This is a genomic window from Aquamicrobium zhengzhouense (assembly GCF_016124105.1).
GTDB classification, from domain to species: Bacteria; Pseudomonadota; Alphaproteobacteria; order Rhizobiales; family Rhizobiaceae; genus Aerobium; species Aerobium zhengzhouense.
The window spans coordinates 56,547-113,586 of sequence record NZ_JADGMQ010000011.1 but is presented as its reverse complement, the minus strand read 5'-3'; the positions used below and the strand labels follow the sequence as shown (position 1 = coordinate 113,586).

General features: G+C 60.6%; 53 protein-coding genes (2 of these 53 only partly in view). 21 read left to right on the top strand and 32 right to left on the bottom strand.

Translation table 11 applies throughout. The annotated features are described in order from the left end of the window. The 5 genes from IOD40_RS14725 to IOD40_RS14705 form a co-directional block, all read left to right on the top strand. Window positions 1-1,358, top strand: partial view of a GMC family oxidoreductase gene (locus IOD40_RS14725; RefSeq protein WP_198477443.1) — the 3' portion only. 268 nt of this gene lie to the left of the window's left edge; the window shows 1,358 of its 1,626 coding nt (coding positions 269-1,626); its start codon lies beyond the left edge, outside the window; its stop codon occupies window positions 1,356-1,358. Window positions 1,359-1,418: 60 nt separating this feature from the next. Then, a complete protein-coding gene (locus IOD40_RS14720) occupies window positions 1,419-2,471 on the top strand; it encodes an amidohydrolase family protein (RefSeq protein ID WP_233714008.1) in 1,053 nt (350 codons plus the stop codon). Between the two features lie 2 nt (window positions 2,472-2,473). Then, complete coding sequence (locus IOD40_RS14715; RefSeq protein ID WP_198477441.1) at window positions 2,474-3,580, top strand: amidohydrolase family protein; 1,107 nt, start codon at window positions 2,474-2,476, stop codon at window positions 3,578-3,580. Then, the gene (locus IOD40_RS14710; RefSeq protein WP_233714007.1) at window positions 3,577-4,035 is read left to right on the top strand and encodes a Rieske (2Fe-2S) protein; all 459 of its coding nucleotides are present in this window, start codon (window positions 3,577-3,579) and stop codon (window positions 4,033-4,035) included. Before IOD40_RS14715 ends, IOD40_RS14710 begins: the two co-directional genes overlap by 4 nt. A gap of 195 nt (window positions 4,036-4,230) precedes the next feature. Then, window positions 4,231-4,431: a hypothetical protein gene (locus IOD40_RS14705; RefSeq protein WP_233714006.1), complete on the top strand. Its 201-nt coding sequence runs from the start codon at window positions 4,231-4,233 to the stop codon at window positions 4,429-4,431. Window positions 4,432-4,490: 59 nt separating this feature from the next. Here the strand turns inward: IOD40_RS14705 and rpsU are convergent, their stop codons facing one another. From rpsU to cysG, 6 genes are all read right to left on the bottom strand, one after another. Beyond that, window positions 4,491-4,772 (bottom strand): 30S ribosomal protein S21, encoded by a 282-nt coding sequence (gene rpsU / locus IOD40_RS14700; RefSeq protein WP_198477440.1) that lies wholly within the window; start codon window positions 4,770-4,772, stop codon window positions 4,491-4,493. A 207-nt stretch (window positions 4,773-4,979) separates the two neighbouring features. Then, window positions 4,980-5,513: a DUF934 domain-containing protein gene (locus tag IOD40_RS14695; protein ID WP_198477439.1), complete on the bottom strand. Its 534-nt coding sequence runs from the start codon at window positions 5,511-5,513 to the stop codon at window positions 4,980-4,982. Next, the gene (locus IOD40_RS14690) at window positions 5,510-6,265 is read right to left on the bottom strand and encodes a phosphoadenylyl-sulfate reductase (RefSeq protein WP_198477438.1); all 756 of its coding nucleotides are present in this window, start codon (window positions 6,263-6,265) and stop codon (window positions 5,510-5,512) included. The genes IOD40_RS14695 and IOD40_RS14690 overlap by 4 nt, the downstream gene beginning before the upstream one ends. Continuing rightward, on the bottom strand, window positions 6,240-7,910 hold the full coding sequence (locus IOD40_RS14685; protein ID WP_198477437.1) for a nitrite/sulfite reductase: 1,671 nt from the start codon (window positions 7,908-7,910) through the stop codon (window positions 6,240-6,242). Before IOD40_RS14685 ends, IOD40_RS14690 begins: the two co-directional genes overlap by 26 nt. 18 nt (window positions 7,911-7,928) lie before the next feature. Continuing rightward, on the bottom strand, window positions 7,929-8,237 hold the full coding sequence (locus IOD40_RS14680) for a DUF2849 domain-containing protein (protein ID WP_198477436.1): 309 nt from the start codon (window positions 8,235-8,237) through the stop codon (window positions 7,929-7,931). Then, window positions 8,234-9,694 carry a siroheme synthase CysG gene (cysG, locus tag IOD40_RS14675; RefSeq protein ID WP_233714005.1) on the bottom strand — a complete coding sequence of 487 codons (1,461 nt, stop codon included), beginning with the start codon at window positions 9,692-9,694 and terminating at the stop codon, window positions 8,234-8,236. Before cysG ends, IOD40_RS14680 begins: the two co-directional genes overlap by 4 nt. A gap of 195 nt (window positions 9,695-9,889) precedes the next feature. Between cysG and IOD40_RS14670 the strand changes: the two genes are divergently transcribed. Continuing rightward, window positions 9,890-10,339, top strand: a complete 450-nt coding sequence (locus tag IOD40_RS14670; protein ID WP_198477435.1) for a host attachment family protein — start codon at window positions 9,890-9,892, stop codon at window positions 10,337-10,339. A 3-nt stretch (window positions 10,340-10,342) separates the two neighbouring features. Here IOD40_RS14670 and IOD40_RS14665 read toward each other — a convergent pair whose 3' ends face one another. The 5 genes from IOD40_RS14665 to IOD40_RS14645 all read right to left on the bottom strand — a co-directional run bounded on the left by IOD40_RS14665 (window position 10,343) and on the right by IOD40_RS14645 (window position 16,725). Then, the gene (locus IOD40_RS14665; RefSeq protein WP_198477434.1) at window positions 10,343-11,092 is read right to left on the bottom strand and encodes an SDR family NAD(P)-dependent oxidoreductase; all 750 of its coding nucleotides are present in this window, start codon (window positions 11,090-11,092) and stop codon (window positions 10,343-10,345) included. A 63-nt stretch (window positions 11,093-11,155) separates the two neighbouring features. Continuing rightward, the gene (locus tag IOD40_RS14660; RefSeq protein ID WP_198477433.1) at window positions 11,156-13,333 is read right to left on the bottom strand and encodes a transglycosylase domain-containing protein; all 2,178 of its coding nucleotides are present in this window, start codon (window positions 13,331-13,333) and stop codon (window positions 11,156-11,158) included. A 219-nt stretch (window positions 13,334-13,552) separates the two neighbouring features. Beyond that, window positions 13,553-14,698 (bottom strand): PQQ-dependent sugar dehydrogenase, encoded by a 1,146-nt coding sequence (locus tag IOD40_RS14655; RefSeq protein ID WP_198477432.1) that lies wholly within the window; start codon window positions 14,696-14,698, stop codon window positions 13,553-13,555. A 78-nt stretch (window positions 14,699-14,776) separates the two neighbouring features. Beyond that, entirely contained in the window at window positions 14,777-16,471 is a 1,695-nt protein-coding gene (locus IOD40_RS14650; RefSeq protein WP_198477431.1) for a SulP family inorganic anion transporter, read from the bottom strand. Continuing rightward, window positions 16,468-16,725, bottom strand: a complete 258-nt coding sequence (locus IOD40_RS14645; protein WP_198477430.1) for a helix-turn-helix domain-containing protein — start codon at window positions 16,723-16,725, stop codon at window positions 16,468-16,470. Before IOD40_RS14645 ends, IOD40_RS14650 begins: the two co-directional genes overlap by 4 nt. Window positions 16,726-16,853: 128 nt before the next feature. Between IOD40_RS14645 and IOD40_RS14640 the strand changes: the two genes are divergently transcribed. After that, entirely contained in the window at window positions 16,854-17,204 is a 351-nt protein-coding gene (locus tag IOD40_RS14640) for a MarR family transcriptional regulator (RefSeq protein ID WP_198477471.1), read from the top strand. A 5-nt stretch (window positions 17,205-17,209) separates the two neighbouring features. Beyond that, window positions 17,210-18,061: a C40 family peptidase gene (locus IOD40_RS14635; protein ID WP_198477472.1), complete on the top strand. Its 852-nt coding sequence runs from the start codon at window positions 17,210-17,212 to the stop codon at window positions 18,059-18,061. A gap of 220 nt (window positions 18,062-18,281) precedes the next feature. Here the strand turns inward: IOD40_RS14635 and acnA are convergent, their stop codons facing one another. Next, window positions 18,282-20,972: an aconitate hydratase AcnA gene (gene acnA, locus IOD40_RS14630; protein ID WP_198477429.1), complete on the bottom strand. Its 2,691-nt coding sequence runs from the start codon at window positions 20,970-20,972 to the stop codon at window positions 18,282-18,284. A gap of 280 nt (window positions 20,973-21,252) precedes the next feature. Here acnA and ccmA point away from each other — a divergent pair, with 280 nt between their 5' ends. The 9 genes from ccmA to rpsP all read left to right on the top strand — a co-directional run bounded on the left by ccmA (window position 21,253) and on the right by rpsP (window position 27,519). Then, the gene (ccmA, locus tag IOD40_RS14625) at window positions 21,253-21,864 is read left to right on the top strand and encodes a heme ABC exporter ATP-binding protein CcmA (protein ID WP_198477428.1); all 612 of its coding nucleotides are present in this window, start codon (window positions 21,253-21,255) and stop codon (window positions 21,862-21,864) included. Window positions 21,865-21,953: 89 nt separating this feature from the next. Next, window positions 21,954-22,619 (top strand): heme exporter protein CcmB, encoded by a 666-nt coding sequence (ccmB, locus tag IOD40_RS14620; protein WP_198477427.1) that lies wholly within the window; start codon window positions 21,954-21,956, stop codon window positions 22,617-22,619. Between the two features lie 79 nt (window positions 22,620-22,698). Beyond that, window positions 22,699-23,454, top strand: a complete 756-nt coding sequence (locus tag IOD40_RS14615; RefSeq protein WP_198477426.1) for a heme ABC transporter permease — start codon at window positions 22,699-22,701, stop codon at window positions 23,452-23,454. After that, window positions 23,451-23,615, top strand: coding sequence for a heme exporter protein CcmD (gene ccmD / locus IOD40_RS14610; RefSeq protein ID WP_198477425.1), 165 nt, complete (start codon window positions 23,451-23,453; stop codon window positions 23,613-23,615). The genes IOD40_RS14615 and ccmD overlap by 4 nt, the downstream gene beginning before the upstream one ends. Beyond that, entirely contained in the window at window positions 23,612-24,193 is a 582-nt protein-coding gene (locus IOD40_RS14605; protein ID WP_198477424.1) for a DsbE family thiol:disulfide interchange protein, read from the top strand. Before ccmD ends, IOD40_RS14605 begins: the two co-directional genes overlap by 4 nt. Window positions 24,194-24,332: 139 nt before the next feature. Next, window positions 24,333-24,869 carry a DUF1236 domain-containing protein gene (locus IOD40_RS14600; protein ID WP_198477423.1) on the top strand — a complete coding sequence of 179 codons (537 nt, stop codon included), beginning with the start codon at window positions 24,333-24,335 and terminating at the stop codon, window positions 24,867-24,869. Between the two features lie 292 nt (window positions 24,870-25,161). Beyond that, window positions 25,162-26,733 (top strand): signal recognition particle protein, encoded by a 1,572-nt coding sequence (ffh, locus tag IOD40_RS14595; RefSeq protein WP_198477422.1) that lies wholly within the window; start codon window positions 25,162-25,164, stop codon window positions 26,731-26,733. A 7-nt stretch (window positions 26,734-26,740) separates the two neighbouring features. After that, complete coding sequence (locus tag IOD40_RS14590; RefSeq protein ID WP_198477421.1) at window positions 26,741-27,058, top strand: chorismate mutase; 318 nt, start codon at window positions 26,741-26,743, stop codon at window positions 27,056-27,058. A gap of 44 nt (window positions 27,059-27,102) precedes the next feature. Next, entirely contained in the window at window positions 27,103-27,519 is a 417-nt protein-coding gene (gene rpsP, locus IOD40_RS14585) for a 30S ribosomal protein S16 (RefSeq protein ID WP_198477420.1), read from the top strand. A 522-nt stretch (window positions 27,520-28,041) separates the two neighbouring features. Here the strand turns inward: rpsP and IOD40_RS14580 are convergent. Further along, window positions 28,042-28,746 (bottom strand): pyrimidine 5'-nucleotidase, encoded by a 705-nt coding sequence (locus IOD40_RS14580; protein WP_198477419.1) that lies wholly within the window; start codon window positions 28,744-28,746, stop codon window positions 28,042-28,044. Window positions 28,747-28,876: 130 nt separating this feature from the next. Here IOD40_RS14580 and IOD40_RS14575 point away from each other — a divergent pair, with 130 nt between their 5' ends. Next, the gene (locus tag IOD40_RS14575) at window positions 28,877-29,782 is read left to right on the top strand and encodes a DMT family transporter (protein ID WP_198477418.1); all 906 of its coding nucleotides are present in this window, start codon (window positions 28,877-28,879) and stop codon (window positions 29,780-29,782) included. A 38-nt stretch (window positions 29,783-29,820) separates the two neighbouring features. Here the strand turns inward: IOD40_RS14575 and IOD40_RS14570 are convergent, their stop codons facing one another. Then, entirely contained in the window at window positions 29,821-30,702 is an 882-nt protein-coding gene (locus IOD40_RS14570; RefSeq protein WP_198477417.1) for an SDR family NAD(P)-dependent oxidoreductase, read from the bottom strand. Window positions 30,703-30,721: 19 nt separating this feature from the next. After that, window positions 30,722-31,618: an acetylglutamate kinase gene (argB, locus tag IOD40_RS14565; RefSeq protein WP_198477416.1), complete on the bottom strand. Its 897-nt coding sequence runs from the start codon at window positions 31,616-31,618 to the stop codon at window positions 30,722-30,724. A gap of 202 nt (window positions 31,619-31,820) precedes the next feature. Between argB and IOD40_RS14560 the strand changes: the two genes are divergently transcribed. Then, window positions 31,821-33,143, top strand: coding sequence for an MATE family efflux transporter (locus IOD40_RS14560; protein ID WP_198477470.1), 1,323 nt, complete (start codon window positions 31,821-31,823; stop codon window positions 33,141-33,143). Window positions 33,144-33,530: 387 nt separating this feature from the next. Here IOD40_RS14560 and IOD40_RS14555 read toward each other — a convergent pair whose 3' ends face one another. From IOD40_RS14555 to IOD40_RS14535, 5 genes are all read right to left on the bottom strand, one after another. Further along, a complete protein-coding gene (locus IOD40_RS14555; RefSeq protein WP_198477469.1) occupies window positions 33,531-34,454 on the bottom strand; it encodes a branched-chain amino acid ABC transporter permease in 924 nt (307 codons plus the stop codon). A gap of 59 nt (window positions 34,455-34,513) precedes the next feature. Then, on the bottom strand, window positions 34,514-35,401 hold the full coding sequence (locus tag IOD40_RS14550) for a branched-chain amino acid ABC transporter permease (protein WP_198477415.1): 888 nt from the start codon (window positions 35,399-35,401) through the stop codon (window positions 34,514-34,516). Window positions 35,402-35,474: 73 nt separating this feature from the next. Then, window positions 35,475-36,674 (bottom strand): ABC transporter substrate-binding protein, encoded by a 1,200-nt coding sequence (locus tag IOD40_RS14545; RefSeq protein ID WP_198477414.1) that lies wholly within the window; start codon window positions 36,672-36,674, stop codon window positions 35,475-35,477. 43 nt (window positions 36,675-36,717) lie between these two features. Next, window positions 36,718-37,461 carry an ABC transporter ATP-binding protein gene (locus IOD40_RS14540; protein ID WP_198477413.1) on the bottom strand — a complete coding sequence of 248 codons (744 nt, stop codon included), beginning with the start codon at window positions 37,459-37,461 and terminating at the stop codon, window positions 36,718-36,720. Then, window positions 37,454-38,209: an ABC transporter ATP-binding protein gene (locus IOD40_RS14535; RefSeq protein ID WP_198477412.1), complete on the bottom strand. Its 756-nt coding sequence runs from the start codon at window positions 38,207-38,209 to the stop codon at window positions 37,454-37,456. The genes IOD40_RS14540 and IOD40_RS14535 overlap by 8 nt, the downstream gene beginning before the upstream one ends. A gap of 350 nt (window positions 38,210-38,559) precedes the next feature. On the opposite strand from IOD40_RS14535, the gene IOD40_RS14530 reads away from it, so the two are divergent. Next, complete coding sequence (locus IOD40_RS14530) at window positions 38,560-39,930, top strand: cytochrome P450 (RefSeq protein WP_198477468.1); 1,371 nt, start codon at window positions 38,560-38,562, stop codon at window positions 39,928-39,930. An 831-nt stretch (window positions 39,931-40,761) separates the two neighbouring features. Here IOD40_RS14530 and mutS read toward each other — a convergent pair. After that, window positions 40,762-43,413, bottom strand: coding sequence for a DNA mismatch repair protein MutS (mutS, locus tag IOD40_RS14525; protein WP_198477467.1), 2,652 nt, complete (start codon window positions 43,411-43,413; stop codon window positions 40,762-40,764). Between the two features lie 195 nt (window positions 43,414-43,608). Here mutS and IOD40_RS14520 point away from each other — a divergent pair, with 195 nt between their 5' ends. Further along, window positions 43,609-45,891, top strand: coding sequence for an NADP-dependent malic enzyme (locus tag IOD40_RS14520; protein WP_198477411.1), 2,283 nt, complete (start codon window positions 43,609-43,611; stop codon window positions 45,889-45,891). Between the two features lie 65 nt (window positions 45,892-45,956). Here IOD40_RS14520 and IOD40_RS14515 read toward each other — a convergent pair whose 3' ends face one another. From IOD40_RS14515 to sppA, 11 genes are all read right to left on the bottom strand, one after another. Further along, window positions 45,957-46,838 carry a GNAT family N-acetyltransferase gene (locus IOD40_RS14515; RefSeq protein WP_198477410.1) on the bottom strand — a complete coding sequence of 294 codons (882 nt, stop codon included), beginning with the start codon at window positions 46,836-46,838 and terminating at the stop codon, window positions 45,957-45,959. A gap of 133 nt (window positions 46,839-46,971) precedes the next feature. Beyond that, complete coding sequence (locus IOD40_RS14510) at window positions 46,972-49,290, bottom strand: response regulator (protein WP_198477409.1); 2,319 nt, start codon at window positions 49,288-49,290, stop codon at window positions 46,972-46,974. A gap of 105 nt (window positions 49,291-49,395) precedes the next feature. Further along, the gene (locus IOD40_RS14505) at window positions 49,396-51,132 is read right to left on the bottom strand and encodes a flagellin N-terminal helical domain-containing protein (protein WP_267905131.1); all 1,737 of its coding nucleotides are present in this window, start codon (window positions 51,130-51,132) and stop codon (window positions 49,396-49,398) included. A gap of 156 nt (window positions 51,133-51,288) precedes the next feature. Next, window positions 51,289-52,284, bottom strand: a complete 996-nt coding sequence (gene acuI, locus IOD40_RS14500; protein ID WP_198477407.1) for an acrylyl-CoA reductase (NADPH) — start codon at window positions 52,282-52,284, stop codon at window positions 51,289-51,291. A gap of 57 nt (window positions 52,285-52,341) precedes the next feature. Further along, window positions 52,342-52,830 carry a signal peptidase II gene (gene lspA / locus IOD40_RS14495; RefSeq protein ID WP_198477406.1) on the bottom strand — a complete coding sequence of 163 codons (489 nt, stop codon included), beginning with the start codon at window positions 52,828-52,830 and terminating at the stop codon, window positions 52,342-52,344. Window positions 52,831-52,837: 7 nt separating this feature from the next. Next, window positions 52,838-53,683, bottom strand: a complete 846-nt coding sequence (locus IOD40_RS14490) for a TrmH family RNA methyltransferase (RefSeq protein ID WP_198477405.1) — start codon at window positions 53,681-53,683, stop codon at window positions 52,838-52,840. A 97-nt stretch (window positions 53,684-53,780) separates the two neighbouring features. Beyond that, entirely contained in the window at window positions 53,781-54,755 is a 975-nt protein-coding gene (locus tag IOD40_RS14485) for a class I SAM-dependent methyltransferase (RefSeq protein WP_233714004.1), read from the bottom strand. Window positions 54,756-54,818: 63 nt separating this feature from the next. Further along, on the bottom strand, window positions 54,819-55,781 hold the full coding sequence (gene lhpI, locus IOD40_RS14480) for a bifunctional Delta(1)-pyrroline-2-carboxylate/Delta(1)-piperideine-2-carboxylate reductase (protein WP_198477404.1): 963 nt from the start codon (window positions 55,779-55,781) through the stop codon (window positions 54,819-54,821). 9 nt (window positions 55,782-55,790) lie between these two features. Next, the gene (locus IOD40_RS14475; RefSeq protein ID WP_198477403.1) at window positions 55,791-56,114 is read right to left on the bottom strand and encodes a lipopolysaccharide assembly protein LapA domain-containing protein; all 324 of its coding nucleotides are present in this window, start codon (window positions 56,112-56,114) and stop codon (window positions 55,791-55,793) included. Between the two features lie 33 nt (window positions 56,115-56,147). Continuing rightward, on the bottom strand, window positions 56,148-56,435 hold the full coding sequence (locus IOD40_RS14470) for an integration host factor subunit beta (RefSeq protein ID WP_198477402.1): 288 nt from the start codon (window positions 56,433-56,435) through the stop codon (window positions 56,148-56,150). 59 nt (window positions 56,436-56,494) lie between these two features. Next, window positions 56,495-57,040: the 3' portion of a signal peptide peptidase SppA gene (gene sppA, locus IOD40_RS14465; RefSeq protein WP_198477401.1), read on the bottom strand. Its footprint extends 423 nt past the window's final position; only the last 546 of its 969 coding nucleotides appear in the window; its start codon lies off the right edge, out of view; its stop codon occupies window positions 56,495-56,497.

Below are 57,040 nucleotides of genomic sequence, written 5' to 3'. Positions count from 1 at the left end.
TGGGGGGCAGTTCCAGCATTAACGGGCTGATTTATGTACGGGGCCACGCCTATGATTACGATCAATGGGCGCAGCTGGGGAACCGCGGCTGGTCCTGGGAAAGCGTTCTGCCCTATTTCCGTCGCTCGGAGGCGTTTCACCGCCCGGCCCAGGCGCATGGCAATGACGGCGAGTGGTCCGTGCTTGACCCGAAGGTCCGTTGGGAAGCGCTGCAGGCCTACCGCCAAGCTGCGATCGATCTCGGCATTCCGGCCAATGAAGATTACAATTCCGGAGACAATGAAGGTGTGGCTTGGTTTGTCGCGACGATCCGCAAGGGACGCCGCCACTCCACCGCGCGCGCCTTTCTTGATCCCGTGCGCAATCGACGCAATTTGGACATCGTTACCGGGGCGCTGGTTGATCGCGTTATCTTCGACGGAACGCGCGCAACCGGGGTGAAATTCCGGCTGGGCGAGCGGGAGGTGGACGTCTCCGCCTCGGCCGAGATCATTCTGGCAGCTGGCGTTTACGGCTCCCCGGCCATCCTGGAGCGCTCGGGCGTGGGGGCGCACGAAACCCTGTCGGCGCTCGGCATCGAGACGCATCACGAGCTTCCGGGCGTTGGAGAAAATCTCCAGGATCACTGGCATATCAAGGTTCAGCACAAGCTGAAGAACACGCGGACGCTGAACGACCATGTCAGCTCGCCGCTGCGCAGGATGATGCTTGGCGCCAGCTATCTTGCAACGCGCAAGGGTCCGCTTGGCGGTTCGCCGACCCTTCTTGGCGTCTTCGCCAAGACAGATCCGCATGCACCGGCGCCGGACATTCAGATCCACGTTTCCGGTGCGACCTCATCGACCTTCGGCGGCGAGCCGGACAAGTTTCCCGGCATCACGTCTTCGGTTTGCATCTTGCGACCTGAGAGCCGCGGCCACAGCCACATTGCATCTTCGGATCCGGCCCGGCAGCCGAAGATCCTGCACAATTATCTCAAGCACGAATCCGAGATCGAAATTGCCATTCGCTCGGTAGAGTTGGTGAGAAAGATCGCCGGCGGAGCGGCAATGGCCCGCTTCGAGCCAGACGAGATCACGCCGACACAGAAGGTTCAGTCGCGTGACGAGCTGATCGCCTATGCGCGCGAGAGCGTCTACACGACCTTCCATCCCGTCGGCACCTGCAAGATGGGCCGCGATCATATGGCCGTCGTCGATGATCGGCTGCGTGTTCACGGCCTGTCAGGACTGCGCGTTGCTGACGCGTCGGTCATGCCGGTGATTGTCTCGGGCAACACCCAGGCGGCAACGGTGATGATTGCCGAAAAGGCATCAGATTTCATTCAAGAGGAAGCGATGGAGGCGAAGGCTGCATGAGGAGCCGAATCTGAACCTAAATTATTTCATACGTTAAACACACACGAGATGCATACAAGAATGTCCAGATTTGACACCACCGGGGCGATCGACTGCGACGTCCATCCTCCATCACCGCGTCGCGACGACCTCTATCCCTATCTTGACGACTACTGGAAAGAGATCGTCGTCACGCGAGAGGTCGACATCCTCGAGTTGAACGCTTTTCCAGAGCGTACGCTTCCCTATATGCGCCCGGACTGGAAGACGAGCGGCGACCCGCTAGAGGCGATGCAGCGGAACCTGCTTGACCCGCTGAAGCTGGATCACGCCATCCTCAACGTGGTGTCAGGTGCACACGCACTATTTGATCCTTATCTTTCTGCCGCGATCTGCCGCGCCACCAATGACTGGCTGATCGACAAATGGCTGGATCGCGATCCGCGCCTGCGCGCGTCGATGCTGGTCCCGTTCCAGAACGTCGAAGCGGCGGTTGAAGAGATCGAGCGTCTGGCGGGTGACAAGCGCTTCGTGCAGATCCTGACGCTGTCGGCGACAGAGCTGCCGCTCGGACGCAGAGTGTATTGGCCGATCTACGAAGCGGCAGAAAAGCACGGGCTTCAGCTTGGCATCCATGCGGGGTCGAACTATCGCAACTCGCCAAGCCACAGCGGTTTCCATTCCTTCCTGATTGAGGATCACATCGCGCATACGCAGGGCTTTGCGACCCAGATCGCAAGCCTGATCTCGGAAGGTGTCTTCACCAAATATCCGGGTCTCAAGGCGATCGCGATCGAGTCGGGTGTCACCTGGGTTCCACCTTTGATGTGGCGCATGTCGAAAGACTGGCGTGGCGCGCGTATTGAAGTTCCGTGGGTCAAGGATGCACCGGCAGAAATCATCCGACGCCATGTTCGTGTCACCTCGCAGCCGTTCGATGGACCAGACGATCCGGCGGACGTCGCCAAGGCGCTCGACCATATGCTGAGCGACGATATGCTGCTGTTCTCCTCGGATTATCCGCATTGGAATTTCGAGGGTCTCGACGTGTTGCCGGAGGGCTTCCCCGAAGCCGCGGTAAGCAAGCTTCTTCGCGATAACGTTCTTGCCACCTATCCCAGACTTGGAGGCTGACCATGGAAACGTCCGTACTCGAACGCACTGACGACAAGGCGGAAACGCTTGGCGTCGTCGATTGTGACGTTCACCCGGCATTCAGCCGGCCCGACCAGCTCAGCGATTATCTGCCGGAGCGCTGGAAGCAGCATATCCGCGAATACGCCATCCGGACCGCGAACCCGCTCCTGGGGACCTTGCCCTATCCGCGGCTGACGCCGGGCAATGGCATGCGTCGCGATTCCTGGCCGCCGGCGGGTGGACCGCCTGCCTCCGACCTCGACTTTTTGCGCGAACAGCTTCTTGAGCAGTGCAATATCGACTATGGCATCCTGCAGCCGCTGGCAGCGGGCAGCGTCGCGTTCAACATGGAGCTCGGTGCCGCGCTATGCAGCGCGCTCAACGACTGGCAGATTGACAAGTTCGCCGGTCCAGAACCGCGCCTGCGCGCCTCAATCTGCATTCCGCAGGAAGATGCCAAGGACGCGGTGGCCGAGATCGACAAGCGCGTCACCGACCGCCGTTTCGTCCAGATCGCAATGCCGCCGCGTACCATCGAACCGGCAGGTCGTCGCCGCTACTGGCCGATTTATGAAGCAGCCGAGCATTATGGGCTGCCGATCGGTCTCCACACCAGCGCTTTCGGCTACCGGCCGAACACGCCTTCCGGCTGGTCGTCCTTCTATCTTGAAGAACATTTCGCCGCGTCGAACAGCCTTCAGACGGTCATGAGCAGCATGATCATGGAGGGTGTGTTTGAGCAGTTCCCGAAGCTCAAGATTGTGCTCGTCGAAGGCGGTTTTTCGTGGCTCCCGTCGCTGTTCTGGCGCATGGATCGCGAATGGAAACGCATGCGCAGCGAGGTTCCGCACGTCAAACGCAAGCCGTCGGAATATGCGGCTGAGAACTTCTGGTACACCACCCAGCCGATTGAAGAGCCGGAGAAGAACACGCACCTGCTCGACATCCTGCGCTGGATCGGTCCGGATCGCCTGATGTTCTCGACCGATTACCCGCATTGGGACTTCGACGATCCGCGTTATGCCTTCAAGGTTCCGCTCACCCCGGCCGAGAAGAGCGCGATCTTCCGTGACAATGCGATCAAGCTGTTCGGGCTCGAGAAATGAGCGCCGTGCAGATGACCGCAACCGGGCGACCAAAGCGCGAGCCTGCGCGCCACGTTGTAGCGCGTGTGGATGAGATTGCCGAAGGCAAGTCGAAGCTGGTTCATGTTGAGGGTCGCGACATTGCGATCTTCAACGTCAAGGGTGAGTTCCTCGCAATTGCCAATCGATGCCCGCATGAAGGTGCCGATCTTTGCAAGGGCAACGTCGTCCCGCTGATCGAGTCGGACGATCCGGGCGTCGTCAAGCTCAGCCGGCACGGCGAGCTGGTGCGCTGCCCTTGGCATGGCTGGGAGTTTGACCTGCGCACTGGAAAGTCATGGTGCGACCCGGCCCGTACCCGCGTGAAGAGCTTTGATGTGGCGGTCGAACAGGGCAAGCGGCTTGTTGAGGGGCCGTATCAGACAGAGGTCTACAAGATCTCGGTTGATGAGGAATATGTCGTGCTTGAGCTTTAGCTTGGGCGCGCATGATCGGGACCAGACCGGGCTGCCTTGCGGCCCGGTCTATCTATCCAAGCGCAGTCTCGGCGCAAGTTGATCCGGATTTAAGTAAAACTTTACCTTGCGGGCGGTTTGATGGTGGCGAAGAAATTGTCTTCGGAACCATTCACAATGCTGAGGCATTTCGCACTGCAACTACGGAATGGATAAATGACCCAGACTAACGCAATGACCAGCGGCAAGGGGGGGTTGCCTGAGATGATCCGTAGGGAGCTTGGTGCGGATGTAAACCGCCGTTTCCTTGCCCGATATCAGGATTTCAGGCCATCGGCAGATACGCCGGATAATATACGCAACTTGCTTGCGCGTCTGGATCTCGCGGAGATCGCAGCCCGGAATAACCGCGATTAACTCACAAAAGAGCGATGGCTGACCGGGTACACCTCGATGCGTCCGGTCGCCAGAATTGATCAGGCTGCGTTTGCAGCCGAAGGTGCAACAACTGCCGGACGGGCAGGGCGCATAGGTGCCTTACGCTTCGGCGCAGGCAGAAGACCTTCACGCTGAGCCTGCTTGCGGGCCAGCTTACGGGCGCGACGAACGGCTTCAGCCTTTTCGCGGACACGCTTTTCCGACGGCTTCTCATAAGAGCGACGTGCCTTCATTTCGCGGAAGACACCTTCACGCTGCAACTTCTTCTTCAGCGCGCGCAGCGCCTGATCAACATTGTTATCTCGTACGATGACCTGCAAAATCAAATCCTGACAAGTACGGGTTCGCCCGGCATGTTCATCTGACATGGAGGACATGGATAGGACCGCACATCTGCGGACCAGTGAATGACGCCTGGTCATGAGAATGAAGTCGGAGCGAAAATAGAGGTTCGGTCCCGACGGCGTCGTGGATAATGTGGATATAAACCCGCTGGCTAAGGATGCAACCCTTGAAGCGGCAAAACCTCAGTTTAACGGCACCCTGCGCCAGGAAAATCCGGCATTTTCCGTCTCAGCACGCTCGGCCGGCTGATAATAGCGCCCAAGGCTCGGAGCTCTGCCTTGGGTCAACCGCTGGAGTGCGGTCTCGTTGCGGATCTCGAACTCGGAAAAGCCGCTGCGCAGCATCAATTCCAGCTGATCAAGGAGGACGTCGCCCGAGGCGCGCACGATCCCGCCATATCGATACCGGCTGCGCAGAAGCTGCGCCTTCGAATAGCTTCGGCCGTCGGTAAAAGCGGGAAAGCCGAGAGAGATCAGGGGCAGCGAGGAAAGATGGGTCACTATCGCGTCAAGTTGATCGCCTGGCTCCAAATGAACACTGAGTCGGCCCGCATTTGCGGCCCGGACCTCTTCATCAAGCGCAAGATACGTTTCCAGCGGCAAGATCACGCCGCGATTGCCGGCAAGTGCGTCTACGCCCTCTGCCCGGATCCACAGATCGTCGGTGAAACCATGTTCGGTCCAAAGACGCCGTGACGTCTCCGCTGCATCGCTCATCTGTTCCTGTCCCGAAAGTTTTTTGCGGCCAGGGAGTTGCTCAAGCCGCCTAGATGGATCCCGCATTCTGTCTTTGCCTGTCCCGCCCAGCGTCCGGCGCGCGGATCCTCGCCCGGTTGCGACGGTCGGGTGCAGGGGAAACAGCCGATTGAGCGATAGCCGAAAGCAACCAGGGGATTTTCCCGCAGACCATGTCGCTGCGCATAGTCGGCCAGCATGTCGGCATCCCAATGGGCGAGCGGATTGACGCGAAGCCGGGTTTCGACGATTTCGAAGACCGGCATTGATGCGCGCGTTCCCGCCTGAAACCGCTTGCGCCCGGTGAACCAGGCGCTGTACGGCGCAACGCCGCGGGCCATCGGCTCTACCTTGCGCACGGCGCAGCAGGCCTCGACGTCAACCTTGTGAAGAGTTCCGTCAGGATCGGCCAGCGCCAGTCGTTGATCGTCGGGTCTGACGATGTGGACGTTGGTGAGACCAAGATCGGCGACGAGTTCGTCACGATAGCGGAGAGTTTCCTCGAAATGCTTGCCTGTATCGAGGAAAACCACCGGAAGGCTGCGATCGATCTGGGCGATCATATGCAGCAACACTGCGGAATTTGCTCCGAAAGACGACACGGTCGCGACCTGGCCTTCCGCGAACATTTCCAGCGTCGCGGTGATGATTTCCTGTGGCGTTCCCGCTCCGAGCCTCTCATCCAAATTCGACGCGGTGGCCGGAAGGTCAGGCAGCCTTTGCGTCAGCACCATAAAGGGCCTCCTTGAATGGCGCTGCGCCGAGGCGGCGATAGGCCTGCAGAAAGGTCTCTTCAGGGCTCTCGCGCCACGAAATGTAGGTTTCGACGATCGTCTCGATTGCTGGTCCGATCTCCTCCGCGCTGAAGCCGCGTCCGACGATTTCGCCGATGGAGGTGTTTTCATCCGCCGACCCGCCGAGCGTGACCTGATAAAGCTCTGAACCCTTCTTCTCGACACCCAATATGCCGATATGGCCGACATGGTGGTGCCCGCATGCATTGATGCAACCGGAGATCTTGAGCTTGAGTTCGCCGACCGCTTCCTGGCGCTCAAGCGAGGCAAAACGGTGCGAGATGTCCTGTGCCACCGAGATTGAGCGGGCTGTTGCCAGCGCGCAATAATCGAGGCCGGGGCAAGAGATGATGTCGGTAATGAGCCCCGCATTGGCTGCGTGAAGGTCGAACTCAACCAGCCGATCATAAACAGCCTTCAGGTCTGCGCGTGCCACATGTGGCAGGATCAGGTTCTGCTCGTGGCTGACGCGGATCTCGTTGGCACCATATTCTTCGGCAATTTGTGCGATGGCATCCATCTGCTCGGCGGTTGCGTCGCCGGGTGCCTCTCCGGTGCCTTTGAGGGCGATGGTGATGGCGGCATATTCCGGATTGCGGTGTGTGGTGACGTTCCGTCTCAGCCAGGCACCAAAATTTCGATCATCGGCCTGTGCCTCGCGCAAGAGCGCATCGCCATCGGGTCGCGAGGGCAGATTGGGCGGGGCGAAATAGGCTTTGATGGCCTGGACGTCTGCATCGGGCAGTGTCAGTTCACCATCCTTGAGCGCCTCGAATTCCTTCTCAATCCAACCCGTCAGCTCTTCGGTCCCGGTTTCGTGGACGAGGATCTTGATGCGTGCCTTGTACTTGTTGTCGCGACGCCCGTAGAGGTTATAAACACGCAAGATCGCAGTCGCATACGCCAGAAGATGCTGCTCCGGAAGGAAGTCGCGGATCTTCTTGGCGATCATCGGCGTGCGGCCCTGACCGCCCCCTACATAGACGGCAAAGCCCAGTTCCCCTGCGGCGCTACGCTTGAGGTGGAGGCCGATGTCGTGCGTCTGGATTGCCGCCCGGTCGCGCTCCGCCCCTGTCACCGCGATCTTGAACTTGCGCGGCAGATAGGAAAACTCCGGATGCACGGAGGACCATTGCCGCAAAATCTCGGCATAAGGGCGCGGGTCGGCAATTTCATCGGCGGCTGCGCCGGCAAAATGGTCGGCGGTCACGTTGCGGATGCAGTTTCCTGACGTCTGCAAGGCATGCATCTCGACGCTGGCCAGTTCATCAAGAATCGCCGGAATGTCCGATAAAGCCGGCCAGTTGAACTGAACGTTCTGGCGTGTGGTGAAGTGGCCATATCCCTTGTCGTAAGTGCGCGCGATATGAGCCAGCATCTTAAGTTGGGTGCTGTTGAGAGTGCCGTAGGGGATGGCGACGCGAAGCATGTAGGCGTGCAGCTGGAGATAGACGCCGTTCATCAGCCTGAGCGGCTTGAACTGGTCCTCGGTGATTTCGCCCGCGAGGCGACGCTCGACCTGATCGCGAAACTCCGTAACACGTGCTTTTACGAAACCCTGGTCGAACTCGTCATAGCGGTACATGCTGGTCTTCCCGTCGCCTCAGGCTGCTACTGCGATCTGAAGTTCGGCCTGCTTGCCGAGATCGCGTCGGTTGGTCGGGCCAGCGGCACGAATGCGCTCGCGAAGTCGAACGGGGCGCAGGGCACCACTATCCAGTTCGACATCGATCAGAGCGACGTCGACTACTTCGTTCTTGAGGAGTGCGGCCGTGCCGGCGCGAGCGAGCTTTTCTTCGGTGGCTTCATCAAGCGCGACTTCCGCGGCTTGAAGCGTAACGGCCCAGGAATGATCCCCGGCAAGCCACACAGCTTCACCATTGGTCAGACGGTTGGCGGTCAGAACTTTCATCGCATCGTCCTTTCAAGTCGTGTTTCAGTGTTGGTGCGCTGAGTAAGCGGCGTCGAATGGCGAAAGTCAGCGCCTGCGACCGCATCCCCTATGATCGTCATGACGGGTCCGGCGAGATCTTCGCGGTCCTGGAGGCCAGCCAGATCGGCGAGCGAGCCATGGAAAAGCCGACGGTTCGGCAGGCTGGAGTTTTCCACAATGGCGACGGCCGTGTCTGGCGAAAGTCCTGCGGCTGCAAGATTGCGAGAAACCTCGGCTGCGTTGGAGCGGCCCATATAGACAGCAACCGTAGCGCCCTCGATCGCGAGCTTGGCCCAATCGGGGAGGGCAGCACCTTTAAGGTCATGTCCGGTGGTGAAGACGAGCGACGATGAAACGCCGCGCAATGTCAGCGGCAGGTTGAAATCCGCAGCTGCAGAAAATGCAGCGGTGACGCCGGGGACGATCTCGTAAGATATCCCTGCCTCCCGCAAGGCGGCCATTTCCTCGCCGGCGCGGCCAAAAACCAGCGGGTCGCCAGATTTGAGGCGCACGACCCGCTTGCCCTGGCGGCCAAGTGCAACGAGCAGCGCGTTGATCTCGCATTGGCTTTTTGAATGGCAGCCCTTTCGCTTCCCCGCGAAGACACGTTCCGCATCGCGCCTTCCAAGTGAGACCACGGCCTCCGGCACCAGCGCGTCATGCACGATGACGTCGGCTTCCATCAAAAGGCGATGGGCCCGAAGCGTGATGAGGTCCGCCGACCCAGGACCCGCGCCGACCAGAGCGACATGCCCAGTCATGGGCCTACCCGCCAGCAGCTGCTCGGTCGCAGCGTTGGCAGCATCGAAGTCTGCAGCTGCGACGGCGCGCGCCGGCGCGCCTTCGAAGAACGACGTCCAGAAGTCGCGGCGCGCAGCACCTTTGGGTACCAGCCGCTCGACAGCATCACGCCAGGAAGCGGCCAGACGCGCCAGCGCGCCGAGGGCGGGCGGGAGGATGCGATCGATGCGCGAGCGGATAATCTGAGAAAGAACGGGACCTGCGCCTTCGGTGCCAATGGCAATCGCCACCGGTGCACGGTTGATGAGGGCGGGGGTGAGGAAGTCGCAGAGTGCGGGACGATCGACCGCGTTGGCGGAGATCTTCTGCGCGCGTGCGTCAGCGATGATTTCCGCATCAAGTTCGGCGCTGCCGGTTGCGGCAAAGACCAGAACGGCATCGGCCAGATGTGCAGGCCGGTATGCTTCGCATATTAGTTCTGCGCCATTCTCGGCTACCCAGGCATGCAAATCAGCGGCAGGTTTTTCGGCCACAATGCGGATCAACGCTGAGCTCTGACCGATAAGTCGGGCCTTCGCGAGCGCTTCATCGCCTTCGCCGATGATCACCACAATTTTTCCCTCGACCCGAAGGAAGATCGGGAAGGTATTGAGCCGTTCAGTTTCCGGCAGGGATTGGGAAGGGCGAGTACGCATGAGGAAAATACTCGCCCTTGGGCAAGATTTTCTGAAGGTATCGCCTCGCGCAACTTCCTGATTGGGGAAATCGCTTTTCTTAAATTGAGCCCCGCGACGGAAAAGGAGTGCCGGCGCTTATGAAAAACGACTGCGGAACATCCATTGGCTTGGCAGCGTTGGTCTCAGGAGTTTTCAAGCACAAAGGAGCCGATCATGTCCGAAATTCGCCTGGATCACGACGCGTGGGTTGTTGTCGCCGACGGAGAAAAAGCGCTGTTCCTGCGCAACGAGGGCGATGTGCGACATCCGAATTTGCAGGTCTTCCGCGAGATGGCAGAAGACAATCCGCCGACGCGTGAGCAGGGAGTTGATCAGCCCGGGCGCTTCAATTCAGGCGCGAGCCCACACCGCAGCGCGCTGGAAGAAACGGACTGGCAGCGTATCGGCAAGGAGCGGTTCGCCAAGCATGTTGTCGAGCGGCTCTACAAATCCGCTCACCGCGGCGACTTCGACAAGATCGTCATCGTTGCGCCACCATTGGTGCTCGGCGAGATGCGCAAGGAAATGCACAAGGCGGTGGCAGACAGGGTCATCGGAGAAGTCCCGAAAACCCTGACCAATCACACCATCGAGGATATAGAGAAGCTTCTGACCGAGGATTGATCGTCAGACGTGCTGGCCGCCATTGATGTGGATCTCGGAGCCGGTCACGTAAGAGGCTTGCTGAGAGCACAGGAAGTAGATGATGTCCGCAACTTCGCTGGTTCCGCCGAGCCGGCGAAGCGGGATCGTCTCGACGATCTTCTCCGTGCCGGGTGACAGGATGGATGTGTCGATTTCTCCAGGCGCGATGGCGTTGACGCGGATGCCATGCGGGCCAAAGTCTGCAGCCATCTCTCGTGTCAGCGAGCCGAGCGCGGCTTTCGAGGTCGCGTAGGCGGTTCCAGCAAATGGATGCACGCGTCCGCCGGCAATCGATGAAACGTTCACCACCGAGCCCTTGGCGGCAGCGAGTTCGCGAAACAGACCGCGCGCCAGCATGATCGGGGCAAAGAAGTTCACCTGAAAGACGTCGCGCCAGACATGCATCGGCGTCTCGATGGAGTTCATTCGCTTGCCACCCTCCAGCTTGGGCGAAATGGCGGCGTTGTTGACCAGCGCATCGAGCGCGCCACCATCGGCGATCAGCCGGTGACGGATCTCCGCAACGGCGGCGCCTACATCTTCCGGATCGGACAGATCCACCTTGATGTGGTCCTCCGGCCCGGACGGCCACGGGCAATTTTCGGCGAAGGGCTGGCGTGAGCAGGTGATCACGCGCCAACCCTCATGCGAGAAACGCTTGACGGTAGCGTGGCCGATCCCCCGGCTTGCGCCTGTCAGAACCAACGTTTTCCTGCGTGTATCTTCAGCCATCTATACGTTCTCCCGCCACGCTATGTAGCCGAGGCTGGGATGGAAGGCGAGAGCGGCAAAAGGTCAGTTGCCAACGATGATGTCCATGATCGACCCGACGCGCCCACCTTGTGCAGCCGGCTCGCCAACATTTCCAGGTGGCACCGGACGGGCAACTCCGCCGGTCTGTGTGGCGGTGTCCCGTTGAGGTGAACCGGAATTTCCGGTCTGCCTGAGAATGCCTTCTATGTCGTTTAGGACCCTGCCGCTCCAGCTTCCCGGCAATTGCGCGACCGGGACGCCTTCATGTGCTGCGGTCATGAATTCGTGCCACGTCTCCGCTGGAAGCTGGCCGCCGGTCAGCCCCTTGGTCGCGCTGCCGTCATCATTGCCCATCCAGACGCCAGTGGTCAGGTTGGCGGTGTAGCCGACGAACCAGGCATCACGGGAATTTTGCGAAGTTCCGGTCTTGCCCGCTGCCGGCCAGCCGAAGGCGGCACGGCGCGCCGTGCCTTCGCGCACCGCGCCAGCCATCATGGAATTCATCATGCCGATGATTTCGGCACGCGCGACACGCGGGCCAGTGGATGGTCTGTGCTGATACAGCACTTCGCCCTTGGCGGTGGTGACCCGGCGTACGAAATGTAACTCCGGTCTGAACCCGCCATTGGCGAAGGGGACGAAAGCTGCGGTTAGCTCAAGCGGGGTCACTTCCGAGGTCCCAAGCCCAAGCGACAGATTGGGCTCGAGATCCGACTGGATGCCCATGCGCCATGCGGCCTCGACAATCGCCGCGGGGCCGACCTGCTGGGTTAGTTGAACGGCAACCGAATTGACCGAGCGCGCAAGGGCAGTCGAAAGCGGGATCTGGCCATAATATTTGTCGTTGTAGTTTCTTGGCGCCCATTTGCCGATCTTGACGGGCGCGTCATTGACGATCGTGTCGGGGAAATACCCGCTTTCCAGCGCAGCCATATAGACGAACGGTTTGAACGCCGAGCCCGGCTGGCGGCGCGCTTCCGAGGCCCGGTCGAACTGGCTGGTCGCGTAGTCATAGCCACCGACCATCGCCCGCACGGCGCCGCTGGCATCGATTGAGACGAGAGCGCCCTGGCTGACATTGTGCTTCTTGCCATTCTTGTCGATCACATTGCGGATCGCGCTCTCGGCATAGGTCTGCAGGACCAGGTCGACCGTGGTCTCCACGATGAGGTCGTTGCGCACCTCACCGATCAATTGCGGCAGCTCTTCCATGATGCGGTCCGCAACGTAGTGCTCGGAACCGGTCCAGAAGGCTGGCGCGCGCACCGCAGGAGCCTTGAGGGCGAGTGCAAGCTCCGCCTCGCCGATCATGTTTTCCTCGCGCATGGCGGCCAGAACGAGACGCGCTCTGTTTTCCGCCGCCTTGGGATCGCGGGCAGGGGAAAGTCTTGAAGGTGCCTTGAGAAGACCCGCGAGAAGCGCAGCTTCCGAGAGCGAGACATCGCGTGCGGATTTACCGAAATAGCGCCGCGATGCCGCTTCAACACCATAAGAGCCTGAACCGAAATAGACGCGGTTCAGATACATCTCCATGATCTGGTCTTTGGTGTAGGTTCGCTCCAGCCAGAAGGCCATCAGCACTTCCTGCACCTTGCGTTCGATGGTCCGCTCGGGCTTGAGGAAGAGGTTCTTCGCCAGCTGCTGGGTCAGTGTCGAGCCGCCCTGGCTGACGCGGCGATCGACAATGTTCGAGATAACAGCGCGGCCAAGACCGATCGGGTCGACGCCGAAGTGCGAATAAAAACGCCGGTCCTCGATGGCCATCACCGCCTGCGGGATGAAAGGCGACATTTCGTGAAGGCCAACCGCCTCGCCACCGGTCATGCCACGATTGGCGACAAGTTGACCGTTCATGTCGATGATGCGCACGTTTGGCGGACGGTCCGGGATGGACCAGGTGGTTGCGGCCGGCATTTTCGCGCCGATATAGGCAACGATGCCGATCCCCGCGATCCCGGCCCAGAGGCACAGTACCATAGACCAATAGACCGCCCCGCGCACAAATCCGAAAAAGCCACGACGCTTTTGGTTCCGGCGGCCCTTGCGTGGCGCGCTGCCAGGCTTTCTCTCACGAGACTTGGCACCTGTCTTGGTCTTGGGCTTGCGAGTTGCCGGCACCACGCGGTCTTCTTCACTTACGAAGAAGCCGTCTCGCGGCTGTTCGGAACTGAACGCGTCGAAGCGCGGCTCGATTCGTGCAGGTTTTTTACGGTTGGCCATCCGCCCCGGTATCCAATTGCGACCCACGAGTCGGTCGCAATGCAGCTTAATGAGGGCGTTTTAAAGGGTGGTTAAGCTTACATTTGCATACATTGTTCGACGTTTGTTGACAGACTGTTGACTAAACGTAACCGATCTGAGTAAAACCCGAATTCTCAGGCAACGAACCTCGCTGATCCCTTAGGAGTGGCGGGGTTCATTGCTTTTTGGGATGGGAGTTCAGTCGGCGGGCGTGATCTTCAAAACCGCCCCGTTGTCCTCGTCGGTCGCCACATAGATCGCCCCATCGGGGCCGTGCTCGACATCGCGGATCCGAAGGCTCAGATCCTCAAGCATACGCTCCTCATGCGTGACCTTTTCCCCATCGAGTTCCAGTCGCACCAGAGCTGTGGAGGCGAGGCCGCCCACAAAAAGGTTGCCCTGCCAATCGGGGAAGGCATCACCGTCATAGAAGATCATCCCGGAGGGCGCGATCACCGGCGTCCATTGATAAATCGGATCCACCATGCCGGGCGCAGATGTGATTCCGTCGCCAATGGTCAGGCCGATATATTCACGCCCGAAGGTAACGACCGGCCAGCCATAATTTTCACCCGGCCTGATGATGTTGAGCTCATCGCCGCCCCGCGGTCCGTGCTCGATCGCCCAAAGTTCCCCCGTTTGAGGATGGAGCGCCGCAGCCTGGGAATTGCGGATGCCATAGGCGTAGATTTCAGGGAGCGCATCGTCGCGGCCAACGAACGGGTTGTCTTCGGGCACACTGCCATCCGGAAGAATTCGCGCGATGGTGCCGAGATGGGTCGTCAGATCCTGGGCGTGGCCGCGAAATTGTCGCGCGCTGCGCTCACCCATCGTGATGAACAGGTGCCCATCATTGTCGAACACCAGTCGCGAACCGTAGTGGGCCTTGCTGTCCACCTTGGGTTTCTGTGAGAAGATGACCTCGAGATTTTCGAGCGCCGTGCGATCCTCGTTCAAACGGCCGCGTGCGACGGCGGTGCTGTTTCCGCCATCTCCCGCTTCCGCAAAGCTCATATAGATAAGCCGATTTTCCGCGAAGTCCGGATCGAGCGCGACATCCAGGAGTCCACCTTGTCCACGCGCATCCACTTCGGGCGTTCCGGAGATCGGCTCTGAAACCTCGCCTTCCGAAGAGACGATCCGCAGGCGGCCGGGTCGTTCCGTCACGAGCATGTCCCCGTCCGGCAAGAACGCCATTGCCCAAGGATGTTCCAGGCCTTCGGCAAGGGTGGTGACCCGTATGGAGCCATTTTCCGTGTCGAAGGTGACCTCCTTGGCGGAGGCAGCACCTCCTGCCAGGATCATCGCTAGAGAAACACCGGCCTTGAGAATGGATCGACGCATCAGACTTCCTTTCATGCGGGTAACGCTCATCTAGCCTAAGCCCGCATTCTGGCTTCCGATCCGCCTTTCACGCAATGTTTATCCCGGCGCGTGATGCACTTCGGCCAAGGCATCCTCGATTGAGGGGAAGAACTCGACGAGCGGATGGTGCACGCCATTGGCGACCAGCATCCGCCGGATCTGCGGCGAGGCGCCGGTAATCAGGATGCGAACTTCAGCCTTGTGGGCCTTGCGAGCCGCCCCTTCCACGACATTTGCAGCTGTGGAATCGATCATCGGCGCGTTGCTGAAGTCGATTATGAAGTTCTTGCGCTGATCGGCGATCCTGTCGAGCACAGAGCTGACCATCGAGGCTGTGCCGAAGAAAAACGCGCCGGAAATCCGGTAGATCACCGTCTCAGGGTCGTCGGCATCATGCGGATCATAGGGCTTCTTGCGTCTATTGGCGCTGTCGGGCTGGTCGGCATCGATAGAAATTGCCGTAGACATGCGATGAATGAACAGCAGCGCGCCAAGGACAAAACCGACGACGATACCCTCGGTCAGGTCGCGGAAGACCACCAGCAAGAAGGTCACCCCAAGAACGACGGCGTCGCCCCATGACGACGACACCAGCGCCTTGATTGCTTCGCGTTCGATCATGTTGATGGAAACCACCACCAGAACCCCGGCGAGGGCTGCAAGCGGGATATGTGCCGCTAGGGGCGCTGCAATCAGCATGAAGCCAAGCAGGAAAGCGGCGTGCAGGATGCCGGAGACCGGCCCATGCGCACCGGCGCGGACATTGGTTGCGGTGCGGGCGATGGTCCCGGTAACCGGCACACCGCCGAACATCGCCGACCCCATATTGGCGACGCCCTGCGCCACCAGTTCGCAATTGGAGCGGTGGCGTCTGCCACTCATTCCATCCGCGACAACCGCCGAAAGAAGTGACTCGATGGCACCGAGCAGTGCAAACGCAATCGCATCCGGCAGCACCGCCTGCATCTTCGCGATGGAGAATTCCGGAAGGTGAGGGGCCGGCAGCGTGCGGGGGATCCCGCCAAAGCGGGAGCCGATCGTTTCGACGCCAAGGCCGAACAGCGGAACGGCGACCGATGTCGCGACAACGGCGATCAGCAGGCCCGGCCAGCTTGGTTTCCAACGACGCAATCCAAGGATGATCCCAATCGTGGCGATCGCAATGCCGACGGCTGCGGGCGTGACGGTATTTGCAGCGCTGACCAGCGCCTGCATCTTGGGAAGGAACTCGGCGGGTTCCGGCCCCGAAAGCGTCAGGCCGAACAGGTCGCGCAACTGGCTCGACAGGATGATGATGCCAATTCCGGCAGTGAAGCCGATGGTCACCGGGTAGGGGATGAATTTGATGAATGTGCCAAGTCGCAGGAAGCCGATGGCGAGCATGATGACGCCGGCCATGAAGGTTGCGAGCAGCATTCCATCAAGGCCATGGCGTTGAACGCTGGCTGCGATCAGGACGATGAATGCCCCCGCCGGGCCGCCGATCTGAAAGCGGCTTCCGCCAAGAAGTGAGACCAGAAAGCCGCCGACGATCGCGGTGTAGAGCCCCCGGTCCGGCGAAACGCCCGAGGCGATGGCAATCGCCATCGACAGAGGCAGTGCCACGATTGCGACGGTGAGGCCGGAGATGGCGTCGGCGCGCAAATTCGTCAGCCCATACCCCTCGCGAAGCACCGTCACGAGTTTCGGGGTGAACAGGTCGCGAAAGCTCGCGGCAGGTGCGAGATGTGCTGCGCGACTGTCATGCTTCATTTTAAGGAAGGCTCCCTCAATCTAACGCCGCGGCCGGCGGCTTCGCTGGTCTGGTTTTCGCCGATCAGAACGATTCCCGCGCGTTCGAGCGCATCAATCACCTTCATCAGCGTGTCGACATTGGCACGCACCACGCCGTCGCTGGCCTCCATGCGCTGGATGGTCGGCAAGGAGACGCCAGCCATTTCCGCCAGTGCCTTCTGGTCGATCTGCGCCAGCGCGCGGGCCGCTCGCATTTGGGTGGAAGTGATCAAAACAAACGTCCTGAACCTCGTTTATGATGTTCTAAACATAAGAATGAGCGTTCTGAATGTAAAGTGGCCCGACTGCTCTGCGGTCGCGTTGGAAACGGAACCGAAACGAATTGACGTTACGTAATGGCATGCCTATCGAGATGCGCCCCAGCCAGTCGCTGCGGCTCTGGCAGCAGGTGATGCTGGCGGAGGTGAGGGATGATTTCTACGATCTGACCACAAGGCAGATGGCGATCCTCCTCACCATCTATCTCGATCCACCGCCGCACACGGTCCGCGCGCTGGCTGAAAAACTCAATGTGAGCAAAGCTGTGATCACGCGCGCTCTGGACACGATGGGAGCAATGAAGCTTGTTTCGCGACACCGTGACGAGAAAGACAAGCGCAACGTTCTGATTCGTCGTACCGTCGAAGGGGCGCTTTATGTTGAGCGCATCGGCGACGTCATCATCGACAAGGCTTCGGAGCTGCCAATTTGACCAATATGGACCGACGGCTGAACGCGTACAGGCCTGATCTTGCGGACATCCGCCTAAAGGGAAAGGTGGAAGCAGCGCGATATGTCGAGGGGCGTGAAATGCAGGTAATCGCACCCGTTCTCGACGTGAGGAGCGCCCCGCGCAGCGATGCCGGACAGGACACCCAGCTTCTCTTTGGCGAGCGCGTGACGGTATTCGAAGAAGCTGAAGGTTACGCCTGGCTGAAGGCTGAGCGCGATGGCTATGTCGGCTATGCGTTGGGCTCCTGGCTCAGCGCTGAGCCAGACGATGCCACCCACGTCATTGCCGTCCCGCGCACCTTCTCCTATCGCGAAGCCGACATGAAGACGGCGGCCAAGACTGCCTATTCGCTCGGAAGCCGTCTTAAGGTGGTGGGGACCGCCGAGACGCGCGGTCTAAGCTACGCGCTTCTGGCTTCTGGCGAAGCTCTCGTTGCCTCGCATCTGCGCCCGATCGGTGACACCGTGTCGGATTATGTTTCTGTGGCGGAAACACTTGAACACACGCCCTATCTCTGGGGCGGCGCCAGCGCCTTCGGCATTGATTGCTCCGGCCTGGTCCAGCTTTCGATGCGCATGTCGGGTCAAACCGTCCTGCGCGACACGGACATGCAGGCAACAACCATCGGCAAGCCGCTCGCAATCGGCACCGACCTTGCTGGTCTGCAACGCGGCGACCTCGTCTTCTGGAAAGGCCACGTCGCGATCATGGTCGATGCGGAAACGATTATTCACGCCAACGGCCACACGATGACAGTCGCCAGGGAACCCCTGCGGCAGGCCGTCGACCGCATTGCCTACATCTACGAAAGACCGACAGGGTTTCGCCGGCCCTAACTTCCCGCCGCCCCCTCCGTCGCTTTGCGCCACCTCCTCCATGGATGGGGGAGGATCCCCTTGAGATGTAGCGCTCGACGCTCTGATCCTCCCCTGTTCAGGGGGAGGGGGACCACCGCAGGTGGTGGAGGGGGCGCTTGAGCACCGCATCCCTACAACGAAAAATCCCTCCCCGGTTGCCCGGAGAGGGATCGTTTTGGATCGCTTTTCGCGAAGTGGCTTAGGCAGCCAGGCCGCGCAGGACGTACTGCAGGATGCCGCCGCTCTTGTAGTAGTCGAGCTCGTCCAGCGTATCGATGCGGCACAGGACCGGCACTTCAAGCACGTTGCCATCAGCGTAGGTGACCTTGGCCACCATCTTCTGACGCGGCTTGATGTCCTCGATGCCTTCGATCTCGACCGTCTCGTCGCCCTTGAGGCCGAGCGATGCCCAGCTCGTGCCCTCTTCGAGGGTGAACGGGATGACGCCCATGCCGACGAGATTGGAGCGGTGGATACGCTCGAAGGACTGCGCGATCACGGCGCGAACGCCGAGAAGGTTGGTGCCCTTGGCAGCCCAGTCACGTGAGGAGCCGTTGCCGTACTCGACGCCAGCGAAGATGACCAGCGGAACGTCCTCGGCCTTGTAACGCATCGCTGCGTCGTAGATCGAAAGCTCTTCCTTGGACGGGTAGTGGATGGTGTAGCCACCTTCCTTGCCGTTTTCGCCCAGCATGTGGTTGCGGATGCGGATGTTGGCGAAGGTGCCGCGCATCATCACTTCGTGGTTGCCACGACGCGTGCCGTACTGGTTGAAGTCGACGACAGCAACGCCATTGTCGGTGAGGTACTTGCCCGCCGGCGATGCAGCCTTGATCGAACCGGCCGGGGAAATGTGGTCGGTGGTGATCTTGTCGCCGAAGAGCCCGAGGATGCGTGCGCCCTTGATCGGAGCGACTGCAGATGCCTGCGAGCTCATGCCCACGAAGTAAGGCGGGTTCTGCACGTAGGTCGACTTGTCGTCCCACGCATAGGTCTCGCCTGCCGGAGCCTGAACAGCCTGCCAGTTCTCGTCGCCCTTGAAGACGTCAGCGTACTTGCTCGCGAAGATTTCGCGGGTGACGTACTGCTCGATGAACTCGTTGATCTCCTGTGCCGTCGGCCAGATGTCCTTCAGGTACACCGGCTGACCGTCTGCACCTTCGCCGAGCGGCTCGGTGGTCAGATCCTTGGTGACGGTGCCTGCAAGCGCATAGGCAACGACGAGCGGCGGCGAAGCAAGGTAGTTGGCCTGGACGTCCGGAGACACGCGGCCCTCGAAGTTGCGGTTGCCCGAGAGGACGGCCGCAGCGATGAGACCCTTCTCGTTGATCGTCTTCGAGATCGGAGCCGGGAGCGGACCGGAGTTGCCGATGCAGGTGGTGCAGCCGAAGCCGACGAGGTTGAAGCCGATCTGGTCGAGTTCCTTCTGAAGGCCGGCCTTCTCGAGGTACTCGGCAACGACCTGTGAACCAGGTGCGAGCGAGGTTTTGACCCATGGCTTCTGCTTCAGGCCAAGGCGGTTGGCATTGCGCGCCACAAGGCCGGCAGCGATCAGAACCGAGGGGTTCGACGTGTTGGTGCACGAGGTGATCGCAGCAATGGCAACGTCGCCATGCCCAAGGTCGAACGCTTCGCCCTCGACAGCGTAACGCTTTGCGAGGTCGACGGTCTTCTTGTACTCCGCTTCAAGCGCAACGGCGAAGTTCTTGGCGATGTCGTCTAGCGGAGCGCGGCCTTCCGGACGCTTCGGGCCAGCCATCGACGGAACGACTGTGCCCATGTCGAGCTCGAGCGTGTCGGTGAAGACCGGGTCTGCGGTGCTTTCGTCGCGCCACATGCCCTGTGCCTTCGAATAGGCTTCGACGAGTGCAATGCGCTCGTCCGAACGGCTCGACGTGGTCAGGTAGCGGATGGTTTCCTTGTCGACCGGGAAGAAACCACAGGTTGCACCATATTCCGGGCCCATATTGGCGATGGTCGCGCGGTCAGCCAGCGTCATGTTCGACAGGCCTTCGCCGAAGAACTCGACGAACTTGCCGACAACGCCCTTTTTGCGCAGCATCTGGGTGACGGTGAGCACGAGGTCGGTCGCGGTGACGCCTTCCTTGAGCTTGCCGGTCAGGCGGAAGCCGATGACTTCCGGCAGCAGCATGGAAACCGGCTGGCCGAGCATGGCCGCTTCTGCCTCGATGCCGCCGACGCCCCAGCCGAGAACGCCAAGGCCGTTGATCATGGTGGTGTGCGAGTCGGTGCCGACGCAGGTGTCCGGGTAGGCAACGGTCTCGCCGCTCTCGTCATTGGTCCAGACGACCTGGCCGAGATATTCAAGGTTCACCTGGTGGCAGATGCCGGTGCCGGGCGGAACAACGCGGAAGTTGCGGAACGCCTGCTGGCCCCACTTGAGGAACTTGTAGCGCTCTTCGTTGCGCTCATATTCCAGTTCCACGTTGCGGGCGAAGGACAGCGGTGTACCGAATTCGTCAACGATCACCGAGTGGTCGATGACGAGGTCAACCGGGACCAGCGGGTTGATCTTCTGCGGGTCACCGCCGAGAGCGGCGATGCCGTCACGCATTGCAGCAAGGTCAACAACGGCCGGAACGCCGGTGAAGTCCTGCATCAGAACGCGTGCCGGGCGGTACGCGATTTCGACACCTGCGGTGCCCTTGTCGACCAGCCAGGCGGCAACAGCGGCAATCGCATCCTTGGTGACGGTGCGCCCATCTTCGTTGCGAAGCAGGTTCTCAAGCAGAACCTTCATGGAGAAGGGCAGACGGCTGACGCCATCCAGGCCGTTCTTCTCGGCTTCGATCAGGTTGAAATAGGTATACTCCTTGCTGCCCACGGTAAGCGTGCGGCGGCAATTGAAGCTGTCGAGTGAATTGGACACGTGCGATCCTCAAAAACGTCGTTTGCCGATCGGGTAACGGACGCCTGTGGCATGCTAACACGCGCAAAGGTGCGGGTACGGTCATTTCCGCTGTCCGCTCCCATGCGACCCGGCCGTTCAAGGCGGCGCGCGCGCTGGTTCGGCGCAAATAAGTTTCCGTGCCGACCGCTGGCACGGTTGCCCCGGATATAGAGAAGTTCTTAAAATGATTCCAGTGCGTTTGGGCTGATTTATCCCCTGCGGGGGATTTCGCGAGTTTTTCAAGGAAAGCGGGTCGACGATGCGGCTAATTGCCGAGAAACTGGGCGGAGAGCGCGGTGGGGAGCCGGTTTTCGATGATATCAATTTCCAGGTTGAACCCGGTGAGGGGCTGATCGTCACCGGCGCAAACGGCTCGGGCAAGTCAACGCTCCTGCGAATCGTTGCTGGCCTGCTCCCCGCTTCATCGGGCGCGATTCGCTTCGAGGCAGCCGACGCGGAAGAATTTCCGTCGGTCGCAGCCGCCTCCCACTATCTTGGCCACGGCAATGCCATGAAGACAGCGCTGTCCGTCGAGGAGAACCTGAAATTCTGGCAGGAATTTCATGGCTCGACCCATCTGGGGATCGACGAGGCGATCGAGATGGTGGGCCTGCCTGAGGTGGCAAGCCTTCCCTATGGCTATCTGTCTACGGGTCAAAAACGCCGTATCTCCATTGCCAAGCTTCTTGTCAGCTATCGCCCGATCTGGCTGCTCGATGAACCGACGGCCGGGCTCGACAAGGCTTCCGAAACTCAATTCGCCGCGCTGATGCGCGCGCACCTGGATGATGGCGGCATCATTGTCGCAGCGACCCATATCCCGCTCGGACTGGAAGGTGTGCAGCATCTGACAATGACGGGACAGCGGTAAGCGGGGACCTTCGAGTTTCTTTATCGCAAAGCCATGCTAAAAGCGGCTCTGCGCACTCCACCTTCCAGCCAGCTGATATCAGGCCGCCCATGCTAGCCCTTTTTCTTCGAGATCTTCGCCTTGGCATTCGTGCCGGCGGCGGGGCTCTGGTTGGCGTTCTGTTCTTCCTCGCCGTGGTGGCGGTTGTTCCTTTTGGCGTCGGCCCGGACCTCAACCTTTTGGCCCGGATCGGCCCGGCGATCCTGTGGATCGGTGCATTGCTGGCCTCACTGCTTGGGCTCGATCGCCTGTTTCAGGACGATCGTGAAGATGGCACGCTCGACCTGCTGATCCTTAGCGAAAGCCGGCACATGCTGGCGTTGACGGTGCTGGTGAAGTGTCTGGCGCATTGGGTGGCGGCGGTGCTGCCGCTTGTCATTGCATCGCCTCTGCTCGGCCTCTTTATGAATATGGAGCCGCTTGGGATTGCAGCGACGAGCCTCACCTTATTGGTTGGGACGCCGGCGATTGCCTTCATTGGTGCCGTGGGCGCAGCAGTTGCGGTGGCGCTGCCGCGAGGTGGCCTCCTCGTTTCCGTGCTGGTGCTGCCACTTGCGATCCCCGTCCTGATATTTGGCGTCTCGGCAGCCTATGGTGCGGTGAACGACCCCAACCCGTTTTTGCCGCCCTTCTTGATCCTGTGTGCGCTGACGATGTTCTTTCTGGTGCTCGGCCCGCTTGCGGCGGCCATGGCCCTCAAGGCAGGTGCCGACTGACGAAGCGCGCGAAAAGGTCTCACGAGGGTTTGATCGGCGTCGATTGCGCCCGCGCCAGCTCCAGTTTATCTAGGCGGCCATGAGCGAGACAGCGGCGACATCCAGCAAACTTTGGGATCTGGCAAATCCGACGCGCTTTGTGGCGCTGGTCGACAGGTTCGTGCCGTGGCTGGCACTGCTTTCTGCCATTGTGTTGGCCGCTGGCCTCGGGCTCGCTTTTGCGGCGCCGGAGGACTACCAGCAGGGCATTACCGTTCGCATCATGTACATTCATGTGCCGTTCGCCTGGCTCTCCATGATGTGCTATTCGATCATGGCTCTTTCATCGCTTGGAACGCTGGTCTGGCGTCATCCGCTCGCCGATGTTTCCGTGAAGTCCGCGGCACCAATCGGCGCCGTTTTCACGCTGCTTGCGCTGGCAACTGGGTCGATCTGGGGCAAGCCGATGTGGGGCACCTGGTGGGTGTGGGATGCGCGCCTGACTTCGGTCTTTGTCCTCTTCCTGATGTATCTCGGCATCATTGCGCTGACGCGCGCGCTGGATGATCCGGGCAAGAGTGCTCGTGCCGCCGCGATCGTCACGCTGGTCGGTTTCATCAATATTCCGATCATCAAGTTTTCCGTCGACTGGTGGAACACGCTGCATCAGCCGGCATCGGTGATCCGGTTGGACGGCCCGACAATCCATTCATCGATGCTGTGGCCGCTGCTGATCTGCGCGGTTGGTTTCTCGCTGGTCTTCTTCACGCTCCACCTGATGGCGATGCGCACCGAGATCTGGCGCCGCCGTGTTTCGGCAATGCGCAAGATCGCTGCGCGGGAGGCGGGACGATGAGCGCCCACGCTCTTTATGTATTGTCGGCCTATGGCGTGTCAGCGCTCGCGCTTATTGGGCTTGCGCTTTGGATCATCGCCGACCAGCGGGCGCGTCGGCGCGAACTCGCACAGCTAGAAGCTGCGGGCATTCGGCGCCGTTCAGCAAAGGCAGCCTCATGACCGCTCAAGACGAAGCCCGTCCGCGCCGTCGCTGGCTGCCATTGCTGCCCTTTATCCTGTTCATGGTGCTGGCGGGGATCTTCCTGGTTCAGCTTTTGTCAGGGAAGGACAGTTCAGTCGTTCCCTCGGCGCTGATCGGACAGGAAGCGCCACAGACGCCCTTGCCTGCGCTTGAGGGAATGAATCTTCCGGGTTTCGACCCGGCGGCATTTGCCGGCAAGGTCACGCTGGTCAATGTCTGGGCGTCCTGGTGCGCGCCATGCCGTGTGGAGCATCCGGTTCTGATGCAGCTTGCCAAAGATGGGCGCGTCGAAATTGCCGGGCTGAACTACAAGGACAAGCCGGAGAACGCCCGTCGCTTTCTCAATGAGCTCGGAAACCCCTATTCGATGATCGGCACCGATGATGCCGGACGTGCCGCGATTGAGTGGGGCGTCTATGGTGTGCCCGAGACGTTTCTTGTCGGGAAGGATGGCCGCATTGCCTATAAACATGTCGGGCCATTCACGCCTGAAATCATGACTAGGCAGATCCTGCCCGAGATCGAGAAGGCGCTTGCCGCAGAAGTCGGCAGTTAAGGGGGCAACCCCGGCATCGTGCCTCTCCGATAAAGTCCTTTTCCAACCATTTAGAAATGTGAACGCGCGTTGAACGTGGGGTGGAACATCGCGTCTTTTTGCTCGTTTGGTGGCTCGAGGGAGGCCAAAGGAGAAGAAGATGAAAGCGAAGCTAATCACCTCGGCTGCGGCTCTTGCGATGTTGGCGATGGCGGGTACTGCTCACGCGCAGCAGACGGTGGTCGCTGCATCGGACCTCGATGTGCGTGCGGGACCGGGCGCTGAACATGCTGTTGTCGGCATCATTGCCATCGACAGCCAGGCGACCGTCCTTGGATGCGACCGCGTCAGCGGCTGGTGCGAGGTCGAGGCCGGCACTGTCGCTGGCTGGGTGAATTCCGATTTTCTCGATGAGCTTGGCCCGGACATTTATGTGAATGAAGGGCCGGTGGATGGTGCAGTGGTCTCTGGCAGTATTGACGCTGTGATCGATCCCGCGCCACCGGTCATCAGCTACATCGAATCTAACCGCTATGACCCGGTTGTCATAGAGTCGGAGATCAGCGTCGGTGAGATTTTGCCTGGAGACATCGAGCTCCACGCGATCCCCGATTACGAATATCGCTACGTGTATGTGAACGATCGACCCGTTCTGGTCGAGCCCGACACGCGGCGAATTGTCTACATCGTCCGATAGGCCCCTCAAACTGACGGACGGTGTGGGAGCCGTCGGCTGGTTGCCAGCCGGCGGTTTTCCATTTTTCTTGACTCGCGGCCCGTTTTCCTGTCTACAGCCTTGAAATTCAGCGACGAGTGGAAGCTCTGAGCCGCCGACCGGGACGCTCTTCCAAGGTGAAGATCACGATCCCGGAGGTCAACATCCGGCAGCGCGATGCGCCCCCGGGTGCTTCTTGGCTTTGGGTTTGGCTTCTTGCCGCTGAGGTATTACCTCTCTGGCGAGATTGTTCGGCAGGGAACGGGAAAAGCGGATGTTTGAATCACTTCAGGAACGCCTTGGCTCTATTCTGAACGGCCTTACCGGCCGTGGCGCTCTGTCCGAAGCCGATGTTTCGGCTGCGCTGCGCGAGGTTCGTCGCGCGCTGATCGAGGCTGACGTTGCACTCGAAGTCGTCCGCTCCTTCACCGACAAGGTTCGCGCCAAGGCTGTTGGCGCGGAGGTTCTGAAGTCGATCAAGCCCGGCCAGATGGTCGTCAAGATCGTTCATGATGAACTGGTCGAGATGCTGGGCTCCGAGGGCGAGACGATCGACCTCAATGCGCCGGCTCCCGTCGTCATCATGATGGTTGGTCTCCAGGGTTCGGGTAAGACCACCACCTCCGCAAAGATCGCCAAGCGTCTCACGGATCGTCAGGGCAAGAAAGTCCTGATGGCCTCGCTCGACACCCGCCGCCCGGCCGCGCAGGAACAGCTGCGCCAGCTTGGTGAGCAGACCGGTGTTGCGACGCTGCCAATCATCGCCGGCCAGTCGCCGGTCGATATTGCCGGTCGCTCGGTTCAGGCGGCCAAGCTTGGCGGCTATGATGTCGTCATCCTCGATACCGCCGGCCGCACCCATATCGACGAGCCGCTGATGCTCGAGATGGCCGAGATCAAGAGCGCGTCGAACCCGCACGAGATCCTTCTCGTCGCCGACTCGCTGACTGGTCAGGACGCCGTCAATCTCGCCCGCAATTTCGACGAACGCGTTGGCGTTACCGGGCTCGTGCTTACCCGCATGGACGGCGATGGCCGCGGCGGTGCAGCACTGTCGATGCGTGCCGTCACCGGCAAGCCGGTCAAGCTCATCGGCGTTGGCGAAAAGATGGACGCGCTTGAGGAGTTCCATCCCAAGCGTATCGCCGACCGTATCCTCGGCATGGGCGACATTGTCTCGCTCGTCGAAAAGGCTGCAGAAACCCTCGACGCGGAAAAAGCCGCGGCGATGGCCAAGAAGATGCAGTCGGGCAAGTTCGATCTTGACGATCTCGCCGATCAGCTGCGCCAGATGCAGAAGATGGGCGGCATGGGCGGCATCATGGGCATGATGCCGGGTATGGCGAAGATGAAGGATCAGGTTGCGGCCGCCGGGCTCGACGACAAGATGTTCTCGCGCCAGATCGCCATCATCCAGTCGATGACCAAGGCCGAGCGTGCCAATCCCGACATTCTGAAGCATTCGCGCAAGAAGCGCATCGCTGCCGGATCCGGCACCGATGCCGCGCAGATCAACAAGCTGCTGAAGATGCACCGCCAGATGGCGGACATGATGAAGGCTATGGGCGGCAAGGGCAAAGGCGGCGGGCTTATGCGCGCGGCCATGGGCGGCCTCGCCTCCAAGATGGGCCTTGGCGGCATGATGGGCGGCGGCATGCCTGACCTGTCAAAGATGGATCCGAAGCAGCTCGAAGCATTGCAGAAGCAGGCCGAAGCCGCGGGCCTTGGCGCTGGTTCGCCCAAGGGGCTGCCGGGTGGCTTGCCGGGGCTTCCGGGCGGCGGCCTGCCAGGCTTGCCAGGCGGTTTGAAGCTTCCCGGCCTGCCGGGCGGTATGAAGAAGAAGTGAGGGGGCGATGACTGAGGACACGGCCAAATCGGCACGCGAGCAACTTGCCGAGTACCGCATATCGATCGACAATATCGACGCGGCGCTCGTTCACATGCTTGCAGAGCGTTTCCGCTGCACCAAAGCAGTCGGCGTGCTCAAGGCCAGACACAATCTGCCTCCGGCAGACCCGGCTCGTGAAACAGAGCAGATCGCACGTTTGCGCCAGCTGGCACAGGACGCGCATCTGGATCCTGACTTTGCGGAGAAGTTCCTCAACTTCATCATTCGCGAAGTCATCCGTCACCATGAGGCAATCGCCTCTGAGGCGGAAACCCTTTCCTGAATTCAACGAAATGCCCTTAGGCCAGACTTTCTAGGAGAACGAACATGGCACTGAAAATCCGTCTTTCGCGCGCAGGCTCGAAGAAGCGTCCTTACTACCACATCGTGATCGCTGACCAGCGTTCGCCGCGTGATGGCCGCTTCATCGAGCAGGTCGGCGCCTGGAACCCGATGCTCCCCAAGGATGGAGAGCGGATCAAGATCAACGAAGAGCGCGTCAAGCACTGGCTCGCAAACGGCGCGCTGCCGACCGATCGCGTTGCTCGCTTCCTTGCTGATGCTGGCCTCGTCGCCCGCGACACGAAGAGCAACCCGACCAAGGGTCTTCCGGGCAAGAAGGCTCAGGAGCGCATCGCTGCTGCCAAGCAGGCTGAGGAAGAAGCTGCTGCCAAGGCTGCTGCCGAAGCAGAAGCCGCGGCCGCTGCTGCCGCTGCCCCGGCTGAAGAAGCTGCTTCCGAGTAAGCACCTGCCTTCAGGCACAAACGATAATGGCGAGCCCCGGCTCGCCATTTTTGTTTCTGGAGGAGAGGAAGAGCTTGGTGCGCGGCGTAGCAGCCAGCCCCCCTTCGTCGCTTCGCGCCACTTCCTCCGCAGGCGGGAGAAGATCCCGGCAAGGGCGAGTTTGATCTGGAAAACAGGGCGCAGCGCTCGGATCCTCCCCCGTTGACGGGGGAGGGGGACCACCGGAGGTGGTGGAGGGGCGCGGGCAGAGTGGGGCTCGTCTAGCTTAAAGCTCTTGCGGGATCGTCTTCAGGAACTCGGAGAGAGCCCAGGTTTCGTAGGCGACATCAGCTTCATGTGGGGCGGATTGGGGGCTGCCCCCTTCGTCGCTTCGCGCCACTTCCCCCGCAGGCGGGGGAAGATCCCGGAGAGGGCGAGTTTGATCTGGAAAACAGGGCGCAGCGCTCGGATCCTCCCCCGTTGACGGGGGAGGGGGACCACCGGAGGTGGTGGAGGGGGCGAGCGCAGTGAGGCTCGTCTAGCTTAAAGCTCTTGCAGGATCGTCTTCAGGAATGCCGAAAGGTCGTCGGTGACGTAGTCGACATCATCCTCGTGCTCGGGGTCCTGCTCCCAGATTTCTGAGAAGGTCGGCTCGAAATTGTTCGGAACGATCAGAACCGTCGTCATTCCAAGCTGCTTGGGGACAGACAGGTTCCTTGCAAGGTCTTCGAACATCACGGCATTGGGCGCGTCGACGCGGTGGATGCCCATGAACTTGTCGTAGGGCTCACGCGCAGGCTTCGGAACGAGGCCGGCGGCGACGATGTCGAAAATGTCGTCAAAATCGTCAAGGATGCCGAGTTGGCGTGCGGTGTTTTCCGCATGCTTGCGGTCACCATTGGTGAAGATGAACTTTCGCCCCGGCAGGGCGCGGATGGCTTCGCCAAGTTCCGGGTCCGGCTGCACCCACGAATAGTCGATGTCGTGGACCTTGTTGAGGAAGTCGTCCGGATCGATGTTGTGGCGCTGGATGAGGCCATTCATCGTCGTTCCGTATTCGCGGTAGAGCTCCTTTTGCAGCTTGCGCGCATCATCACGCGAAAGCTGGAGCAGCTCCGACACATAGGCGGTCATCTTCACATCGATCTGCGCAAACAGATTTGTGTGATGCGGATAGAGCGTGTTGTCGAGATCGAACACCCAATCGGTGACGTGGGCGAAGCGGGAAGGATCAGGTGCGTTTGTCATGTTCTTTGCCTAGCCGAAATCTGGCGCGGAAAGAAGGCCGGGGGGAGGCCCGACTTCCGACCCGGTGGCTTCCCCCGGCTTGTCTTCTGTCTGTCGAACGGCATAAGTCCACGCAATCAGCGGAGATGGCATGGAACTCTGGATACCGATAACCGTCGCGGCGGCATTTCTGCAGAACCTTCGTTCGGCAGCGCAGAAGCATCTGAAAAGCGTCATGGGAACGACCGGCGCGACCTTCGTGCGCTTTGGCTTCGGTGTTCCGTTCGCCTGCCTGTATCTGTGGCTGCTGGGCTCGGTCGGGGGCTATAGCGTCCCGTCGGTCAATGCCGATTTTCTTTTCTGGGTGGTGATAGGCGCCTTTGGCCAGATTGGCGCGACCTTCCTACTGATCCACTTGTTCTCGCATCGCAATTTTGCGGTCGGCACTGCTTATTCGCGCACGGAGCCGGCCCAGGCTGCTCTCTTCGGGCTGATCTTCTTTGGCGAGACGGTCAGCGCCGGGGCTTTGGCAGCAATCGCGATCAGTGTCTTTGGCGTGATGCTGATCTCGGTCGCTCACATGCAGATGAGCTGGCGCAACCTGGTGACGTCCGTCTTTGCGCGCAACGCCATGATCGGACTTGCGTCCGGCACCTTGTTTGGAATTTCCGCGGTCGCCTATCGCGCAGCGTCGCTGGCGCTCGGAGGCCCCAACTTTGCGGTGCAGGCCGCGGTCACGCTCGTCTGGACCATCTGCCTGCAGACGCTGGTGATGTTGGGCTGGATGCTGTGGAAGGATCGCGCCGAGATCGGCCGCATCGTGAAAGCCTGGAGGATATCGCTCTTCACCGGCTTTGTTGGCGCAACGGCATCCTTTGGCTGGTTCATGGCAATGACGTTGCAGCAAGCTGCCATCGTCAAGGCGCTGGCGCAGATCGAGATGCTGTTCACCTTTGCCGCGACGGTGTTTTTCTTCAAGGAGAAGATCAACCGCTACGAAACAATCGGCTGCATCCTGATCGTATTGGGGATCATCGTGCTGGTGCTGCTGCGCTAGCGGCGCCACCATGAGGCCGCTGGCGCGGCCATCCGATGTCAGCCCTTGCGCGCAGCTTCCGCCTTGGCAAGTTCACGTTCCAGTTGACGAAAGCCGGTGTCAGGCGTGGTCTCGTCGCTACGGTCGATCACTTCATCCCAACGCTCGACAAGGCGTTCCGCAGCATCCGGGCCATCTTCGAGATAAATGCCCTGAGTGAGCGTCACATGTGCGCTCTCAAAGCCGCCGCCGCCAGCGGTTAGAATCACGCGCGATGGCGCATCCTCGCGCACCAGCGCCAGAATGGCGGGGCTGACGCGGTGGGTTTCCAGCAGCGACAATTGCTCGGCTGGGAACAGATCTCCCACCATCGGGGTGGCGGCTGTGGGTGCGAGGCTGTTGACGCGAATATTGTACTTTGCGCCCTCGATTGCGAGCGTCTGCATGAGGCCGACCAGCGCCATCTTGGCCGCGCCGTAATTCGCCTGCCCGAAATTGCCGTAGAGGCCGGACGACGAGGTCGTCATGACGATACGGCCATATTGGCGCTCGCGCATATGGTCCCAAACCGCCTTGGTGCAATTGGCGGCGCCCATCACATGCACGTCCAGCACCAGCCGGAAGTCGGCCAGATCCATCTTGGCGAAGCTCTTGTCGCGGATGATGCCGGCATTGTTGACGAGGATGTCGATCTGGCCCCAACGCAAAAGCGTTTCGGCGACCATGGCCTGGATGGCATCGAAATCGGTTACCGACGCTGCATAGGCGAATGCCTCACCACCGGCCGCGACGATTTCGTCAGCGACGTTTCCGGCTGGTTCGGCATGCATGTCGTTGACGACGATTTTCGCGCCGCGCCTGGCAAGAAGCAGGGCATGTTCGCGTCCCAGGCCAGACCCTGCGCCCGTGACAATCGCCACCCGCCCCGTCAGATCGATCATGCTCTACTCCTTGATTTGCTTATGGAACGATCAGCGTTCCGGCGCCGTGCTCGGTAAAGAGTTCGAGCAGGACAGAATGCGGCGTCTTGCCATTGAGGATAACGACGCCTTCGACACCGCGCTCAATGGCTTCGATGCAGGTCTCGACCTTCGGGATCATCCCGCCCGAGATCGTGCCATCTTCGATCAATGCCCGTGCCTCGGCAACGGTCAGCTCGTCGATCAGCTTCTTGTCCTTGTCGAGGACGCCAGGAACGTCGGTCAGGAAAAGCAGACGCGACGCGTTCAGCGCACCGGCAATGGCACCTGCAAACGTATCGGCATTGATGTTGTAGGTGTGGCCGTCACGGCCCGGTGCCACGGGTGCGATCACCGGGATCATTTCGGAGCGAGCCAGAAGGTCGAGCAAGGTCCGGTCGACCTCGACAGGTTCGCCGACGAAGCCGAGGTCGAGCACCTTCTCGATATTGCTTTCCGGGTCCTTGATGGTCTTGCGCGCCTTCTCGGCGAAGACCATGTTGCCGTCCTTGCCGCAGAGGCCGATCGCCCATTCGCCTTCGGCGTTGATGAGCGCGACGATCTCCTTGTTGATCGAGCCGGCCAGAACCATCTCGACGATCTCGACCGTCTTCTGGTCGGTCACGCGCAGGCCGCCCTCAAACTTCGATTCAATGCCCATCTTGTTCAGCATCGCGCCGATCTGCGGGCCGCCGCCATGAACGACAATCGGATTGACCCCCGATTGCTTCAGTAAAGCGATGTCACGGGCAAATGCGCGGCCCAGTTCGACATTGCCCATGGCGTGGCCGCCATATTTCACCACGACGGTCTTGTTTTCGTAGCGCTGCATGAAAGGCAGGGCTGCCGAAAGAAGGCGGGCCTGCTCTTCGGCGGTGGCAAGCTGATCGGTCGTCATCAAAACCTCGGGCGTTGGCGAGCAATTGCTGGCAGGGGTCTTAGCGACAAATAAATGCCCGGGCAATTGCTTGCGCCAAGGATGCCGCCGTGCTGGTTTTGGATTCTGGCGGATAAGGCGCTATTGACCTGCAATGACCTCACTTGCTCGCGACTCAGTTCCATCACCAACCCGCCGCACCTGGTTATCCGAGGCCAAGGCCATGCTGGCGCTCGCCTGGCCGATGATCCTCACCAATCTCGGCCAGACGGCGATGAACACCACCGACGTCATGATGATGGGACGCCTGGGTCCGGACGCACTTGCTTCGGGCACGCTGGGGTCCAATCTTTATTTTGCGCCGATGATGTTCGGGCTCGGCCTGATCCTTGCGGTCTCGCCGATGGTCGCCTTCGAGATCGGACGCAATCGCCACTCCGTGCGCGATGTGCGCAGAACCGTGCGGCAAGGCCTCTGGATCGCCTGCATGGTCGCGCTGCCGCTGTGGCTGTTGTTGTGGCACACGGAAGAGATCCTCGTCGCCATGGGGCAGGAGCCGCATCTGGCCGCAGGCTCGGGCGTCTATATGCGCTCGATGCAATGGTCGATCCTCCCCTTCTACGGGTTCGTCGTGCTGCGCTCGTTCATCTCGGCGCTGGAGCGGCCGGGCTGGGCGCTGGTCATCGTCTTCGTTGCCGTCGCCTTCAACGCCCTTTCAAATTATTGCCTGATGTTCGGAAATTTCGGTTTTCCTGCCTTGGGGCTGTTCGGCGCGGGGATCAGCACGACGCTTGCCGCAACGCTGATGTTTGGCGGCATGGCGCTTGTTATCTTGCGCCACCGCGTTTTCCGCCGCTATCACTTGTTCGGTCGCTTCTGGCGCGCGGACTGGCCCCGCTTTTTCGACATGCTGCGCCTTGGCCTGCCGATCGCCGGGATCCTCGTTTTCGAAGTCGCTATTTTCAGTGCGTCGGGCCTGCTGATGGGGTTGATCGACACTGTCTCACTCGCCGCACATGCCATTGCGCTGCAAATTGGCGCGATCACCTTCATGGTGCCGATGGGCATAGGGCAGGCGGCAACAGTGCGGGTCGGCCGCTTTCACGGGGCTGGCGACCATGAAGGTGTCGGCCGCGCAGGTTGGACGGCGCTTGCCATGGGCCTCACCTTCATGACGCTGACGGCAATCACCATGGTCACGGTGCCGCACTGGCTGATCATGGGCTTCATCGATGTTGGCGATCCGGCCAATGCTGGCGTCATCACCATGGCAGTGACCTTTTTGTCCTTTGCTGCGCTGTTCCAGATTGCCGATGGCGCGCAGGCGGTTGGCAGCGGGATGCTGCGAGGGCTGCGGGACACACGGGTTCCGATGATCTATGCCGGCATCGGCTATTGGTGCGTCGGCATGCCGCTTGGAGCCGGCCTCGCCTTCTGGGGCGGGCTGAAGGGCGTCGGCATCTGGATCGGCCTTTCGAGCGGTCTTGCTGTGGTCGGAGCGCTGCTGATCGGGCGTTGGATCCGGCGCGACAGGCTGGCGAGTTAAAGCCCGGCCGCCCCCTCCACCATCTTCGATGGTCCCCCTCCCCCGCTTCGCAGGGGAGGATCCAAACGTCGTGCGCGGCTTCTCTGGGGATCTTCCGCCGCCTGCGGGGGAAGTGGCGCGAAGCGACGAAGGGGGCGTGTGGCGCTACCAGCGTTAGACGGCATCTTCGCCATTGCTACCACGTTGATTAGGGCCGGCGTCGGCATCTGGATCCGGCGCGACAGGCTGGCGAGTTAAAGCCCGGCCGCCCCCTCCGGCACTTCGTGCCACCTCCCCCTCGCGAGGGGGAGGATCCCGGAGATGCTGAGCTTGATGCTGGGGTCCTCCCCGCGAAGCGGGGTGAGGGGGACCACCGAAGGTGGTGGAGGGGGCGTCTGGCGCCCCGCGTTACAACGGCCGCTTCACCCATCTTGCTATCACGCCGACAACGCCTTCGCGGAAGAGCAGCACGCAGATGACGAAGATGCAGCCCTGGATGACGGTCACCCAGGCGCCCATGGTGGCGAGGTAGTTCTGCATCGTAACGATTACGGCTGCGCCGACGATCGGGCCGAAGACGGTTCCCATCCCGCCGATCAGCGTCATCAGCACCACTTCACCGGACATTGACCAGTGCACATCGGTGAGCGAAGCCAGCTGGAACACGATCGCCTTGGTCGAGCCCGCCAGCCCCGCCAGCGTCGCCGACAGGACAAACACCGCGAGCTTGTAGCGGTTGGTGCGGTAGCCGAGCGAAATCGCCCTTGGCTCGTTTTCGCGGATCGCCTTCAGCACCTGTCCGAACGGCGAGTGGATGATGCGGTAGATCATCAGGAGGCCGCCAAGAAAGATCGCCAAGACCACGAAGTAGAGGGTGATGTCCGAACGCAGATTGATGAGGCCAAACAGCATGCCTCTCGGCACCGCCTGAATACCGTCTTCGCCGCCGGTAAAGGGTGCTTGCAGGGAGAAGAAAAACACCATCTGCGCAAAGGCGAGCGTCACCATCGCGAAGTAGATGCCCTGACGCCTGATGGCGAGCGCGCCAATGGCGGTGCCCAATATGGCTGCCGCCAATGTGCCCGACAAGATTGCAAGCTCGGGCGGAAAGCCCCAGACCTTTGCTGCATGGGCAGAAATATAGGCCGCCCCACCAAAATAGGCGGCATGGCCGAACGACAGAAGTCCGCCATAGCCAAGCAACAAATTGAAGGCGCAGGCGAACAGCGCAAAGCACAGCACCTTCATCACGAAGACCGGGTAAAGCAGGAAAGGTGCTACCAGCCCCGCCGCGAGCAGGGCGATGAAGATTGCCGCGTGATGGGCGGGCATGCCGCCACGCGCCTGCTGGACCGAAATGCCCGAATTGTCTGTTTCGACAGCGGCGCTCATCACGCAGTCCTCCCGAACAGACCAGCCGGCTTGAAGAGAAGCACGATGGCCATGATGACGAATATCACGACGGAGGAGGCCTCAGGATAAAACACCTTTGTCAGGCCCTCGACGAGGCCAAGGCCAAACCCCGTAATGATCGCTCCGAGGATCGAGCCCATTCCGCCAATGACGACCACGGCGAAGACGACGATGATGAGGTCCGCGCCCATATTGGGATTGACCGAGTAGATCGGCGCGGCAAGCACACCGGCAAAGGCCGCCAGCGCAACGCCAAAACCGTAGGTCAGCGTGATCATGCGCGGCACGTTGATGCCGAAGGCGCCGACGAGCGTCGGGTTTTCGGTGGCGGCGCGAAGATAGGCTCCCAGCCGGGTTTTCTCGATGACGAACCACGTGCCGAAACAGACGATCAGCGATGCCACCACCACCCAGCCGCGATAGTTCGGCAGGAACATGAAGCCGAGATTTTGTCCCCCGGCAAGTTGTGGCGGGATGGCGTAGGGCAGGCCGGATATGCCGTACTGATTGCGCAGCAGCCCCTGAATGATGAGGGCAAGACCGAAGGTAAGCAGCAGCCCGTAAAGGTGATCGAGATGGTAGAGCCGAGCGATAAGCAGCCGCTCGATTATGATCCCTGTAATGCCGACGATGATCGGAACGAGGATGAGCGCCCACCAATAGCCGAGGCCGCCATAGGTCAGGAGCATCCACGCCACGAACGCGCCGAACATATATTGAGCGCCATGGGTGAAATTGATGATGTTGAGCAGGCCGAAGATCACTGCGAGCCCCAGCGACAGGATCGCATAGAACGATCCGTTGATAAGCCCGAGCAGCAATTGCCCGAAAAGCGCCTGGGGCGGGATACCTAATAGTTCGAACATCGAGCCGTCCTGCCGGTTGTTTCAGGTGAGGAGCGCGCCGCAATCAAAGAGAGCGGCGCGCGACCACGAACGCTTATTGGACGAGCGGGCAGTTCCCTTCATTGAGCGGGCGGAATGCCTTGTCGGCAGGGATGGTCGCCAGCGTCTCGTAATAATCCCACGGCCCCTTGGAGTCGGCTGGTGCCTTGACCTTGAAGAGGTACATGTCGTGCACCTTGCGGCCATCGGCCCGGATTTCGCCCTTGCCGAACAGCGGATCGTCGGTCGGAATTTCCTTCATCTTGGCGATGACCGTATCGGCCTCGTTGGACTTCGCGGCTTCGACAGCTTTCAGGTAGTGGAGGACACCGGCGTAAACGCCTGCCTGCACCATGGTCGGCTTATCGCCGTCAATGCCTTCAAACCGGGCGGACCACTCGCGAGTGCTGTCGTTGAGGTCCCAGTAGAAGCTCTCCGTGAGGACGAGCCCCTGAGCCGTTTCAAGGCCAAGCGCGTGAACGTCGGTGATGAAGATCAAAAGGCCCGCAAGAGCCTGGCCCGCCTGTGTGATGCCGAACTCGGCTGCTTGCTTGATCGAGTTGATCGTGTCGCCGCCCGCATTGGCAAGGCCGATCACCTTGGCCTCCGAGGCTTGAGCCTGCAGCAGGAACGAGGAGAAATCGGTTCCGGGGAAGGGGTGGCGAACCGAACCGACCACCGTGCCGCCGGATGCTTCCACAACAGCGGTCGTGTCGCGCTCAAGGGCATGGCCGAAGGCATAATCGGCCGTCAGGAAAAACCACGAATCGCCGCCATTTTCCACCATCGCCGATCCTGTGCCATGGGCGAGCGCCCAGGTGTCGTAGGTCCAGTGGACGGTGTGGGGGGTACAGGCGGGACCGGTCAGATCCGAAGCGGCGGCGCCAGAATTGATGAACAGGACGTTGGCTTCCTTGACGATCTCGTTAACTGCGAGCGCCGCAGAGGAGGTTGGAACGTCGACGATGACATTGACGCCATCCTGGTCGATCCACTGGCGGGCGATGGTAGAGGCGACGTCCGGTTTGTTCTGGTGGTCTGCCGAGACGATCTCGACCTTGATCCCCTTGGCCTCGGCACCAAAATCCTCAGCGGCCATACGCGCAGCTATCACCGAGCCCTCGCCCGACAGATCCGCATAGATGCCTGAGCGATCGTTCAGCACGCCGATCTTGACGGAAACCTCCTGTGCCAACGCGCTCGATGCCATAAGCGAGGCGGCGAGGGATGCTAGTAAAAATCCAGTCTTCCTCATGTCAGTCTCCTCCGGTTGAGCGCTTTTTGCGGCGCTTTGCTCCCTACACGCCGAGATAGGCGTGCAGCTTTTCAAGATTCGCTTCGATGTCGGCATTGGCGATCTCGTCGACCACGCGGCCCTGATCGACCACGTAGTGACGGTCGGCGACCGTGGATGCGAAGCGAAAATTCTGCTCGACGAGGACGATGGTGAAGCCCTCGTTTTTCAGTTGGGCAATGGTGCGCCCGATATGCTGGATGATGACCGGTGCAAGCCCTTCGGTAGGCTCGTCCAGCAGAAGCATCTTTGCGCCGGTTCGAAGGATGCGGCCAATTGCCAGCATTTGCTGCTCACCGCCGGAAAGCTTGGTGCCCTGGCTGTTGAGCCGCTCCTTGAGGTTGGGAAACAGGTCGAAAATCTGCTCGACGCTCATGCCGCCGGGTTTCACCTGCGGCGGCAGCATCAAATTTTCCTCGACCGATAGCGACGAGAAGATGCCGCGCTCCTCGGGGCAAAAGGCGATGCCTTCACGCGCAATATAGCGCGCTGGTGCATGCATTAGCTCCTTGCCCTGAAAGACGACCGAGCCTTTGCGCTTCGTCAAGATCCCCATGACCGACTTCAACGTCGTGGTTTTTCCGGCGCCGTTGCGACCGAGCAGCGTCACCACCTCGCCAGGGAAGACGTTGAAGTTGACGCCGTGGAGGACGTGGCTTTCGCCATACCAGGCTTCGAGGTTGCGAACGGCAAGGAGCGGCTGGCGCGTCGCCGTTTCCGGGCGGGTTGCAGTTGCAGCCTCAGCCATGGCCAGCTCCAATATAGGCTTCGATCACACGCGGATCTTTGGAAACGCTTGCATAATCGCCCTCGGCCAGCACCTTGCCACGCGCCAGAACGGTGATCGTATCCGAGAGGGAAGCGACGACTGAAAGATTGTGCTCGACCATCAAAATGGTGCGGTCCGCGGAGATGCGCCTGATAAGCGCCGCGATCCGGTCGACATCTTCATGGCCCATTCCCGCCATCGGCTCGTCCAGCAGCAGCATTTCCGGGTCAAGTGCCAGCGTGGTGGCAATCTCGAGGGCGCGTTTGCGCCCATAGGGCAGGTCACCGGCCTCCGTCTGCTCGAATTCGGACAGGCCAACTTCGGCAAGCAAGGCCCGCGCCCGCTCGTCGAATTGCAGCAGCACCTTTTGCGAGCGCCAGAAATCGAAGGAATCGCCGCGCTGGCGCTGCAGCGCGATGCGAACATTTTCGAGCGCCGTCAGATGCGGGAAGACTGCAGATATCTGGAATGAGCGGACCAGCCCGAGCCGGGCGATGTCGGCAGGTGACATCGCGGTGATGTCCTGGCCCTTGTAGATGATCCGGCCGCGCGTGGGCGGCAGGAATTTGGTCAGTAGATTGAAGCAGGTGGTCTTGCCTGCTCCGTTCGGACCGATCAGGGCGTGGATCTGGCCCCTCTTGATTTTAAGGCTGACGCCTTCGACAGCGAAGAAGCCCTTGAATTCCTTGGTCAGGTCGTCTGCGGCCAGAATGACGCCGTCGTCCATGCACACCTCACACATAGCAGGCGCGCGAACGCCCCGCCTAACTCGTGCGCCTCCTCCGAGGCTGGTCGTTCCCCTTGGCCGAGCAATCTGCCGTCGCTCGTTCCACTCCTTGAGGATGCACAAAGGAATCGCCAACGCAAGAAACACATCGCATTATTCGACCGGATTTTTGAGAAAACTCAGTTCATCCGTCGCGCAATTGATGCACTCGTTAAGTATTGTTGCATTGATAGGGCAGTAAGGCTGACTTAGATGCGATTTGGTCAGATCCGTGTTTGGTCCAGATTATGTGATCTCGTGAATGACAATGAATGATTGAACCTCTACATGCCCCTTCCTAGGTGTTGATGATGGATACCAAGCCGACGCCCTTTGTTCCGCCCGCGCCGAAACCGCGCACGTCGCCGCCCTCCACCATCGAGATGATGCGGATCGTCTATCGCAATCCGCTCGAATTGTGGGGCCAGCCCTCCTACAACGAGCCATGGATTTCGATCGGTACCGGGATTGGTGGCCCGCTCCTGATTGCCAACGATCCCGAACTGATCCGGCACATTCTCGTTGACAACGCCAAGAACTACCGGATGGCGCGGGTGCGCCAGAAGATCTTGCGCCCGATCCTGCATGACGGCCTGCTCACCGCTGAAGGTGACGTGTGGAAACGCTCGCGCAAGGCGATGGCCCCGGTATTTACGCCGCGCCACATTCAGGGCTTTGCTGCGCCGATGCTGAGCGTGTCGGAAAAGTTCGTCGCAAAATATCACGATGGCATGGTCACCGACGTCGCCCGCGACATGACCATGCTGACCTATGACATCCTCGCCGAAACACTGTTTTCGGGTGAGATCGCAGGAAATCCCGACGAGTTCGCGCATCAGGTCGATCACCTGTTCGAAACCATGGGCCGGGTCGATCCGCTCGACCTGATCGGCGCGCCGGACTGGATCCCGCGCATCACGCGCCTGCGCGGCCGAAAGACGATGGCCTTCTTTCGCAAGCTCGTCTCCGACACGATGCAGATGCGCAAGGACAAGCTGGCCCGCGATCCGGAAGGTTCGCCCAACGATTTTCTGACGCTGCTTCTGAAGGCTGAGGGCCCTGACGGGCTCAGCCGAGCCGAGATTGAAGACAACATCATCACGTTTATCGGGGCAGGGCACGAGACAACGGCGCGTGCGCTGGGCTGGGCGCTCTATTGCCTTGCCGAAGCGCCTTGGGAGCGCGACCGCATCGAGGCCGAGATCGACGAGGTGCTGGCGGCAACGCCCGATCCCTACGAATGGCTCGGCAAGATGCCTTACACGCGCGCCGCCTTTGAAGAAGCGATGCGGCTTTATCCGCCTGCCGCTTCGATCAGCCGCGAGGTAATCCAGCCCGAACGCTGGCGCGATCTTGAGATCATTGAAGGCGCGCAGATCCAGATCATGCCGTGGACGATCCACCGCCACCGCAAGCTTTGGACAGATCCGGATGCATTCCTGCCCGAGCGCTTCCATCCCGAAAATCGCGACAAGATCGACCGCTATCAATATCTGCCATTTGGAGCTGGTCCACGCATCTGCATTGGCGCGGCCTTCGCAATGCAGGAGGCCGTGATCGCCCTCGGCGCCCTAATGTCCCGCTTCCGCTTCGACACCTTGCCGCAAACAAAGCCCTGGCCGGTCCAGAAGCTCACCACCCAACCGCAAGGCGGCCTGCCGATGAAAGTCTCGGTGAGGTAGGGCAGGTGAGGGCACAGTGCTGCCCCTCACCTGCCTGCCGGCATCCTCTCCCCGTAAACGGGGCGAGGAGCGATATTCGCTACTTGAAGAGATAGCCACAGCTTCTGCTCCCCCTTGCGGGGAGAAGTGCCTGGCAGGGCGATGAGGGGTGGCGCGACGGTCTAAGTTTTCGCTACGCCCCCCTCCACCGCCTTCGGCGGTCCCCCTCACCCCGCTTCGCGTGGGAGGATCCGGGCGTGGAGCTCGGCATCTCCGGGATCTTCCCCCGTGTGCGGGGGAAGTGTCGCGAAGCGACGAAGGGGGCGGCGCGCTCAGCCTTTTGCAGCCCCTGCGTGAGTCGATAGGGGCGTTTCTCTCCTCGCGTGAGGAATGGGTGCACGGGGAAGGGAAGGGCTGCTGACTGTGTTCTTCCTAGATTTGAAGGGTGCGACCATAGCCCCCTCCACCACCTTCGGCGGTCCCCCTCACCCCGCTTCGCGGGGGAGGATCAGAGCGTCGAGCCCGGCATCTCCGGGATCTTCCCCCGTGTGCGGGGGAAGTGTCGCGAAGCGACGAAGGGGGCGGGGCGCTCAGCCTTTTGCAGCCCCTGCGTGAGTCGATAGGGGCGTTTCTCTCCTCGCGTGAGGAATGGGTGCACGGGGAAGGGAAGGGCTGCTGACTGTGTTCTTCCTAGATTTGAAGGGTGCGACCATAGCCCCCTCCACCACCTTCGGTGGTCCCCCTCACCCCGCTTCGCGGGGGAGGATCCGAGCGTCGAGCTCGGCATCTCCGGGGATCTTCCCCCGTGTGCGGGGGAAGTGTCGCGAAGCGACGAAGGGGGCGGGGGGGCGCTTAGCCTTTGGCGGCTAGCTCCTTGAGCCGATAAAGCGCGTCAATCGCTTCTCTGGGGGTCATGTCGTCCGGCTGCAGTGTGGCGATTGCTTCGACGAGTGCGTCGTTGGCCTTCGGTGCTGTCGCTTCACGTTTGGCGGCTACCGAGAACAGGGGAAGGTCGTCGACCAGCCGCTCGGCTTTGCCGGAGGTTTCGCCTTCCTCGAGCTGGCGAAGGACTTCGCGGGCACGCTCGACCACGGCGTCCGGCAGTCCTGCAAGGCGCGCGACCTGGACGCCGTAGGACCGGTCCGCCGCACCCTTGCCGACCTCGTGCAGGAAGACAACGTCGCCTTCCCATTCCTTGACCCGCATCGTCACATTGTGCAGGCGCGGCAACTTGCCGGCGAGCGCGGTGATCTCATGGAAGTGCGTTGCGAAGATCGCGCGGCAGCGGTTCTTCTCATGCAGATATTCAACCGCAGCCCAGGCAATCGACAGGCCGTCAAAGGTCGATGTTCCGCGGCCGATCTCATCAAGGATGACGAGGGAGCGCTCGCCTGCCTGGTTGAGGATTGCTGCCGTCTCGACCATCTCGACCATGAAGGTCGAGCGCCCGCGCGCCAAATCATCTGATGCACCGACGCGCGAGAACAGGCGGTCAACGATGCCGATATGGGCGCTGGCCGCAGGCACAAACGAGCCCATCTGTGCCAAAATGGCGATCAGCGCGTTCTGGCGCAGGAAGGTCGACTTACCGCCCATATTGGGACCGGTAAGCAGCCAGATGGCGCCGTGGCTGGCGTCGCCTTCAGGTGAAAGATCGCTGTCATTGGCCACGAAAGGATCGCCCAGCTGGCGGCGCAGCGCTTGTTCGACCACCGGATGGCGGCCACCTTCAATGGCAAAGGCGAGGCTGTCATCGACGCGCGGCCGGCAATAGTTTTCGGACGTTGCAAGAATGGCTAGGGCGCCCGACACGTCGAGTTCGGCAAGCGCAGCCGCACCGGCGCGAATGGCATCGGCGTGGGAAACCACTTCAGCCAGCAACTTTTCGAAGATGGAGAGCTCGATCTGCAAAGCGCGATCGGCTGCATTGGCGATCTTCGTCTCCAGTCCCGCCAGTTCCGTGGTGGTGAAGCGCATGGCGTTCGCCATGGTTTGGCGATGGATGAAACGGGCCTTTGCCTCATCCGTGCCCGTCAGCGCCTCGGCGTTGTTCGCCGTCACCTCGATGTAATAGCCAAGGACGTTGTTGTGCCGGATCTTCAGCGAGCGGATGCCCGTCTCTTCGATCAGATCCCGCTCCATCTCGGCGATCACCCGGCGCGACTGGTCGCGAAGCGCGCGCATTTCGTCGAGCTCGTCGTGATAGCCTTCGCGCACAAAACCGCCGTCGCGTTTCAGGAGCGGCATTTCTTCGGCGAGTGCGAGGTTCAGGTGTTCGCGCAGCGTTTCCGGCAATTCGGCAAGCTGGCTGCAGCAAGTCGCAAGACGCTGCGGCAGCATCGCAGAGGACAATAGATCGGCAATCTGGCGCGCGGCATCAATGCCGGTGCGAAGGGCTCCAAGGTCGCGCGGTCCACCGCGGTTGAGCGCAAGGCGCGACAGTGCCCGCGGCATGTCGGGAACGCCCTTGAGAAGGGCGCGCAGCTCTTCGCAAAGACGGGTTTCCGATTGCAGGAAGGAGACGCAGTCGAGCCGTGCCTCGATCTCGGCAGGATCGGTCAAAGGGGCGGTAAGTCGCTCGGCCAGGAGCCGTGCGCCGCCGCCGGTGACCGTCCGGTCGATCGATTTCAGAAGGGAACCGTCCCGGTTGCCCGAAAGGGTGCGGACGAGTTCGAGATTCGCGCGGGTGGCCGCGTCGATGAAGAGGGTTGATGAGTTTTCTTCACGCTCGGGCCGGGCAAGCGGCGGGCGCTCGGAAATCTGGGTCTTCTCGACATAGGCGATCGCCGCAGCAATTGCCGACAACTCCGCGCGGGAAAATTGGCCAAAGCTCTCCGGTGTGGCGACGTTGAAAAAACGCGCAATCCGGCTGGTGGCGGCTGCGGAGTCGAACAGCGTTGCTGGATGCGGGCTCGCGACCCGTCCCAACACGTCAAAGACCGACCGCAGCTCCAGATCGTGAAAGACGGGGTCGGCAACGATCACCTCACGCGGATCGACCCGCAATATGTCACCCAGCAGGCGGTCTGCCGCCGATTCCGCCACCTTGAAGGCGCCGGTGGAGATGTCGATCCAGGCAAGGGCGTAGCTATTCTCGGACGTACCCTTCACGCGGCCGATTGCCATCAGATAATTGGCTTCGCCCGGCGCAAGCAGCTTTTCCTCGGTGATGGTGCCTGGCGTTACAAGGCGCACGACATCGCGGCGCACCACCGATTTGGAACCGCGCTTGCGCGCTTCCGCCGGGTCTTCCATCTGCTCGCAGACCGCGACGCGGTAGCCCTTGGCGATCAGCTTTTCCAGATAGTCGTCCGCCGCGTGGACAGGTACGCCGCACATGGCAACGTCCTCGCCCTGATGCTTGCCCCGCTTCGTCAGGGCGATGCCAAGCGCGCGTGCCGCAACCTCCGCGTCGTGGAAGAAAAGTTCGTAAAAATCCCCCATGCGGTAGAACAAGAGCGAATCCGGATTCGCCAGCTTGATCTCGATATATTGCTCCATCATGGGCGTTGCGCCTTCGGTCGAAAGCTGGAACGTGGGAGCTGGGGTGATGGGCGTCTGCTGATTCAAGGGTGCTTGCCTTCGCTATAAGCCGATAGCCTGCTTGGCGATTTAACTTTTGCAAGTGTAGCCTTAATCGATATAGGTCGGCAAAACTCCACAGAAACGAGCTTGGCGTAGGAAGGAAGCGAGCATCAGATGCCTTTGAAAGACACAGCCCCCGAGGGTGAGCCTTCGGTCACGCCGCAAGAAGCCCTAGACTTTCATGCAACCGGACGCCCCGGCAAGCTCGAAATCACCCCGACCAAGCCGATGGCGACGCAGCGCGACCTGTCGCTCGCCTACTCCCCCGGGGTTGCCGTCCCGGTCAAGGCCATCGCGGAAGATCCGACGCGCGCGTTTGATTACACGGCACGCGGCAACATGGTTGCAGTCATTTCGAACGGTACCGCGATCCTCGGCCTTGGCAATCTGGGTGCACTTGCCTCGAAGCCGGTGATGGAAGGCAAAGCCGTCCTCTTCAAGCGCTTTGCCGATGTCGACGCGATCGACCTTGAGGTGGACACCGAGAACGTCGACGAGTTCATCAACTGCGTCCGTTACCTTGGCCCGTCCTTTGGTGGCATCAACCTCGAAGACATCAAGGCACCGGACTGCTTCATCATTGAGGACCGCCTGCGCGAACTCATGGACATTCCGGTGTTCCATGATGACCAGCACGGCACCGCCATCATCGCTGCAGCCGGCCTCATCAATGCGCTAAAAATCACCGGCCGCGACATGAGGACGACCAAGCTCGTCTGCAACGGCGCAGGCTCTGCGGGCATCGCCTGCATCGAACTCGTCAAGGCGATGGGCTTTGCCCCGGAAAACGTCATCCTCTGCGACACCAAGGGCGTGGTCTATAAGGGCCGTACCGAGGGCATGAACCAGTGGAAGTCGGCACATGCGGTCGAGACGGACAAGCGAACGCTTGCCGATGCTCTCGATGGTGCCGACGTGGTCTTCGGCCTGTCTGCCAAGGGCGCATTTACAGAGCCGATGATCCTGTCCATGGCGAAGAACCCGATCATCTTCGCAATGGCAAATCCGGATCCGGAAATCCTGCCGGAAGAAGTCGCAGAGATCCGCACGGACGCCATCGTCGCCACCGGTCGTTCGGACTATCCGAACCAGGTCAACAACGTGCTTGGTTTCCCCTACATCTTCCGCGGTACGCTGGACGTTCGCGCAACGACCATCAACGACGCGATGAAGATTGCCGCCGCCAATGCGCTGGCCGAGCTTGCTCGCGAGGATGTGCCGGATGATGTCGCTGCAGCTTATCGCGGCAACCGTCCGAAGTTCGGCCCGAACTACATCATCCCGGTGCCGTTCGACCCGCGTCTGATCTCGGCAATCCCGCTCGCGGTCGCCAAGGCGGCAATGGATTCCGGCGTCGCCAGCCGCCCGATCCTTGACCTTGAAAAGTACCGTCAGGAGCTTCTCGCACGCCGCGATCCAATGGCCTCGACCTTGCAGCGCATTTACGAGCGCGTGCGTCGTCAGCCAAAGCGCGTCGTCTTTGCCGAGGGCGAGGAAGAGCAGGTCATGCGCGCCGCTGTGTCCTATGTGAACCAGCAGCTCGGAAGCGCGATCCTGATCGGCCGCGACGATGTGATCAAGGACAATGCCCGTGCAGCCGGGATCGATCTCGATCGCCCGGGCATCGAGATCATCAATGCGCGCCTGTCGCGCAAGAATGCGATCTACACCGACTTCCTGTACGAGCGCATGCAGCGTCAGGGCTATCTCATTCGCGATTGCCAGCGTCTGATCAACAATGATCGCAACCATTTCGCCGCCTGCATGGTGGCGCTTGGCGATGCGGACGCGATGGTCACGGGTGTCACGCGCAACTACTCGACCGCACTCGATGACGTACGCCACGTTATCGACACCCGTCCGGGGCACCGCGTCATCGGCGTGTCGATCGTCATTGCACGCGGTCGCACGGTGATCGTCGCCGACACAGCGGTCCATGACATGCCCGACGCAACCGAGATTGCGGATATTGCCGAAGAGGCAGCAGGCTTTGCCCGCCGCATGGGCCACGAGCCGCGTGTTGCGATGCTCGCCTACTCGACCTTCGGCCACCCGCAGGGCGAGCGCTCGGCGCGTGTAGCAGAGGCGGTCCGCATCCTCGACAAACGCCGCGTCGACTTCGAGTATGACGGCGAAATGGCTGCTGACGTTGCGCTGAACCCGGAACTGATGCGCCAATATCCGTTCTGCCGCCTGTCGGGTCCGGCCAACGTTCTGGTCATGCCGGCCTATCACTCGGCCTCGATTGCCACGAAGATGCTGCAGCAACTGGGTGGCTCGACCGTTATCGGCCCGCTGCTGGTTGGCCTCAACAAGCCTGTCCAGATCGTGCCGCTGAACGCCAAGGACAGCGACATCGTCAACATGGCCGCAATCGCGGCCTATACCGGCGCATAACGCCTTGAAACAAAGAAGCCCCGGCGTCGGTGAGCCGGGGCTTCTTCTATTGATTGCTGTTGTATCTACGACAGGCGCGGAGCGAAACGCTCGGCATCGGCGCCGTAATAATTGATGTAGCGGGGCGAGATGCTCGCAACCGGCAGCACGATGAAAACATCGGTGGTGCCAAACTCGCGGTCTATGACGCATCCATCGCCAACCTTCGCTCCAAGGCGCAGATAGCCCTTGATGAGAGGCGGCATCTCCTGCAGCGCAGCCCGCATGTCGACGGCCTCTGCCGGGGTCAGATCCATTTCATGGTAGCGCGACGGCACGGCATTGACCTGCCAGGGTCCGGTGGCCCGGCTGTTCTGGGCAAGAAATGACAACGCTTGCGCGTGCGCCGCGGGCACCGTGCCGGGAAATGACGCGCATCCGGTCATCGCGCCGATGCCGTAATGGTTCACATAGGCCCAGATGCCCTGCCACAACAATTCGATCGTGCGGCGCGAGCGGTATTCCGGCAGCACGCATGAGCGGCCAAGTTCGAGGAACTTGATATCGCGATGGCGCGCGACCAGGCGCTCGATTTCAAACTCGGCACTTGAATAGAAGCCGCGGGTCGCGACCGCCACGTCATCGCGCAACAGGCGGTAGGTGCCGACAGCCTTTTCCTGCGTGCCGTCTGCGCCTCGGTCGATGACCAGCAAATGGTCGCACGCATCGTCATAGCGATCGGCATCGAGCTGGTCCGCTGCGCTCGCAAGGCCTGCGGCGGCACCCAACTCTTCATGGAAAACGCGATATCGCAGCTTCTGGGCTGTCTCGATGTCCTGCCGTCCGCTTGCGAGGCGAACCTCGAGGGTTGCGATACGTCCAAGTACGGTTCCGGGCTGCAGTTCGTGGCCTCGTACGTTGATGATCCAAGGTTGTCCGCGCGAGGCTTCCAGCATCACATCCTGCATGGTCGATTCTCCTCGGCTGGCAACAGCCGTCCTAAACCATCTCACTCAAAACGGCGAAGATGTTTGCTGCGACGAAACGCGCCGGGCAGTTCCGCTGCGGTCTCGATCTTGCCGTCGGTCCGTGGCTCAAGGTCTAGGAGAAATCTGCAACAGAACTATGACCGCGTTGACGGCGTGGATATCCGCCAGCAGGTTCAAGCGCGTGATATTCGACGTGGGAAAGGAGAGCCTGCGGGTCAAGCGGTTTGGTCAGAAACCCAGTGGCACCATGCGCGATGACGCCCTGGCGCGTTTCCTTTTGCCCGTCCGCCGACAGAACAAGGATAGGAACAGCGGGGCTTCCATTGCCCTCCTCATATTTCCTGATGTGGGTGATCGCGTCGAGACCATCCATCACCGGCATATGAAGATCCATCAGCACGACGTCAAAATGTTCGGCGCGCACGGCATCCACTGCTGCTTTGCCATTGCCGACAATCTTCACCTTGTGGCCGCCCTTGGAGAGGGCCGAGCGCGCCAGCAGCGCATTGATGTCATTGTCTTCGGCAACGAGGATTGAGAGCGCCCCTGGAGCGCTGGGCTTCGGCAGGGCAGAATTCTCTGGGCTTGCGGTGAGCGATCTTGCGTCGTCGGACGATGAGGCGAGGACGCGAACCAGCGTCTCGCTGCGCACCGGCCGCGCCAAAAACGCATCATATCCTTCCGCACGATAGCGCGGGAGTTTGCCCCGATCGGAAGGTGCGATCAGGATGATTGCTTTTGCGAGGTCCGTCTTTTTCGCGCGCAGCTGTCTCAACAGACGTCCATCGACGCTTTCCAGCTCGGCATCGATGAAAACTGCATCGAAGGAGGTCCGGTCCTGCCTGATCCTGGCAGCCTCATCAGCGCTTCCAACAATTGTCGCAAGCCCTCCATGTGCGATGACAGTCCAGGCAATCGCCTCCGCCTCGGTGCTGTTCCTCGATATGATGATGCAGTTGCGATCCTGAAGCGATTTCTGGACGCTCGCCGGCCGCTGTGGCCTGGCAGCAGGAAGACTGATGGTGAAACGCGAGCCGGACCCAAATTCGCTCGTCGCGGTGATCGATCCCGACATGGCATCGATGATACGTCGCGAAATCGCAAGGCCGAGCCCGGCGCCGCCATGCTTGCGGGTTGAAGTCCCGTCGGCCTGCTCGAACTCTTCAAAAACGCGGTCAAGGTCGCCGGTTTCAAGTCCTGGACCGGTGTCGGTCACGTCGAACCGCAACATGCCGCGTTCGACCGACAGCTCAACGAGCACGCCGCCGCTTTCCGTAAACTTCACCGCATTGCCAATAATGTTCAACAAGACCTGCCGCAGCCGATCCGGGTCGGCCTTGATCGTATGTGGAACGCGCGGATCGATGTAGCAGCCAAGGCCGATTGACTTGGCGTGCGCCCGGGGAGCCAGCAGCTCAACCACGTTCTCCGCCATTTCACGCGGCGATACATCTTCGGCCCTCAGCTGAAAGCGTCCAAATTCGATCTTGGAATAGTCAAGCAGGTCCTCGATGAGAGCGAGAAGCGCGGACGCTGATGTCGATACGGCACTGACATAGGTGCGCTGCTCGGGCGACAGCCGCGTATCTGCCAGCAGCTTCGCCATTCCCATGATGCCGTTCATCGGGGTGCGGATTTCATGGCTGACGGTCGCCAGAAAGCGAGTCTTCGCTTGATTGGCAGATTCTGCTCTCTCCCTTGCGGAGTTTGCCGCTTCCTCTGCGCGCTTCAACGCGGTGATGTCGCGCGCGATTGCCCGGTGAGAGACTGCGTTGTTAGTCTTGTCGCGGGCCGACAGTTCGATCCAGGAAAACCATCGTATTCCGCTCTTTGCGCGGATGACGACATCGGTTGACGACAAGTGCTCGCCGCTGGAAAACGCGCTGTCGGGAACGAGGCCCACATCCACGCCGACATCGCGCAGATTCTTGCCCATCAGTTCGTCCGGCTTGCACCCCAGAAGATCGGCAAGCACGCGATTGGCATAGACGATCCTGCCCTCACGATCGCGGTGGATGATGATGTCGCCCAGCGCGTCGATGAGCTCATGGAAGCGCTCTTCGCTCTCCTCCATCTCCCAGACGCGGTCGGCGAGATGCTCCAGTTCGACACGGTTTCGGCTGGCGGCATCATCAAGGAGGCTGGCAAGTCGCGACTTCTCACGGAACTCGGCGACCTCAAGAAAGATTGCGACAAGGCTGATGCAGATAAGGGCCATCGCGACCAGCGTCGGGGAGCCGGTGAGATAGGAAACCCCGGCGAGTGTCAGCAGCGCCAAAACCAGCGCTGGACGCAATAGGGTGGGGCGCGCATTTCCCGTTACCTCCGGAACCAACGATGGCGGGGAGATGCGCAAGCGTCCATTGCTAAGCGTGTGCTGCGCGCCCAGCCGGTCGCCCTTCTTCCGTTTTGTATTACGTTCCTCCAACATGCCTTCAACCTAGCGAGGAAGGCTTAGGGAACGCTTGGAAGAGAAGTTAGAATTTTACCGATCAGAGGCCGGAGGCATTATCTGCAGCAATATTGTGAAAGAAATTCACTGGAACAGGCTGAGCAAATTCTGCGGCGCACTGTTTGAGATCGACAGCGCCCGCAGGACCAGTTGTTGCCTGACCTGCTCAGCCGTAAGACGCGCTGCGGGTGTCTCCATGTCCGCATCCGCCAATTGGCTCATGCCACGCTCGAATGCGTCGATAAGCTTTGAAGTGAACTCTTTTTGCAGTTCAACGCGGGTCTTGATGGACCCGATGTAAGCAGCCGCCGAGACCGTCTTTGCGTGCATGACATCAATGGTGCTCAGGTAGGCCGTCACCAGATCCGGATTGGTTTCAACGTCGATGTCGAGAAGTCCGTAGGAGATGATCGGCTCGATGTTTACCGATATTCCGGAAAAGCCGATATTCGTGCGTCGTCCTGCAGTCCTGTCCACGTCGGTATCGACTGAAAGCGTCACACCTGCTCCGCTCTCCTCGATCTTGATATTCCACAAATCACCAACGAGGTGGCTGAGAAGTGCCGTCATATGTGCTGGTGTATCGACCCTGCCGTCGTCCCTTCTAAGAACCTGATCGACGGTGTCACGATCGATTGTCAGCGCTTGCTCCTGTCCGTTGATGTGGAACCGCATGGTCGCAACAACGTCGCGATAGATTTTAAACGGCTCGAAGGCGAGGTGGATTTGTCGTGGGGCACTTCCATAAGAAGCGGACTCAACCAGTCCATGCCGTGCAATTCCGGCACTCTGTTCCAGATTGCTGATGATGATGCTGGAGCCGTTATGGCCAGTCGTTTCGCTTGAAGAGAGCGCGTAGCGGTTGGGAATGACGTTTCTTAGCCAATCCACGACGTCGCTAACCGCGACGCCGTGACTGCCTAGCGTAGTATTAAGGACAGTCATCCATTGGCCCCATGAAGAGACCGTGCCGTTGGAGCCTGGCAATGCGCTGACTATGTCGCTTTTGGTTATATTGATAAGGGTTTTTGTGCCGTCCAGCAGTGGACCGGGAAGGCCGTGGTCTGGACTTTCCTTGTCTACCTCGAGCTCGAAGCGGATATAGGCATCGTCGCCCATCGTGAACGGTCCGACGAAGGTGAAGTGCGAAGTCGCCCGGCCACCGGATCGGTGGTTCGTATCGTCGTAGACCTGAAATTCTGCGGGTATGGCGGGCAAACGAATGCCGCCGAGACTTTTCGGGCTGCGAGGATCGGGCTCGAGAATGCCTCCGCCGTGCCCGTTCACCAATGAGGTCTTCAAAAGGTCGATATCTATCGTGCCGATGGAAATCCCTTGATCCGTCTGCATGTAGGACGCGGTGTATTTTCTGGCACGCTCATCAAGGGGCGCTTCCCATATGTGCTCGACATTGGTGCGAAGGAGATTTCCCCCAGCAAATTGGGCGCTGTCGACGGCAGTCAGGATTTGCTGCGCAAGCTCGTGGATTTCATTTTGTATCTTGGAAGTGTCAGCGCCGTCCCCCTCGCTGAGGACCAGCTTGTCCTTGATCAGCGAGAGGTTGGATTCAACCTGGGTGAGTGCAGCGTAAGTCACGTCAACGAGAGCCGTGGTCAGCCCGAGCGAATCCATTACCGCATGGTTCGCGCCCATCGTCGACTTCATCGCGACCGATATGGACCAGTAGGAGGCGTTATGCGCGGCCTCTGCCACCCGTAATCCAGTGGCAGCTTCATCCTGCAGGCGCGCCAAAGCCTTTGCATTGCCGCGCAAAGTCTGCAGCGCGGTCATTGCTCCAGAATTCGTGTGTATGGACGACATCACACCCCCCAAAATGCCTGCCAGCCCAAGGACGCGCGGACCGTAGGAAGGCTTGGTTGATGAGGGGTTAATTTGATGATTTCTTGAGTAGACGGGCTAGTAGTTCAGGCAGTTTGCTTTTCGCCCGAGCTTTCGTCCATCAGTATTTACCGAAGCTCAGGCGCTCATGTCGATCACAAGGCGGCCGCGTACCTTTCCTTCGACGATGTCATGCGCGGCATTGGGGAGAGCATCGAAGGGCATCAAGGTGGAGATCGCGCGCAGATGCTCGCGATCGAGATCCTTCTCGATCCGCTGCCATGCTTCGATCCGCAACTCCCGCGGTGCCATCACGGAATCGATGCCAAGGAGGGAGACACCACGCAAGATGAACGGCGCGACACTCGACGGCAGGTCCATCCCTCCGGCAAGACCGCAGGCGGCGACCGCCCCGCCATATTTCGTCATCGACAGGACATTGGCGAGTGTGTTGCTGCCGACTGTGTCGACGCCGCCTGCCCAGCGCTCCTTGCCAAGCGGGCGGGCAGGGCCTGCCAACTCGCTGCGCTCAATCACATCGGTAGCGCCGAGGCTCTTCAAATAGGCATGTTCTGAATGACGGCCCGTGGAGGCAATTACCTCATAGCCGAGCTTGGACAGGAGCGAGATCGCGACGGATCCGACGCCGCCAGCAGCGCCCGTCACAACCACTGGTCCGCGATCGGGTGTAATGCCGTGCCGCTCCAGCGCCATGACGCAAAGCATCGCAGTATAGCCAGCGGTGCCGACGATCATCGCATCGATAGCAGACATGCTTGAGGGCAGCGGGACGAGCCATTCCCCCTTGACGCGTGCGCGCTTTGCATAGGCGCCATGATGGGTCTCGCCGACGCCCCAGCCGTTGAGAATGACCTTGTCGCCCGGCTTCCAGTCTGGATTTTCCGAGGAAATCACCGTGCCGGCAAAGTCGATGCCGGGGATCAGCGGCCAGCGCCGGATGACGGGTGCCTTGCCGGTCAGCGCCAGGCCATCCTTGTAATTGATCGTGGTGGCCTCGACGGCGACGGTGATATCGCCATCCATCAGATCCGCGTCCGTGAGTTCGACAAAAGAGTTGGTCTGGTTTTTCGCTTCATCCTGTGAAGCCAGCAGCGCAGTGAAACTCTCGGACATGGGGCTCTCTCTCGATGAGGCGTTTGTCCGTGAGTTTGGCTGGCTGCTATGCCGCGGTCAACCGTTCCGCTCTGCCGAACGGGCTCGCCGCCATACCAGGAATTCATCCAGCACCACCATCGCGGCGCCGACCGAAATGAATGCGTCAGCCATATTGAAGACTGCAAAAGACCAGTTCGGCAGGTGGAACAGGATATAATCCACGACATAGCCGAGAAAGGCGCGGTCGATCAGATTGCCGATCGCTCCGCCGATGATCAGCGCAAAGCCGTACCGCGCCAGAACCTGCCTGGGGTCGGTCCGCGCAGCAATCCAGACGATGAAGGCGGTTACGACCAGAGTGAGCGCCACAAGACCCATACTGCCAAAATCCGCCATCATCGAGAAGGCGATGCCGGTGTTGTGCGTGCGGTAGAGGGCCAGGAACGGAAGGACAGGCAGTCCCTCATGCATCGGCAGATACGCCTCCACGGCCAGCTTGATTGCCTGATCAAGCATGACCGCGAGAATTGCGATGAGACCGTAGGGGATGAGGAACGCCTTCATAGAATACCTATATGCCGCCAGAGGGCAGCGCGTGCCGCCTGATTTCATAGAGCGCAACGCCCGTGGCCACCGCAAGGTTCAATGAATCGGCTCGCCCTGTCTGCGGAATGCGGATCAACTGATCGCAGGCATCGGCGAGTTGTTCGGGCAGTCCCTGCTGTTCGTTCCCCATCATCAGGATCACCGGCCCACCGTCATATTTGGGCTGACGGTAATCGACAGAGCCCTTCAGATGCGTGCCGAACAGCCGTGCGCCGCTTGCCTTGCGCCAGGCAAGGAATGCTTCGGCATTGGCCTTGGTCACCCGGACGGCAAAGATGGAGCCCATGGTGGCCCGGACAGTTTCCACAGAGAACGGGTCGGTGGTGTCGCCAATCAGGATCACGCCTTTTGCGCCGACGGCGTCAGCGGTGCGGATGATGGTTCCCAGATTGCCCGGATCACGAACGCGGTCGAGCGCGACATAGACGTCGTTGCCGGTCGGCCGAACGTCCTTGAGCGGCATCCAGCGCTGCTTGAAGACGCCGAGCACCATTTGCGGGTTGTCCTTGCGAGTGATGGCGCCCAGGACCTTTTCCGAAACTTCCAGCACAAGGCCGCCTGAAGCCTTGGTCTTGGCAGCAAGTTTCTCGAGAGCCGGCGTGCCGCGCTGGTTTTTGGCAAACACCAGCGTGCGGATGGTCCAGCCCAGATCCATCGCGTCAATGACCAGCTTCAACCCCTCCGCCATGAACGCGTCTTGCGCATCGCGGAACTTTTTCATCGCCAGCGCGCGAATGTCTTTGACGATCGGGTTGGAGAGGCTGGTGACTTCCTTCACCTGCCCAACGCGGCGGTTGTCGTCTCCGCTCATGAATTCCATTCCTTGCAAGAACTCCCACTCCCAAGCCCACCACACAAAGAGGTGCATGCCGGGGCGGGGGTAAGCTGCATTCCTGCCTTCATCTGGTTCACTCCGCCACCCAGCGCGAGAACAGCGAGGTGGAGAGCGCCCGTCCTGCTGATTTCTCGCGGATGATCAGTTCGCCCGATTCGATCTTGCCGCCCATTCCGGCGAAGGTGTCGCGCATCAAGGCGTGGATCGCAAAGAACGATGCGCGGATCGAATAGGCGGTGAGGACGACGCCGAGCGGCTTAGGGGTCAGGATCTCGCGACATATGTCCGCCATTGCCGGCAGATGATCGAACAGCTGCCAGACCTCACCCTTGGGGCCGCGCCCGAATGCCGGTGGATCGAAGAGGATGATGTCATAGCGGCTGCCACGACGTTCTTCGCGCTCAACGAACTTCATCGCGTCTTCGCAGATCCAGCGGATCGGCTTGTCGGTGAGACGGGCAAGCTCCTGATTTTCGCGCGCCCAGCCAATCGCCTTTTTCGAGGCATCGACATGGGTGACTTCCGCACCTGCACGTGCTGCAACCAGCGAGGCGAGACCGGTATAGCCAAAGAGGTTCAGGACGCGTACGGGGCGCTTCGCGTTGCGGATCAGGCCTTCCATATGGTGCCAGTGGGGCGCCTGTTCAGGGAAGACGCCGACATGGCGAAATGAGGTGAAGCGACCAAGATAGTCCGTGCCATCGAACCGCATCGGCCAGGTCTCGCCGAGCGGCGTCTTTGGAAAGCGCCAGCGGCCCATGCCTTCTTCGTCGGTGTCGCCGGTAAAGACGGCGTCCGCTTTGGCCCATTCCTTTTCCGGAAGCGCGCGCTTCCAGATCGCTTGCCCCTCGGGGCGATCGATGCGGTAGGGTCCGTATTGCTCAAGCTTGCGACCGTCTCCCGAATCGAGCAGCGCGTAGTCTGAGTTCGGGTCGACCGACAGGATCAGCGGCAGCGTTTCAGCAGGCAATGCGCCTTGCCTGCGCACGATCTCTCGTCGCGGGGCTGCATTTTGGCTGTCATTGCGTTTGTCGCGCGGGGCTTTCAAGAATTCTGCTCCGGAAGATGGCGGTTCGCGCTTCTGCCACAGTGCTGGCCGCCTCGCAACGCGTCAGGCTTTCCTGGCTTCGTAGACCGCAATTCCAGCCGCGAGATCCTCAAGGGCAGCCCCCACCGACTTGAACAGCGTGATATCTTCTGCACTCTGCCGGCCAGACGCCTCGCCACGCGTCAGCTCAAAGAGGTCTCCAACAATTGCATCTGCGGTCAGTGCGCCGGAAGCGATCGCCAGTACGATGTCACCAGCTTCCTTGGTTGCGCCCGCTCTGGTGTCGACATAGACGCGAGCCCTGGCGACAGCCTCGTCATCACTTTCACGCAAGTCGGGCGTAAAGGCTCCGACCAAATCGACGTGGGTGCCGGGCTTGAGGAATTTGCCCTTCACCAATGGGGCATCGGAAATTGTCGCCGATGAGACAATATCGGCCCAGCCGACCGCCTCATCAATATTATCCGCAACCGACGCGTTCAACCCGTCGGCCTTCAGGCTTTCGACGACGTTTTCCGCCCTGCTTCGCGTGCGGTTCCAGATGCGAATTTCGTCTATGGGGCGAACCGCCGAATGTGCATGCGCCAGAAACGGGGAAAGTGCACCCGCGCCGATCACCAGAAGCTTCGACGCGTCTTCGCGGGCCAGATAGCTTGCAGCCAGAGCGGAGGCGCAGGCCGTGCGCCATGTCGTCAGGCGCTGCCCGTCGATCAGGGCCATCGGCTCGCCGGTCTTGCCGTCCAAAAGCAGGTACAAGCCCATGACAGCAGGCTTGTTGATGGCGTTGTTGTCCGGCGAAACGGTGACGATCTTGACGCCGATATAGCCTTTGCCGGACGCGCTTTTGGAAAAGTCGGTCCATGCCGGCATGAGGAGCAGGGTCGAATCCGCTCCTTGCGGGTGCTCGATCGTATGGTGATGCCGGACCGGCTGGATCGCGCCTTGGCGAAAGGCATCACGAAGCGTCTCGACCAGACCTTCATAGGTAAGGCTCTGGTCGACATCAGCGGTGGAAATGTTCAGCATGAAGCCTGCTCAGACGTTGGGGCGGGGAAGGGCTGGCACTTCGCTCGGCGCAGGTGCAGCTCTTTGAACCGTGGCAAGTTCCGCGTCGCGCTTTCGAGCCAGCTTGCGATAGCGGCCCTGCCGCAGCCAAGTGATGACGCCGCCGATGACGAGCCCCGTCAGAAGGGCAAGGAACAGCAGGACAAACAATGGCAGCGTGATCGTCAGCGCCGGATTGCCCGGGTTGAACGGATCAATCGTGAAATCCGCTGGCGCGCGGTTTGCCACGGCAAGCGAAATCAGCACGATTGCGAGTGGTATCAGGATGACGACGGTGATGAAGCGGTTCAGCATTTCATATCCTCTGCGCCGCGTCGGCTGCCGTACTTATTCGTCGTCAGCATTCAGTCGTTCACGCAGTTCTTTACCGGTCTTGAAGAAGGGAACCCATTTTTCCTCGACTTCAACGGATTCACCCGTGCGCGGGTTGCGACCGACGCGGGCTGGTCTGTTCTTTACCGAAAATGCCCCGAAGCCGCGCAGTTCGACGCGGTTTCCATTGGCCAGAGCCTCGGTGATCTCATCGAAAATCGCATTGACGATATTCTCGACATCGCGAAGGAAAAGATGCGGATTTCGATTGGCGATGGTTTGTACAAGTTCAGACTTGATCATCGTAGGAAGCTCCCGCCGAATGCCTTGGTCTTACTATCCAGGTGATTTACTTGACTTTTTTAGTCGCCCAGCCCGTGGGCAGGTTGCCAGACCGACAAGAGCCCGTCAAGGAACATGCGGTCGGCTCCGGTCGTGGCAACGAGCTGCGAAGCGAGCTGGTCCAGGCCCAGAAAGGCACCTGCCGCCCGCGCCAGTGCCAAGGGTGAAAACAGCCCCTGGTTCTCGGTCGACTTCCACTCGATGACGGAAAGCTCAGCATCGACACCCTTGCTGGCGAGCCATTCAAGTGCCTTTTCCTCTCCACCGAGCGTATCAACCAGGCGACGCTCCAGAGCCTGCCTGCCGGTGAAGATGGAGCCATCGGCAATCTGCAGCACTTCCTCGCGCGACATGCCGCGGCGATCCTCGACAAGACCAACGAACCAGTCATAGCTGTCCATAACCAGCGCGCGGATCATGGCGCGCTCTTCCTCGGTCGTCGGAGTGAAGGGGGAGGGTTCAGCCTTCAACGGCGAAGACTTAACGCCCTCGACCTTGACGCCGATGTTGTCCATGAGGCCGGTGACGTCGGGATATTGGACGAGAACGCCGATCGATCCGACGAT

Coding starts and splice junctions, on each gene's coding strand:
- IOD40_RS14720 (WP_233714008.1), top strand. CDS start 1,419: ATGTCCAGATTTGACACCACCGGGGCGATCGACTGCGACGTCCATCCT.
- IOD40_RS14715 (WP_198477441.1), top strand. CDS start 2,474: ATGGAAACGTCCGTACTCGAACGCACTGACGACAAGGCGGAAACGCTT.
- IOD40_RS14710 (WP_233714007.1), top strand. CDS start 3,577: ATGAGCGCCGTGCAGATGACCGCAACCGGGCGACCAAAGCGCGAGCCT.
- IOD40_RS14705 (WP_233714006.1), top strand. CDS start 4,231: ATGACCCAGACTAACGCAATGACCAGCGGCAAGGGGGGGTTGCCTGAG.
- IOD40_RS14695 (WP_198477439.1), bottom strand. CDS start 5,513: ATGAGCGATGCAGCGGAGACGTCACGGCGTCTTTGGACCGAACATGGT.
- IOD40_RS14690 (WP_198477438.1), bottom strand. CDS start 6,265: ATGGTGCTGACGCAAAGGCTGCCTGACCTTCCGGCCACCGCGTCGAAT.
- IOD40_RS14685 (WP_198477437.1), bottom strand. CDS start 7,910: ATGTACCGCTATGACGAGTTCGACCAGGGTTTCGTAAAAGCACGTGTT.
- IOD40_RS14680 (WP_198477436.1), bottom strand. CDS start 8,237: ATGAAAGTTCTGACCGCCAACCGTCTGACCAATGGTGAAGCTGTGTGG.
- cysG (WP_233714005.1), bottom strand. CDS start 9,694: ATGCGTACTCGCCCTTCCCAATCCCTGCCGGAAACTGAACGGCTCAAT.
- IOD40_RS14670 (WP_198477435.1), top strand. CDS start 9,890: ATGTCCGAAATTCGCCTGGATCACGACGCGTGGGTTGTTGTCGCCGAC.
- IOD40_RS14665 (WP_198477434.1), bottom strand. CDS start 11,092: ATGGCTGAAGATACACGCAGGAAAACGTTGGTTCTGACAGGCGCAAGC.
- IOD40_RS14660 (WP_198477433.1), bottom strand. CDS start 13,333: ATGGCCAACCGTAAAAAACCTGCACGAATCGAGCCGCGCTTCGACGCG.
- IOD40_RS14655 (WP_198477432.1), bottom strand. CDS start 14,698: ATGCGTCGATCCATTCTCAAGGCCGGTGTTTCTCTAGCGATGATCCTG.
- IOD40_RS14650 (WP_198477431.1), bottom strand. CDS start 16,471: ATGAAGCATGACAGTCGCGCAGCACATCTCGCACCTGCCGCGAGCTTT.
- IOD40_RS14640 (WP_198477471.1), top strand. CDS start 16,854: ATGCCTATCGAGATGCGCCCCAGCCAGTCGCTGCGGCTCTGGCAGCAG.
- IOD40_RS14635 (WP_198477472.1), top strand. CDS start 17,210: ATGGACCGACGGCTGAACGCGTACAGGCCTGATCTTGCGGACATCCGC.
- ccmA (WP_198477428.1), top strand. CDS start 21,253: ATGCGGCTAATTGCCGAGAAACTGGGCGGAGAGCGCGGTGGGGAGCCG.
- ccmB (WP_198477427.1), top strand. CDS start 21,954: ATGCTAGCCCTTTTTCTTCGAGATCTTCGCCTTGGCATTCGTGCCGGC.
- IOD40_RS14615 (WP_198477426.1), top strand. CDS start 22,699: ATGAGCGAGACAGCGGCGACATCCAGCAAACTTTGGGATCTGGCAAAT.
- ccmD (WP_198477425.1), top strand. CDS start 23,451: ATGAGCGCCCACGCTCTTTATGTATTGTCGGCCTATGGCGTGTCAGCG.
- IOD40_RS14605 (WP_198477424.1), top strand. CDS start 23,612: ATGACCGCTCAAGACGAAGCCCGTCCGCGCCGTCGCTGGCTGCCATTG.
- IOD40_RS14600 (WP_198477423.1), top strand. CDS start 24,333: ATGAAAGCGAAGCTAATCACCTCGGCTGCGGCTCTTGCGATGTTGGCG.
- ffh (WP_198477422.1), top strand. CDS start 25,162: ATGTTTGAATCACTTCAGGAACGCCTTGGCTCTATTCTGAACGGCCTT.
- IOD40_RS14590 (WP_198477421.1), top strand. CDS start 26,741: ATGACTGAGGACACGGCCAAATCGGCACGCGAGCAACTTGCCGAGTAC.
- rpsP (WP_198477420.1), top strand. CDS start 27,103: ATGGCACTGAAAATCCGTCTTTCGCGCGCAGGCTCGAAGAAGCGTCCT.
- IOD40_RS14580 (WP_198477419.1), bottom strand. CDS start 28,746: ATGACAAACGCACCTGATCCTTCCCGCTTCGCCCACGTCACCGATTGG.
- IOD40_RS14575 (WP_198477418.1), top strand. CDS start 28,877: ATGGAACTCTGGATACCGATAACCGTCGCGGCGGCATTTCTGCAGAAC.
- IOD40_RS14570 (WP_198477417.1), bottom strand. CDS start 30,702: ATGATCGATCTGACGGGGCGGGTGGCGATTGTCACGGGCGCAGGGTCT.
- argB (WP_198477416.1), bottom strand. CDS start 31,618: ATGACGACCGATCAGCTTGCCACCGCCGAAGAGCAGGCCCGCCTTCTT.
- IOD40_RS14560 (WP_198477470.1), top strand. CDS start 31,821: ATGCTGGCGCTCGCCTGGCCGATGATCCTCACCAATCTCGGCCAGACG.
- IOD40_RS14555 (WP_198477469.1), bottom strand. CDS start 34,454: ATGCCCGCCCATCACGCGGCAATCTTCATCGCCCTGCTCGCGGCGGGG.
- IOD40_RS14550 (WP_198477415.1), bottom strand. CDS start 35,401: ATGTTCGAACTATTAGGTATCCCGCCCCAGGCGCTTTTCGGGCAATTG.
- IOD40_RS14545 (WP_198477414.1), bottom strand. CDS start 36,674: ATGAGGAAGACTGGATTTTTACTAGCATCCCTCGCCGCCTCGCTTATG.
- IOD40_RS14540 (WP_198477413.1), bottom strand. CDS start 37,461: ATGGCTGAGGCTGCAACTGCAACCCGCCCGGAAACGGCGACGCGCCAG.
- IOD40_RS14535 (WP_198477412.1), bottom strand. CDS start 38,209: ATGGACGACGGCGTCATTCTGGCCGCAGACGACCTGACCAAGGAATTC.
- IOD40_RS14530 (WP_198477468.1), top strand. CDS start 38,560: ATGGATACCAAGCCGACGCCCTTTGTTCCGCCCGCGCCGAAACCGCGC.
- mutS (WP_198477467.1), bottom strand. CDS start 43,413: ATGATGGAGCAATATATCGAGATCAAGCTGGCGAATCCGGATTCGCTC.
- IOD40_RS14520 (WP_198477411.1), top strand. CDS start 43,609: ATGCCTTTGAAAGACACAGCCCCCGAGGGTGAGCCTTCGGTCACGCCG.
- IOD40_RS14515 (WP_198477410.1), bottom strand. CDS start 46,838: ATGCAGGATGTGATGCTGGAAGCCTCGCGCGGACAACCTTGGATCATC.
- IOD40_RS14510 (WP_198477409.1), bottom strand. CDS start 49,290: ATGTTGGAGGAACGTAATACAAAACGGAAGAAGGGCGACCGGCTGGGC.
- IOD40_RS14505 (WP_267905131.1), bottom strand. CDS start 51,132: ATGTCGTCCATACACACGAATTCTGGAGCAATGACCGCGCTGCAGACT.
- acuI (WP_198477407.1), bottom strand. CDS start 52,284: ATGTCCGAGAGTTTCACTGCGCTGCTGGCTTCACAGGATGAAGCGAAA.
- lspA (WP_198477406.1), bottom strand. CDS start 52,830: ATGAAGGCGTTCCTCATCCCCTACGGTCTCATCGCAATTCTCGCGGTC.
- IOD40_RS14490 (WP_198477405.1), bottom strand. CDS start 53,683: ATGAGCGGAGACGACAACCGCCGCGTTGGGCAGGTGAAGGAAGTCACC.
- lhpI (WP_198477404.1), bottom strand. CDS start 55,781: ATGCTGAACATTTCCACCGCTGATGTCGACCAGAGCCTTACCTATGAA.
- IOD40_RS14475 (WP_198477403.1), bottom strand. CDS start 56,114: ATGCTGAACCGCTTCATCACCGTCGTCATCCTGATACCACTCGCAATC.
- IOD40_RS14470 (WP_198477402.1), bottom strand. CDS start 56,435: ATGATCAAGTCTGAACTTGTACAAACCATCGCCAATCGAAATCCGCAT.